The following is a 56,747-nucleotide window of genomic DNA, read 5'->3' as shown; positions in this document are numbered from 1 at the left end:
CGCGCCCTTTGTTTTTCACCAGCATAATAAGGCCGGACACAATATTCATTGCCGCGACCAACACGAGGATCGACAGGATGATGAACATCACATTGTCTTCGATTTCGAGCGCGCGCAGGAATCCACCAGAAGCATCTGTCCACGTCCAAAGCTGCGTGCGATCCCCGCCTGCGCGCAGAATGGCGAGTTGCAGGTCATCAATCGCTTCGGGTTGCTCAACCATAACTTCGATTTCGTCCGCAGCCCCTTCGCGGTTGAAGAAGCTTTGCGCTTGCGCAAGGGGCATGTAGACCCGCGTGCGGTCGATATCCGCGCGGCCCGCTTTGAAGATATACATGACCTCAAATGCTTTGATCCGCGGGCTGGTGCCAAAGGCCGTCTTTACACCGTTGGGAGAGATAAGTTTGATGCGATCCCCACTGGAAACGCCAAGTTCACGTGCCACACCAGAACCGATTGCGATCCCTTCCGCGAAACGATTGATGTCACCAAAGGCTTCTTCAGGATTGGCCACATTCGGGATGGTTTTCAGGTTCGCAGCAGTGATTCCGTAGATCTCAACACCCGCGTTGCGCCCACCTTTGTTGCCCATGACTTGCCCACGCACCAGCGGCGCGGCACGCGTCACCCCGTCCACACCGCGCAGACGTTCAGCCATCGCGTCATAGTCATATATTTTGCGATCAAGGCGGCCAAATTCATCCACCTCAGCGGATTTATAAACCGTCACATGCGCGTTGGTGCCAAGGATGGTTTGCACAAAATCGGTGCGAAACCCAGAGCGCACGGACAGCGTCGCAATCAGAGCAAATACAGCCAAGGTGATGCCGATCAAGCTGATCCAGGTCATCACGCTCACGCCGCCCTCGGCACGTTTCGCGCGCAGGTAGCGCCAGGCGATCATCCACTCGAAACGCGCGAAAGGCATGGGGGTTTTGGTTTTACTTGGTGTACTCACGGCTCGAGCCTCCCTTTGGTGGGATTGTTTATGCGTCAGAGGTGCGCTGGAACAGCACAAAAGGCAAGCGCAGCAGCCAAATCAGCGCAGAAAACAGCGCCAGACCGCTTAGAAATCCGACCAGAGCAAAGATAGCGCCCTCGAAAGTCACCGGCATCGCAGGTTTGTAATTCTCCCAGACGCGTCCAGCCAATTCGCTATCGCTAAAGCGCGTGGCGTAACGCGCGCGGCTAAAGGGGCCAAGTCCTTGCATCTGCTCTAGATCGTTCGTGAAGCGTTCGTGCCGCTCAATCGTGCGCACCATCGTATCGGCGCGCGCGGCCCCCATCTGACCGCCTTGCGCAAGATCCACCAGCGCAGCTTCGCGGCTCAGATCTAGGCTTGCAGCGTCGGCGTCAAACTCATCCATGAAACGGGATAACTCATCCACTGCCCCACCAAGGCGCTGCACATATTGCTGCGAATACTCGGGAAATTGCGACACGCCAGCCGCGCCAGTCAAACCAGCGGTTAAGGCAAGCGCGCGCGTCAGCATCGGTTACAGCCCCTCGTAGATCGCCGCAATCTTGGCGATGGCCTGCTCAGGGCTCATCTCTTCACTCTCGCCTGTGCGGCGCGATGTGACTTCAACAACACCATTCTTGAGCCCACGTGGACCCACAGTAATGCGCCACGGCAAACCGATCAAATCCATCGTCGCGAACTTACCGCCTGCGCGTTCTTTGCGATCATCATAAAGCGGATCAAAGCCCAGCGCAGTGAGACTGTCATAGAGCGCATCACATGCACCGTCCGCTTCTTCGTCACCCTGCTTGAGGTTCACAATTCCGCAATGGAACGGCGTCACACCTTCGGGCCAAATAATGCCATTGTCGTCATGGGACGCTTCGATAATTGCACCCAAAAGGCGTGAAACACCAATGCCGTGGCTGCCCATATGAAGCGGCACTCGCTGGCCTTCCTCATTCTGAACCATAGCGCCCATCTTTTCGGAATACTCAGTGCCAAAGTAGAAAATCTGCCCCACCTCAATCCCTCGCGCCACGCGGCGGCGTTCTTCCGGCACTTCGTTGAACGTGGCTTCATCATGGGTTTCGTCCGTGCGCGCATAGCGGCTGGTGAACTCTTCCATGACCGACTGACACGCAACCTTGTCATCGAAATCAATTGCGCGATCGCCAAAGCTGAGATCGGTAATCTCGCTGTCATAAAATACTTCGCTTTCGCCCGTATCCGCTAACACGAGGAACTCATGTGTGTAATCGCCACCAATCGGGCCACTGTCCGCGCGCATCGGGATGGCCTGCAGACCCATACGCTCATAGGTGCGCAGGTATGTAACCAAGTGACGGTTATACGCATGCAATGCGTCTTCCTTGGTTAAATCAAAGTTATAGCCGTCCTTCATCAGGAATTCGCGGCCCCGCATCACACCGAAGCGCGGACGCACTTCGTCGCGGAACTTCCACTGGATGTGATAAAGCGTCAAAGGCAAGGACTTATAACTGCCCACAAAGTTGGCGACCATATCCGTGATCAGCTCTTCGTTTGTGGGACCATAGAGCATCTCACGATCATGACGGTCCTTAATGCGCAACATCTCAGGGCCATAAGCATCGTAGCGCCCGGACTTGCGCCACAAGTCAGCGGACTGCAAGGTGGGCATCAGCATCGGAATGTGCCCTGCGCGCTGCTGCTCTTCGTGCACAATATTTTCAATCTTGCGCAACACTTTGAACCCCAGAGGCAGCCATGAATATATCCCCGCAGAGGATTGCTTGATCATCCCTGCACGCAGCATCAAACGGTGGCTGACAATCTGCGCATCCGCAGGGTTTTCTTTCAGGATCGGCAAAAAATAACGGCTCAGGCGCATGGGATCTCTCTCGAGGTTAACTCAGATTTCCACCCGTTTAGGCGTTCAAAGCAAAACCAGCAAGCCAAGCCCCTTCATCTTTCCAAATAAACTTCGGGGGAGTCTCAGCTTGCTGAGGCGGGGGCTGGCCCCCATCTGCCCTTGAAACCCATGTCCGCATAGGCGATGTCTAGAAACACCAAATCAACAGAGGCGCGCATGGCACTTCCTGTCAAAGATCAGATGAAATACTGGGGCATTACCACCGCAATCTTTATGATTGTGTTGTGGTATTTAGGCGATGTGATCCTGCCCTTTATCCTTGGTGGCGCCATTGCTTACTTCCTTGATCCTGTTGCGGACAAGTTAGAGCGGCTTGGCTGCAGCCGCGTTGTTGCCACAACAATCATCACCTTGGTAGCGTTGGTCATTTTCGTGTTGATGGTTTTGCTCGTTGTTCCGACTTTGATCAACCAAGCCATTGCTTTGTTTGATATTGCCCCGCAACTTTTCCGAGACCTTCAGGCGTTTTTATCCGAGCGTTTTCCCGATTTGATGGATGAAGGCTCGACGCTGCGCCAATCTCTGACGGGGATCGGCGAGACGATCCAATCAAAGGGAGGCGAATTGCTGAGCACAGTGCTCTCGTCCGCGTCTTCGATCATCAATATCGTTGTGCTTTTCTTGATCGTACCGGTAGTCGCTTTCTATTTGCTGCTTGATTGGGACAATATGACTGCCCGCCTTGATACGTTGCTACCGCGCGATCATGCGCCCACAGTGCGCATTTTGGCAAAGCAAGTCGATCAAACCCTAGCGGCCTTCATCCGCGGCATGGGCACAGTCTGTCTCGTGCTAGGCACCTATTACGCCATCGCGCTGATGCTCGTCGGGCTGCAATTTGGTCTCGTTGTTGGCTTCATTGCAGGGTTGATCACCTTTATCCCATATGTTGGCGCGCTTATCGGTGGGGCCTTGGCGATTGGGTTGGGGCTGTTCCAGTTTTGGGGTGATTGGGTTTCACTTGGCCTCGTCGCGGGTATTTTTGTTGTCGGACAAGTGTTGGAGGGCAATGTGTTGACCCCCAAGCTGGTCGGCAATTCCGTTGGCCTGCATCCTGTTTGGCTGCTTTTGTCGCTCTCTGTGTTTGGATCCGTCTTTGGCTTTGTCGGCTTGCTCGTAGGTGTGCCCGTTGCTGCAGCGCTTGGTGTGATCATTCGTTTCTTGGTCAGCCAATACATGGGCAGTCGCCTCTATGCGGGTTTGGAAACCGATGAGCAGAGCGAGCCATAGGCCATGAGCACGCAGTTGAGCTTTGATCTTCCAGCCCGAGCGGCGCTGGGGCGAGATGACTTTTTCATCTCTCCGTCCAACGCCTTGGCCGTTGCTATGATCGACACACCAGACACCTGGAGCAATGGTAAACTGTTGCTTATCGGGCCGAAGGGTTCCGGCAAAACCCATCTCGCACATGTTTGGGCAGCGCAAAGCGGAGCGCGCATTATTTCAGCGCTTACGCTCCAAGAAGACGATGTTCCAGACTTACTGCGAACCCCATTGGTCATCGAAGACATCGATCAAATCACGAAGGATCACGCTTTAGAAACAGCGCTATTCCATCTCCACAACCTTGCGCAAGCCGAAGGGCGCGCGCTTTTATTCACGGCGAAATCCCAACCCCAGCATTGGGGCCTGACCCTGCCCGACTTGGCAAGCCGCTTGCAGGCCATCCAAACTGCAACGTTGGAAGCCCCTGATGACACGCTGCTGACCGCTGTGCTTATGAAGCTCTTCGCCGATCGCCAACTCAACCCCGCGCCTGACGTCATTCCGTTTCTCGCGCTGCGGATTGATCGCTCGTTCGCAGCCGCGCAGCAGGTTGTTGCAGCACTCGACAAAGCCGCCCTTGATGCGGGGCGCGCGATTACGCGGGCTTTTGCCTCTGCGGCGCTGGACAAGATCCGCGAAGACAGCGCACACTCGGATGCGCAACAGGAGTGATACAAAACGATGCAAGCTGACTTTCTCAAAGCGGACTGCCCTGCCCCGCTCGATCTGCCAGATGTAGATCTGAACGGCCCTGCACGCTTTGTGAATCGCGAACTGAGTTGGCTGAACTTCAATTGGCGCGTGTTGGAAGAAGCCGAAAATCCCCGTGTGCCATTGCTCGAACGCCTGCGGTTTTTGTCAATCTCTGCGACCAACCTTGATGAATTTTACACGGTGCGCGTCGCAGGCCTGCGCGAACTCGCTCAAGCCGGAAATACCACGGCTGCGGCCGATGGTTTAAATCCTGCCGAGCAATTGGTCTTGATCAATGAGGACGCGCGCAACCTGTTGCAAACCCAGCAAAATGTACTGGAAAGCATCCGCACTCAAATGCTTGACGCAGGCATAGCGATTGTTGCCCGTGCAGACCTGAGTGATGCTGACAAAGAAGTCGTTGCAGATATCTTTTTGCACAACGTTTTTCCGGTTCTTTCCCCTCTCGCGATTGATCCTGCACACCCTTTTCCGTTCATCCCTAACACTGGTTACTCGCTTGCGCTGCAGCTTGAGCGGCAATCTGACAAACGCGAGCTCTTCGCGCTTTTGCCGATCCCAGCGCAGATTGATCGCTTTGTCGCGCTGCCGGCACCAGAGGGCCAGTTGCGCTATTTGCCACTTGAAGATGTGCTGCTTGAAAACCTTGGCCGTTTATTTCCGGGCTATAAGCTAAAGGGCCATTTTGAATTTCGCGTGCTACGTGACAGCGACCTTGAGGTCGAAGACGAAGCCGAAGATCTTGTGCGCGAGTTTGAGGTCGCTTTAAAACGTCGCAAACGCGGCGAAGTTGTGCGCATGACCTACACAGGCGATGCACCCAACAAATTGAGAACATTGGTTATGCGCGAGTTGGGTGTGACCGACGCAGAAACCGTTGAACTTCCTGGGATGATTGGCATGTCGGACCTCTCCGAGCTGGTCACAGACGCGCGTCCTGATCTGCTTTGGCCGCCATTCATGCCCCGTATTCCAGAGCGTGTGCAGGATCATGAAGGCGATATGTTCGCAGCCATCCGTCAAAAAGATATGCTTTTGCATCATCCCTACGAGACGTTTGACATGGTCGTGCGCTTTTTGACCCAAGCTGCGCGCGACCCTGATGTGGTCGCCATCAAACAGACGCTTTACCGCACATCCAAACGCTCACCCATTGTGTCAGCTCTGTGCGAAGCAGCGGAGGATGGCAAATCCGTCACCGCTTTGGTCGAGCTCAAAGCGCGCTTTGACGAAGCCGCCAACATCCGCCAATCACGCCGTTTGGAGCGCGCAGGCGCGCATGTGGTGTACGGCTTTCTTGATCTCAAAACCCATGCCAAGATTTCAATCGTGGTGCGACGCGAGGGCGATCAACTGGTCACTTACACGCACTATGGCACTGGCAATTATCACCCGATTACAGCGCGTATTTACACCGATCTGTCGTTCTTTACCTGTGACAAGAAACTGGGACGCGATGCGACCAAAGTGTTCAACTACCTCTCTGGCTATGCGCCCCCTGACGCGCTGGAAAATCTCTCGATTTCGCCCCTGACTCTGAAACCACGTTTGATCGAATTGATCGCGCGCGAAGCGGAACACGCGAAAGCCGGAAAGCCTGCGGTGATCTGGGCCAAGATGAACTCGCTCATTGACCCAGAGGTGATCGACGCGCTTTATCAAGCTTCTCAAGCGGGGGTGAAGATCGACCTGATCATACGCGGCATTTGCGGGCTACGACCGGGAATAAAAGGTCTGAGCGAAACGATCCGAGTAAAGTCTATCGTAGGCCGTTTTCTGGAACATTCGCGTATTGTTTGCTTTGGAAATGGCTATGGTCTGCCCCACAAAAAGGCGCGCGTGTTTATCAGTTCTGCCGATTGGATGGGGCGCAATCTGAACCGACGTGTCGAGACCTTGGTCGAGATCAACAATGGCACGGTCAAAGCGCAAATCGTCAGCCAGATTATGGCGGCAAATCTGGCCGATGTGGCGCAAAGCTGGATCATGCGACCTGATGGGTCTTTCGCGCGAGAGATCGTGCCCGAAGGGCAATTTGCATTTAACTGTCACCGCTTCTTTATGGAAAATCCGTCGCTCTCTGGACGCGGTTCTGCGGGTGCAGCGGATGTGCCACAACTGACCCACACTGACGACGAAAGTGCCTGAAACCATGAGTGCTGACATGACCGCTAACTTCGCGCCCCTCACCACGACGAACCCGTTCGGGCGTCCTTTGTTCAACGATCCATCTGTGCGCAAATTGGCACGTGTGGGCGTCGTCGACATCGGGTCCAACTCTGTACGCATGGTGGTTTTTGACGGTGCCGCGCGCAGCCCTGCTTATTTTTACAACGAGAAAGTCATGTGTGCTTTGGGGGCGGGCATATCAGACACGGGCCGTCTGAATCCTGAAGGACGCGTAAGGGCTTTGGCGGCCGTGGCGAGATTCGAGGCGATTGCGCAAAGCTTGGGTATTTCGCCCCTGACCGCCGTTGCGACCGCTGCGGTACGCGATGCGAGCGATGGACCTGATTTCTGCGCAGATGTTTTGCGCGAAACAGGGTTAACGGTGCATGTGATTGATGGCCCCGAAGAAGCGCGGCTTTCGGCGCAAGGCGTGCTTCTCGGCTGGCCCGGCTCTTACGGCTTGGTGTGCGATATCGGTGGTGCATCGATGGAGCTGGCTGAAATTCGCGATGGTCATGTTGGTAAATGCGTGACCTCTTCGTTAGGTCCATTGAAGCTGCAAAGCATGAAAGGCGGCGCAAAAGCACGCAAGTTATACGCCAAAGAGGTGATCGCCGACCTGCATGAGCAAATGGGCGAACAGAAGGATCGTTTGTTCCTTGTCGGTGGCTCTTGGCGCGCAATTGCGCGGATCGATATGCACCGACGCGGCTACCCTTTGCATGTTTTGCATGAGTACCGCATGACGCCAAAATCTGTGCGCGAAACGGTGAAGTATATCGCTAAATCCGAAATTGAGGAGCTGCGCTCCGCCTGTGGCATTTCCTCGGCGCGTATGGTGCTGGTTCCTATCGCGTCGGAAGTTTTGAAAGCGCTGATCAACCAGTTGAAGCCCAAAGACATCGCGATTTCGAGCTATGGTATTCGCGAAGGTATGCTCTACGAGCAAATGCCGCAAAAATTGCGGGATCGTGACCCTTTGATCGAAAGCGCGCGCGTTTCCGAGAGCAAAGACGCACGTATGCCGGGCTTTGGTAAAACGCTTTATGATTTTATCATGCCGTTGTTCAAATCTGCGCCCTTCGCAACCAAACGTCTGGTGAAAGCCGCAAGCCTTTTGCATGACGTCAGTTGGCGCGCGCACCCTGATTTTCGCGCGGAGGTGTGTTTTGACAACTCCACACGCGCCAACCTTGGCGGGCTAAGCCATCCAGAACGCGTGTTTCTTGGCCTTGCCCTGATGTATCGCTACCGCAACAAACCTGATGGCACGCGCTTTGACGAGCTGCTCGAATTGCTCACACCTGAACAAAGGCACCAAGCGGAAATCTTGGGGAAAGCCATGCGTTTCGGCGCGATGTTGTGGATGGAAAAAGACGCCCAGCTTGGCGAAATTCGTTGGTTTCCGAAGAAAAAAAAGCTCGAATTGCGCATGCACAGCTCTGCTAAGCCGTTGTTTTCAGAGGTTGCGGAATCTCGACTGTCCTCGCTCGCGAGTTCTTTGGGCGCTGAGGTGACTGTGAAATTCACCAAACCTTCGAAAGAGGCGCAGGCGGATTAAAGATCAACTTCGCCTTCTGGTTCCGCCAGTTCCGCTTCACTTTTGCGGCGTAAAATGATGTCCCCGTTGGGTAAGACCTCGGGCGGATGGTATTTTGAGAAATCCTCAACCTGCTCCAAAAGCCCCCCTAAAGCAGGACCCATATTTTCTACGAAGCCACGCAAAGCCGGTTCAAGCTGCTCTGTGAGACCTTCCATATCGCGCAACGCGGGCTGCATTTCTTGCAGCAAGCCTTCGAACAACAGGCGCGCGCCTTTTTCCATGAGGCCAAAACCTTCTTCGGGTTTGGTGTCATCAGCCTGCGCAGGCAAAGCCAGTGCGAAGGCCAATGTCGCGGTCAGTGCAATCTGTTTCATAACAAGAATATAGGGGTCTTTGGCTGCGATTTTTAGTCTAAAGATCAATGTCCAGCGTCACAGGGAAGTGATCAGACGCCGTGAGCAGCGCATTTCGTAACGTTTCATCGCGCCAGCATTCAGGATCGTCGAAAGGATGCCAAATACGCCAAGCCTTTGCTTTATCGCGCAAATTCTCGCTGACCATGATGTAGTCCAGCAGCGCTTGTAAAAAGCGATTATCGTTTTTCAGGAAGAACCGCGCAGTTGTCGGCGCACCCCCTATTTTTCGCGCCAAAGCACGTGCGGCATGGGGGTCATAAAGACAAGGACAGCCTGTTTCTCCCAATATGATCTCGACAGAGGACCGCCCGAACAGGTTTTCATACTCATCTAAACCCGGACCATCATTGAGATCCCCGAGCAACATAAGATGCTCGCCCGCACTCAAATGCGTTTCGACCCGGCCGCGCAGCCAAACCGCTTGCGCCAATTGTTTGCGTCGATTGGCGATGGAAAAGCGCATTACCTCAGCCGCGTTATGGGCACCATGCGGCGCTTTGCTCTTCAAATGCGCACCGATCATACGTAATTTCGTGCCATTCGCCGTTTCAATTGCCAATTCTAAAGGTGGCTTAGAAAACGTCACACTGTCGGCGCGATTGTCGATGTCTAGATCAATTTCATAAGTGCCATCAAAGGGCGGCACCACGTCGCCGATCACTCCAACAGGATCGTGTTGTGCGTTCAGTTTAGAGGGGTCGTAAAGTAGCGCAATTTCTTGCTGTGTGGTATTCGTGAACCCTATCAATGCCTTAGTGGCACGCAAGTTGTACACCTTCGCAAAGTTCTCAAGCGCATTAGTCCCAGATCGACCATTATGATCGTCGGGTGCTTCGATCACCATGATCGCATCAGCATCGATTTTGTTGAACACATAGCCAAGTGCCTTGGCCTGCTCGGATCGTTTTACATCGCGTCGTCCAGACCAACGATTGTCGCGTTGAAGATCGCCCGCCTCATCAAACAAACGGTCGAACCATTCAACATTATAGCACGCAATGCGCATCAAGTGGCCCTGACTTTTGTGATCTCTTCCCAAGCACGGTTGATGTCGACCATGCTCTTTTCCGCCATGCGAATTGCCTCTTCCGGGACGCCGCGCGCGATCATGCGGTCGGGATGCGTTTCGCGCACCATTTTGCGCCAAATTTTACGGATATCTTCAAGAGTTGCATCTGGTGAAACGCCCAGAACCGTATAGGGATCAGGAATCGCGTCAGGCACAAAGCGCGCGCGCAAGGCGCGAAACTCCATCTCGGGGAGGCCGAAAATATGCGCAACTTGCTTTAAAAACTCGTTCTCACTGGGATGATAGAACCCATCCGCCATCGCGATATGAAAAAGCCCCTCCATCAAATCGCACAGAGTGCTTTGCTCATCCTCAAACATATCAGCGATGCGGCGCGCGTATTCTTCAAAACCAGCCACATCAAGACGCGCAAGATTGAAGACTTTTGCGGCATTCTCTTCATCCGACGCAGCTATGTTGAACACTTCACGAAACGCCGTCACCTCATCGCGCGTCACTTGACCATCCGCTTTCGCCATTTTCGCACCCAGCGCAATCACAGCAATCGTAAAGCCCACCGAGCGCTCACGCGGACTGCGCAAACGATCAAATATTTGCGCAAGGCTTTCGCCGATAGAAAGCGCCGCCAGCGCTTCGGATATGCGAGTCCAAAGTGACATGTGATCTTTCTACGCCCCTGCTGCGCTAAAGCCCATGCACGTTTAGGGCATATCGCCCAGAGGTGGGAGTATTTTCTGCATCAAAATCAAATCCATGTAGCGCCCGAACTTGAACCCAACTTCAGGCAAAGTCGCGATATGCTGATACCTAAGCTTTTGATGGAAACTTTGCGCCGATGGATTTTCACCGCTAATCGCGGCAATTAGACTGTGAACGTTTTGTTCGCGGGCATGCGTTTCCAGCCATTTGAGCAATGCACCACCCATCCCTTGGCGGCGCGCATTTGGAGCAAGATTGATAGATATTTCTTTAGAACGCCAATAGCCAGGCCCGCCGCGAAACGCTGAATAGCTGGTGAAGCCGCATATGGCTCCGTCTTTTTCAGCAACAAAGAAAGCACCATCTCTTGTTTTGATAAGGTCGCTGATGCTCTGTACAGTCTTAATTTCGTCCGTGAACGTCACAGCTGTATCTTTGATCAACGGGTTCCAGATATCGCAGATCGCCTGTGCATCATCCGCCTGCGCGGGTCGGATAATCATGTCAGGGTGCGCGGACCATGCGGTGTTACGAACTCCGCAAAGAGCGCAGCATTCTGAGCCGTTTCAAATCGGATAGGTGCACCAGAAATTGTACCTAGAGTTGCTGACAAAGCATCGGCCTGTGGATGGGCAACAGTCAATTGTTTCAAAGATACCCCTGAAGAGCCAAGCATTTGATTAGGATGCAACGCACCATGCCATTGAATAAGCGGAGGGAAAAATCCATCGAAAGGAAGAATACCACTGCGTGGAACAGCCATTTGCCAGCACAATTCGCCGCGCTCAAGCGAGACCGCAGTCCCAACATCCTCCCAACGCTCTAAGGCTGCGGCCATATCCGGCACAGCACAAATCCAGTTGGTCAAACGCGGTGTTCCTGAGAAATTATCAAGATTGAACCAACGTGCGCGATCCGGGTTTGGCACGTTCGGATCAATCGAAATCGCTTCAAGATAAAGCCCGTCTTCCAGCCCCATCAGGTGATTATGAGTGGCGAACTTTTCATGTTCGCCACCCGTTTGCATCGGGAATCCCAAAGCCTCTTCGATATGCGCGCGCGCAGCGTCACGGGTTTCACCGCTGACTGCCAGATGATCAAGAATGAGTGCGCTCATAGCCCAAATTCCTTTGAATTAACGCCGGTTATCGCGAATGATTGCGAGAATATCTTGTGCGGCTTTTGGAATGTTTGTTCCTGGCCCAAAAATGGCTTTCACACCAGATTTATACAAGAAATCATAGTCTTGCTGTGGAATAACGCCACCGCAAATCACTATGATATCCTCAGCACCCGCGTCTTTCAGAGCTTGTACCAGCTTTGGCGCAAGGGTTTTGTGACCGGCAGCTTGGCTCGAAATACCGATGACATGCACATCGTTGTCCACTGCGTCCTGTGCCGCTTCTTCGGGTGTTTGGAAAAGTGGACCGACATCAACGTCAAAGCCGATATCCGCAAAGGCGGTGGCAATGACTTTAGCGCCGCGATCATGGCCATCTTGGCCCATCTTGACGACGAGCATTCGAGGGCGACGCCCTTCTTCTGTCGCAAAATCTTCGACAGATTTTTGGATTGCTGCGAAACCCTCATCGCCCTCATAGGCCGCGCCATAGACACCTGCGAGGGTCTTAACTTCTGCGCGGTGACGCCCGAATACTTTCTCCATAGCCATGCTGATTTCCCCTACGCTGGCGCGTGCGCGCGACGCTTCGATCGCAGCTTCCAATAGGTTGCCGCCCTCTGTTGCGCGGCGGGTAACCTCGTCCAAAGCAGCAGTGCACGCGGCCTCATCTCGGCTGTTGCGAATGCTCTGCAAACGCGCAATTTGCGACGTCCGCACAGCGTCGTTATCAATGTCGAGAATATCGATCGGATCTTCTTCGTCGAGGCGGTATTTATTAACGCCTACAATGACTTCGTCACCACGATCCATCATCGCTTGGCGCTTGGCAGCGGCTTCCTCGATGCGCAGTTTTGGCATCCCCGAAGCAACGGCCTTGGTCATACCGCCCATCTCTTCAACTTCGTCGATGAGTTTCCAGGCTTCTGTCGCCAACTGATCCGTCAAGCTCTCTACGTAGTAAGATCCTGCGAGCGGATCAACGACATTAGTGACACCTGTTTCCTCTTGCAAGATCAATTGCGTGTTGCGCGCGATGCGGGCGCTGAATTCTGTGGGCAGCGCTATCGCTTCGTCGAGCGCATTTGTATGCAACGATTGTGTGCCGCCAAGAGCGGCCGCCATCGCCTCGTAGGCGGTGCGGATCACGTTGTTATAAGGGTCTTGTGCCTGCAAGCTGACACCAGACGTTTGACAATGGGTCCGCAGCATTTTGGATTTATCCGTCTGCGCGCCGAGGTCGGTCATGATCTTGTGCCAGAGTAAGCGGGCGGCGCGCAGTTTTGCCGCTTCCATGAAGAAGTTCATGCCAATCGCAAAGAAAAACGACAGGCGCGGTGCGAATTTATCCACGTCCATGCCACGCGCCATCGCCGCGCGCACGTATTCACGACCATCTGCGAGGGTGTAGGCCAGCTCTTGGACGAGGTTCGCACCCGCCTCTTGCATGTGGTAGCCAGAGATCGAGATAGAGTTGAATTTCGGCATCTCCGCAGAGGTGTATTCGATTATATCTGCAATGATCCGCATGGAGGGTTCTGGCGGATAAACGTAGGTGTTTCGCACCATGAATTCTTTCAGAATGTCATTCTGGATCGTACCGGACAGAACAGAACGATCGTGGCCCTGCTCTTCGCCAGCAACGATGAAATTGGCAAGGATCGGGATTACCGCGCCGTTCATCGTCATGGAGACGGACACTTTATCGAGTGGAATCTGATCAAAAAGGATCTTCATGTCCTCAACGCTGTCAATCGCAACGCCTGCTTTGCCGACGTCGCCTTCTACGCGTTCATGATCGCTGTCGTAGCCACGGTGGGTAGCAAGGTCGAACGCCACGGACACACCCTGCTGACCAGCGGCCAAAGCTTTGCGGTAAAAGGCGTTGCTTTCCTCTGCGGTGGAAAAGCCCGCGTATTGGCGAATGGTCCAAGGGCGGCCCGCATACATCGTCGCTTTGACACCGCGCGTGAAGGGCCCCTGACCCGGAATGCCGCCCATGTGAGGCAGATCAGCCGTATCCGCCTCTGTATAGAGCGGTTTGACGTCGATGCCTTCGAGTGTGTTCCATGTGAGATCGTCGAGCGGGCGTCCGCGCAACTCTTTTTCAGCGAGGGCTCGCCAATCGGTATCTTGCGTCATGTTCGTGTCCTTTGTGAGCGAAACCCAACTTCGCGGGATATCCCGTCTCTTGTGGTTTCGGATCTTCCAGTAAATGTGCCAAGCCGTCCGCACCTGCGCGCAGCCAGAATAGGTCGTCCGCATAGCTTTCTTGAAACGCTGCGCGCTGCGCTGGTGTAAAGGGTTCCCAACGGTTGTCGTGAATATGCGCTTCGAGCTGTGCACGCTCGTTCATGCCGAGCGGCAAGCGTTTCAATTCCGGTAAAGACGGGCGTCGGTTGCGCCAAATCGGTGATTTTGGTCGCGGAGCGGCATGTCCAAGCAGATACGACAGCAGTGTCTGAGGGGCCGAAGCGTGTTGTTCGTAGGTGCTGACGAAAATCGACGTATCGGGCGTAGCTGCGGCGATATCCGTGATGACGTCGCGCCATGTACGCGGCGACTGAGCGAGCGCCGTGATCCGCTTTTCGCGTGGAACACGCACCCCACGAGGGATGCAAAAGCTGAGCGCAGACGTCCAATACGTGCTTGGACAGCGCAGACTGATGTGCAGCGCTTTGACCGACCCATCGAAAGCCCCCACAAACCGCGCGAGCCGTTCGCCCGCTGCGGGATAGAGCGCCTGTTCGAAAAAGTTGTGCCGCATTTTGCCGAGCATGTTTTCTTCGGACACCAAAAGATGCTTCAGCCCCTTTTGCGCAGAGCGGTCCAAGTGCATCGCGATCTTGCCCTTGGCGCGGGCGAGATGTTCGGGGCCGATCCCAAGCGCAGGATTTGGCACGATCCCGTGAAACAACCCTTTGCGCAGCCGGTAAGGTCCCCAAGACCCGATATCCATCTGCGCCAAAGCCGTCCCGTTTTGGCGCAAATAGGTCTGAAAACTCGTGCTCGCAGTGCGATGCGCGCCAATTTGAAGAATTACGTCCAAGCCTCTGACCTTTTGCTGCTTCATTGCGCATTGGCCCGAAGGTTTGCGCGTTTAAGCGATAGCAATGGCCCAGAGTGATGATTTTTTCCTTAAATTGCCCGAATTGACGCGAAGCAGACAGATCAACCATCGCAATCGTCTGAGCGGCCCCTATATTGGGCTTAGAAGGAGATCCAATGAAACCGCTCTTATCATTTGTTATTGCAACATTTTTCTTAGCTGGTCCTGCTCTTTCACAAGAGAGTGAAACAGCGGATGAACCTACGGCTTGGGAGGTCATCTCGACGCCAGATAGTAACAATTTGAGCGATTTTCTTTGGCAATCTCGTCCGATTGTTGTTTTTGCGGATAGCGAAAACGATCCTCGGTTTGAACAGCAGCTTGCCTTGCTAGAGGACCAAGCAGCAGCCTTGGCCGAGCGAGACGTCGTAGTCCTCACTGACACGGACCCGTCAGCCAAGTCGGAATTGCGTAAAGAGTTGCGCCCGCGTGGCTTTATGATGGTGTTGATTGGCAAAGATGGCGGCATCAAACTGCGCAAAGCTTCGCCGTGGGACGTGCGCGAACTAACGCGAGTCATCGATAAAATGCCGATGCGGCAGCGCGAAATACGCGAGCGCAGGGAGCCGTAGCCCCCCGCGTCTGATATGTGCGCCGCATTCGCCATACGGCTTATTCGAACTCCATGATCACATCATCAACGGCAAGGCTATCGCCCGCAGCCGCATTGATTTTGCTGACCACACCTTTGCGTTCTGCGCGCAGGATGTTCTCCATCTTCATCGCCTCAACAGTGCACAGCGCTTGGCCTTCTTGCACTTCTTGTCCCTCTTCCACATCGACCTTAACGATTAGACCCGGCATTGGGCAAAGGAGCAGTTTTGACGTATCCGGCGCGACTTTGATTGGCATTTTGCGGGCGAGTTCAGCTTGGCGCGGGGTGCGCACATGGACCGTCAGATCAGCTCCACGAGAGCGAATGCGGAAACCACCAGACACCTTGCCGACCTTCATCACCAGCGGTGCATCATCGACACTCATGTTCGCAAGCTGATCGCCCGGCGTCCAATTCCCACTGACGCGCATGGCAGTGCCATCCTCAAACGTCACGGTAGAACCGACTTTATCAGCAGCAATCGTCATGTCGAAACTGGTGTCTTGCAGCGTGACATTCCACGTATCGCCCACTTTGCGCTCATGGTTATCAAGACGCCCAGACACACGTGCGCGACGGATTTCGGCGACGCGGTTCATCGCAGCACTGGCCGCTGCAATGCGACGCAAATCAGCTTCGGGAAGGTCAACACCTGCAAAACCGTCAGGATACTGCTCTTCAATAAAGGCTGTTGTCATCTCGCCTTTGATAAAAATGGGATGATCCATCACAGCACTGAGGAAGGGCAGATTGTGACCGATGCCCTCAACCTCAAAGCTATCAAGTGCCACACGCATCGCTTCAATCGCCTTTTCACGCGTTGGTGCCCATGTGCACAACTTGGCGATCATCGGGTCGTAATACATGGAGATTTCGCCACCCTCAAAGACGCCCGTGTCATTTCGCACGACCACGTCGCCTGCATCGCCAGCGGCGACACCCGGTGTGTAGGCCGCCGTTTCCGCAGGCGGACGGTAGCGCGTAAGACGACCGATAGAGGGCAGGAAGCCACGATAGGGGTCTTCCGCATAAAGACGGTTTTCAATCGCCCAGCCTGTGAGGGTGACATCGTCTTGCGTGATGCTCAGCTTCTCGCCATTGGCGACGCGGATCATCTGCTCCACAAGGTCAACGCCTGTGATCAACTCGGTCACTGGGTGTTCCACTTGAAGGCGTGTGTTCATCTCAAGGAAGTAAAAGTTCTTCGCGCCGTCAACGATGAATTCAACCGTACCCGCAGAGGCATAGCCAACCGCTTGCGCCAAGGCGACGGCCTGCTCGCCCATGGCCTTGCGTGTGGCTTCATCAAGGAAAGGGCTTGGTGCCTCTTCGACAACCTTTTGCTGACGACGCTGGATAGAGCATTCACGCTCGCCCAGATAGATGCCGTTGCCGTGGCTGTCGCAAAGCACCTGAATTTCGATGTGGCGCGGTTGGGTGATGAACTTTTCGATAAAGATACGATCATCACCAAAGCTATTCGCGGCTTCGTTCTTGGACGACTGAAAACCTTCGCGCGCCTCTTCGTCATTCCACGCAATGCGCATGCCTTTACCGCCACCGCCAGCGGAAGCTTTGATCATCACTGGATAACCGACTTGATTGGAAATCTTGACCGCATCGTCCGCGTCTTCAATCAAGCCCATATAACCAGGAACGGTGGACACATTCGCATCTTGGGCAATCTTTTTGGAGGTGATCTTGTCCCCCATCTTTTCAATCGCACCGACAGGTGGTCCGACAAAGGCAACGCCTTCAGCGGCAAGCGCTTCTGCAAATTTTGAGTTCTCGGACAAGAAACCATAACCCGGATGCACGGCCTGCGCGCCGCTTTCCTTGATCGCTGCCATGACTTTCTCGATTACAATGTAGGACTGGTTCGCAGGCGGGGGGCCAATGTGAATCGCCTCATCTGCCATTTCCACATGCAGCGCGTTCTTGTCAGCTTCTGAATAAATGGCAACGGTGGTAATGCCCATCTTCTTAGCTGTCTTGATGACGCGGCAGGCAATTTCACCTCGGTTGGCAATCAGGATCTTATTGAACATGTGGCAGTCCTTTTTGTGCTATTTGAAACGCGAAAACGCCGCCCTGCCCTATCCGGGCAAAGCGACGTTCGCATGTGGTTTGAAGCCTAACCGCACGTGTGCGGAAAAAGCGAAATGTCTGGTTAGTTCGGGATAAGTGCGCCAGCGGTGGCACCAACAATGCTGCCTGCAATGATCTGGCCTTGGTTGCCGCCAGCGATCGCGCTTGCTGCTGCACCAAGTGCTGCGCCGCCTGCGACGTTCTGAACTTGCGGGTCAGGAGACACACAACCAGCGAGAGAACCGGACAGGACCAGCGCCGCGAGGATCTTTGTTGATTTTGACATAATAAATCTCTTTCGAAGTTAGGTTTCTCAACCGCGCTCAAGAAAAAAGGCGGCAGTGGGTGCAGGTTAGCACCGGACCGCCGCCAAGGTGAAGGGTTACGGAGAATTGCGCCGTCAATTCGAACGAGGATCTGACGCAACTTCGTGAGATCATTGATGATTGCATCGCGCCCACGTGCAAAGCGGATTGCGTTTGCAGGGTTCAAACAGGCTTGAATTTGCCTATCGGATACAATCTTCGGCTGAAACATGCCTATTGTCTCCAGTCCGCAGCGTCTGGAAATGCCATTGCGGCTGCACGCGGGTCAAGGATCAGCATCGCCTCATAATTGGCAGGATCGAATGGATCATCATAGGGCAGAACTTCACGACCAAAGAGCCAGCTCAGACGGCCCGCATCAAGGTTGCCACGTTCAAAAGGTTGATCGCCAAACTGCTCCCAAAGAGCTGCGACAAACCCAGCATCCGCACGACGGTCCGCAGGCTTGCGGTCCGAGTGACGCTCACGGCGTTCAATCGGCGTGGCCCCTTTGGGGTTCGCGCGTCGCAATGTGAATTGGAAATCAGTACCGGGAAGACGGCCAGGAAAGCCGCGATGTTTGAGCATATACGCTAGTGCCATGTCGCACCCCCGATCTGGTGCGTGACTTTGGTAAGCGAGTGGCTCGGAGCAGGCGCTAACGCCTGCTCCAAAGACAAGTTACTTGTACTTGCCTGTGTATGTTGGCTCATTGGAGATCTGCGCGGGATCAACCACAACGAACTCTTCAACCGGTGCTTTGCGTGCGCAAGCGGATGCTGCGAATGCAACACCGAGTACGGCCAGCAGTTTGATGCTCTTGGACATCTTAGTCTCCTGTCAATATTACGAACCAGATCAACGAGAGAATCTCGCCGCCCTGTCCCTTTCGAGGTATGGGTCACTTGGGTGTACCTGTTGCGTAAACTACGCGAGCCCGTTGTAAAAAGATATCCACAAGGCTCCTTCGCGAGACGTTGTGACTCAGAAGCCTCAAACAGCCTGTTGGATGAGCTTTGGTGCGCAACATATTGTGGTTCCATCAAAACATCTCCAACATGCAGGTCTCATTTTCGACCGAGAAAGCCTCGAAAACCTGCACAACATCAGGATTTGCAATGCCAAACTCTATGGGCTGCGCCGAAAGTGACACAATAATCTGAACGGGTTGCCTCACATTCGGAGGCAGTTTCTGCAATCCGAATTCCAGACACAACGCTTCTAGATCAAGCGTAAGGTCTTCAAAGCTTGGCCGCTTTAAAGGGCTCGCAAGATCCGGCGCTATGAAGCGCAATCGAGTAATCCCGCTCTCGGGTTCATCACGTTGCTCGAAAAAACGAACGCTTTGCCCCGAGGGAACAGTGATAAGCGGCTCAGCCAAAAGCGGAGCCGTCGCAAGCCCAGCGAGAGCAACGGTTTTGATCAGTGTGTTTCTCATCCTGTCATCCGAACCTGTGCACATTTGATCCAGCGCGCACGCAAGACTTCATCGTTGAGCAAAACCTCGATCCGCTCTGCGATGTGCTTGCTAATCGGCTTTGGCACGCGCCCACCCGCGGTCACGCGCAATCCAGCATCCGAGCGTTCGACGCGCACGACAGGCGAAAACCCGCGAATATTTTGCAAAGCGCGCCACATGTCCTGACGGATTTGATGCGCCAAACGTGTGCGCGCCAACATCGGAAACGACGCGCTTGCGCTGACATCGAAACGCGCAGGAAGCGCCCGCGCCAATGTTACCGTGTCGCCGTCCGTTTGCGTATGCCACATGCGTTGCGTCATATTCGTGTGCTGTCCTTGCAAAATACGCTCAGATCAAAGCGGGATATTGTTATGCTTTTTCCACGGCATCGTCTGCTTTTTGCTGCGCAAAGCAGCAAAGGCACGGCTGATGCGTTTACGCGTGCTACGCGGCTGGATCACCTCATCCACAAAGCCACGCTCGGCGGCGACGAAAGGATTGGCGAAACGCTCGTTATAATCTGCTTCGTGTTGCGCAATTTTATCAGCGTCGGCCATATCGGCGCGGTGGATAATTTCAGTCGCGCCTTTCGCGCCCATCACTGCGATTTCAGCAGTAGGCCACGCGTAATTCACATCCGCTTGCAAATGCTTGGAGGCCATAACCACATACGCTCCACCATAAGCTTTACGCGTGATCAGTGTCACCTTTGGCACGGTTGCTTCGCCGTAAGCAAAGAGCAGTTTTGCGCCATGTTTGATCACGCCGCGATACTCTTGCGTTGTGCCGGGCAAGAAGCCGGGAACGTCCACCAGAGACAAAATCGGGATCTCAAACGCATCACAAAACCGCACGAACCGCGCCGCTTTGCGCGAGCTGTCAATATCAAGGACGCCCGCAAGCACCAATGGCTGGTTCGCCACAACGCCAACGGTCTGCCCTTCGAGACGGATAAAACCAGTCAGAATGTTGCCTGCAAAATCAGCCTGAATTTCGTAAAAATCACCCTCATCGGCAATCTTTGTGATCAGCTCTTTCATATCATAAGGCTGGTTGGGGTTGTCCGGCACCAAAGTGTCGAGCGATGTCTCAACGCGCGCAACATCATCAAAGAAAGGACGCACAGGCGGCTTTTGACGGTTACTCAGCGGCAAGAAATCAATCAATCGGCGCACTTCTGCAATCGCCTCGACATCGTTTTCAAACGCAGCATCCGCGACAGACGACTTTTTGGTATGCGTGCTTGCGCCACCAAGTTCTTCGGCTGTGACTTGCTCGTTTGTCACAGTTTTCACCACATCAGGGCCGGTGACGAACATGTAGGACGTGTCCTTCACCATAAAGATAAAGTCGGTCATCGCAGGCGAGTAGACCGCGCCGCCCGCGCAAGGCCCCATGATCATCGAGATTTGCGGCACGACGCCTGAGGCCATGATATTGCGCTGAAAAATCTCGCCATATCCACCAAGACTGTCGACACCCTCTTGGATACGCGCACCGCCTGAATCATTCATGCCAATAACAGGCGCGCCATTTTGCATCGCCATGTCCATGATCTTGCAGATCTTTTTCGCATGCGTTGCGGACACGGAACCGCCAAGAACCGTGAAATCCTGCGAATACACATAGACCATGCGCCCGTTGATCGTGCCCCAACCCGTTACAACACCGTCACCGGCTGGCTTTTGGTTTTCCATGCCAAAATCAGTGCAACGGTGCGTGACGAACATGTCATATTCTTCAAAACTCTCCTCATCGAGCAACAGCTCGATCCGCTCACGCGCGCTCAGTTTGCCTTTTGCAAGCTGGCTATCGAGGCGCTTTTGACCGCCGCCAAGTCGTGCAGCACCGCGGCGCTCGGAGAGTTCTTGCAGAATATCTTTCATTGCATGTCCCTTCTGTGCGCCGCTGTGGCGCGTATCCTGAGCCAATTCGTGTCGGCTCCTGTGCAACAGGTGGTTAGCGCTGGTGAGTACCCTGTGCAGGTGCAGAAAAAAAGCGAATTGTCGCAAATTTGCAAACAGCTGCTAATCTTTGAGTTGCAAATAGCAAAATTGCTAACCAAGTGCGTCGCGACGTCTTTTAGATTTGCTGGATTTGTCGCTGTTGCAAATCTGAGCTTCGCGCTACAACAAAGACATGAACGACTCTTACTCCGCGCGTCTTCTCGATAGAGCAACACCGCCCCATATCATTACACTCATATTGCTCGCAGGCGTTTCTGCACTCGCGATGAATGTGTTTTTACCATCCTTGCCGAATATGGCACTGCATTTCGAAACCGAATACTGGGTCTTGCAAATGTCAGTCGCCGCGTATTTCGCGATGAATGCAGTGCTCCAGATTATCATCGGTCCCATCTCGGACAATTTAGGGCGCAGACCTGTAATTCTGTGGGGCTTGGCGCTGTTCACCATCGCCTCTGTGGGTTGCGTTTATGCGCCAAACGCGACGGTATTTTTACTGTTTCGCATGGCCCAAGCGATCATCGTCACCGCGATGGTTCTCAGCCGCGCCATCATCCGTGATGTCGTGACGGCGGACAAAGCTGCGTCCCTGATTGGCTATGTCACAATGGGCATGGCCGTGGTGCCAATGCTTGGCCCGATGTTGGGCGGTGTGCTTGACGAAACTTTCGGCTGGCAAGCAAGCTTTTGGCTGATGGCGGGCTCTGGCTTTGGCATGTTCGCTCTGTGCTACTTCGATCAGGGCGAAACAAAACGCGCAACAGGCGAAACGCTGCGCCAACAATTCGGCCACTACCCCGAACTCTTCGCATCCCCGCGTTTTTGGGGATACTCAATTGCGTCCGGCCTGACCTCTGGCGCATTTTTCGCCTATTTAGGCGGCGCACCCTACGTTGGAACAAAGATTTTCATGCTCTCGCCCGCTGTGCTTGGATTTTATTTTGGCTCGCCAGCTTTTGGGTATTTCTTGGGGAATTTTGTCTCCGGTCGCTATTCAACGCGCATCGGCATTGACAACATGGTGTTCTTTGGCGCGCTGGTCGCAACCCTCGCGACCGCCGCTTCATTGCTTGTATTCGGGGTCGGATTGGGCACACCTGCCAGCTTTTTCGGCTTTATGACGATTGTAGGCATCGGCAATGGTATGACAATTCCAAATGCGACATCAGGTATGCTCTCGGTTCGACCGCATCTGGCGGGAACCGCTTCCGGGCTTGGCGGCGCAATAATGATCGGCTTTGGCGCAATTCTATCTGCGCTCGCAGGCATTATTTTGACGGGCAAAGACTCTGCCATGCCTGTCCTTTGGCTGATGGTCGCAAGCACTGCGGGCGGGCTGCTTGCAGCAGCCTTTGTGATACGGCGCGCAAAAGCCATAGGTGCTTGATCCCTTGCAGTGAGCGCTTTGCAAAGCTTAGTGTAGCGTAATGCAAATCTGCTAAGAGGCATGATATGGCCCTTCAAAAAATCTATGCTGGATCGAAGCTGCGTGAATTGCGCGGACAAGTCGCACTAACGCAAAAGGACTTTGCTGCGAAACTGGGCGTGTCATTGCCCTATTTGAACCAGATGGAAAACAACAAGCGCCCGCTTTCGACCACTGTTGTGCTCGCGCTTGCGCAAGAATTCGGTTTCGATGTTACCGAATTAAGTTCTGGCGATGCGGAGCGTCTCGTGACCGACATGCGTGAAGCTCTTGCTGATCCTGTGCTCGACTCCGTCGAACCGCCGCTCGCTGATTTGCGCCTGACAGCGTCAAACGCCCCTGCTCTCGCGCGTGCTTTCTTGGAACTTCACCGTGCGTATCGCCAAACCCACGAACGTCTTGCGTCACTAGATGAAGCACTAGGGCGGGACGACGGGCAATTGCAGCCCAGTCCTTGGGAAGATGTGCGTGATTTTTTCCACTATTGCGATAACTACATCGATGCGATGGACCGTGCCGCAGAGCATTTTAGTTCGACTGGTCCTAAAGAGGCAACGATCCGAGAACGCGCTATCGCCACCTTCAGGCAACATAATATTTCACTGAAGTTCGCGCCTGTGGATGCGGTGCGCCATTTCGATCCAGAGACGCGTGTCTTAACAATCTCCCAGCACACTGCGCCAGCTACACAAAGCTTCCAAATTCTCGTTCAACTTGCTCTAATTGCTCAAGAAAAACTACTCGAAGCGACACTTGATCTTGCCCGCTTTCAAACGGTAGAAGCGCGCGCGATCGCAAAGATCGGACTTGCAAACTACTATGCTGGTGCTGCCCTGATGCCCTACGGCCCATTTTTGGATGCAGCTCGCGAAACACGACACGACCTAGAACGGCTCGCGATGCTTTTCGGCGCATCCATTGAACAGGTCGCACACCGTCTTTCGACGCTTCAAAGACCCGGTGCCAAAGGTGTTCCATTCTTCTTTGTTCGTGTCGATCAAGCTGGCTCCATCACCAAACGCCACAGCGCAACACGCTTGCAGTTTGCGCGTTTTGGCGGGGCTTGCCCTTTGTGGAACGTGCATCGCGCTTTCGAAACACCAGGTCGGTTCATAAGGCAGCTTGCAGAAACGCCGGATGGTGTGCGCTACATCTCTCTCGCGCACGACGTTCTAAAGCCCGGCGGCTCTTTTGGCGCACCATCACGTCGCTTTGCCATCGCACTTGGATGCGAAGTGACCCACGCGGGACAATTGGTGTATGCTGATAGCCTCGATATTTCGAATGCTAGTGCTTATGAACCCATAGGTATCTCCTGCCGGATATGTGAGCGCGTGAACTGCCATCAACGTTCTGTGCCACCTCTTGAACGCCGATTGCGCGTTGACAGTAATCGCCGCGATGTTCTTCCTTATGAGGTCGGTTAATGAAAATTTTGCTAACGCTTTTGTTTTTCTTGCCAATCACAGCGCATGCTGGATTGCTCGATCTGCTTCCGCTCAAGGCGATAGAGCGCAAAATGATCTATCCACTCTCACCAGAACATGTGGATCCAGCGCGACTTGGTTTGCCGAATACGACAGAGCACCGCATCGATCATCCGAGCGCTTCAATCGTCGTTTGGAGCGTGCCCGCGACAGGTAAATCTCGCGCAACAGTCCTGTATTTCCATGGAAATGCTGGCAATTTGGCCCTGCGCGCAGAACGGTTCAAACAGATGCAAGCCCAAGGGTTCGACGTGCTTGCCATGTCATATCGTGGCTCCTCTGGGAGCACTGGTGTGCCGTCTGAAACCGCAATCACAAACGACGCACTTCACCTTTATCTAAACGCGGGCAAGTACGTGCCTCTGCGCGCGCCGCGAAACTTGATCTTATACGGAGAGAGCCTTGGCAGCGCAGTCGCAATTGCGCTTTTGGCAAAGTTAAGCGAAGCTCAACGCCCCTCAGGCGTGATCCTAGAAGCCCCCTTCTCGTCGATCCCGGATATGGCGCGCGCAGTCACTGATGTTCCTGACACCCTAATTTCGCGCATCTCTGACCGTTGGGAAAGCCTGTCACGTGGTCACGCTTTGACAATGCCGACCCTCGTCCTTCACGGAACCGCTGACGAAGTAACACCGATGCGCATGGGGCAAGCCATCTTCAAAGCCGCGCCTCATAAGGACAAAAACTTCGTGGCCGTCAAAGGCGGTTCGCATAGCGGCACATGGCGCAGCGACACAATGCCAAAACTATGGCGTTTCATTAACACTTACGGCGCGTATTAGGTCAGCGCCGTGCTTTTCGCCAACCCGCCACGCGCGCTTGAAGCTGTGAGCAAAACCAACGTTCCCCTTTCGCCTCATTGATACCCGTACGCTCATAATCACGCTGACCGGGCATATGATAAATGTATCCACTCTTTGTAATATTGCCTTTTATCACGCAGTTCCGGTTTGGCGGAATCCGGCCCTTTGCTTGCGTTGCTCGGTATTGCGCAGGCCTTTGAACACGCGAACCATGCAAGCCAAGATCGTTCACCGCGGCGCCTTTTTCATCCAAATCATACCGCATCGAATACTTGCGATAGGCAAACGCTAAACCGCTGGAAACCAGCTGTTGTCCGACATCACGTCCCGCAATCTCACACCGCGCGACGATGCGGTCATAGCGATCACGATCTTCTTCGCGACAAATAGCGCGTTTGCCATCATACAACGCCGCCACTTGCGCGCTCACCCAAGCACCACACGCCCAAGTCGTTCCCTGTTCTGTTTCGCAGGTTTGTTTGCTCTCAGGGGCATCAATTCCAAAGATGCGCACGCGTTGAGCAGCCACATCAAACGTGTCGCCATCAATCACACGAACCTTCCCTGTCACGTCCGCCGCGACCGATGTTGCACCTAAGAGAACACAAATGAATAAACAAATTCTGAACATCCAACAGATATGCCCTCGGGATACCCGATACATCAATTCAATTCGTTAACTTGCGTTAACAAAGCGTAAACGCTTCGCATCCTCTCTTTACAAATATCCCGGGGATCACGAGGGGCTGGCCCCTCGTTCCCGAACTCTCAAACAATTTAACGCTGCTGATGTTCCCAGTCAGGATGCAACCATGGGCGCTCATTGCTTTTTGGCAACATATCCACACCCAATATGTGATCCGCGGCCTTCTCTCCCACCATGATTGACGGGCCATTAAGGTTTCCGTTGGTAATGCGCGGAAAAATAGAGCTATCAGCAACGCGTAAACCCTCGACGCCGATGACCCGACACTCCGGATCGACAACGGCCATCGGATCATCCACGCGCCCCATCTTGCAAGTGCCGCACGGGTGATAAGCACTCTCTGCATGCTCTGCAATGAACGCATCAAGTTCAGCGTCGCTTTGCACATCGGCACCCGGCTGAATTTCATGTTTCACGAAAGGCGCAAACGCTTTTTGCGCAAACACTTCACGTGTGAGGCGAATACAGGTGCGGAAATCCTCCCAATCCTGCGGGGTGCTCATATAGTTAAACGCAATCTTCGGCGCGTCATTTGGGTCATTGCTACGCAATGTGACAGCCCCGCGCGAAGGGCTGCGCATGGGACCCACATGAGCTTGGAAACCATGACCTTCCGCCGATGCTTGTCCATCATAGCGCACCGCAATGGGAAGAAAGTGATACTGGATATCAGGATACTCGACACCTGCTTTTGAGCGTACAAACGCTGCACTTTCAAACTGGTTGGACGCCCCAAGGCCAGTCTTTGTGAAAAGCCACTGCGCGCCGATCAATGCTTTGGAAAAAAGGTTCCAATGCTTATAGAGCGTGATCGGCTGAGAGGCTGCCATTTGGATATATAACTCCAGATGATCCTGAAGGTTCTGTCCGACGCCCGCGCGATCCGCGATCACTTCGATACTGTGCGCCGCGAGATGTTTTGCAGGGCCAATCCCCGAGAGCATCAAAAGTTTGGGTGAATTGATCGAACTTGCAGCAAGGATCACTTCGCGCGTGGCCTCAATAACATCGCCACCGCTCACTTGCACACCTGTGGCGCGACCGTCTTTGATCACTACTTTTTCTGCCAAAGCACTTACCACAGTGCATTTTCCGTTTTTCAAAGCAGGGCGAAGATACGCGTTCGCTGCAGACCATCGCCGCCCTTTATGCACGGTTTGTTCCATCGGGCCAAAGCCCTCTTGTTGCGCGCCATTGTAATCACCCGTCGTGTGATATCCTGCTTGTTTACCCGCCTCGACAAACGCTTTGAACAATGGGTTGTCACGCGGACCGCGGGTCACGTGCAAAGGTCCATCCTTGCCACGCCAGTCAGGATCGCCGCCATGACCGCCGCTATCCCAGCTTTCCATACGTTTATAATAAGGAAGCACATCTGAATAAGACCATCCGTCTGCGCCGCTTTCAGCCCAATGATCAAAGTCTTTCGCGTGACCGCGCACGTAGACCATACCGTTGATAGAGGACGACCCACCGATCACTTTGCCACGCGGACACGCCAAACGACGGTTATTGAGATGCGGCTCCGGCTCGGAACTGTACCCCCAATCGTATCGCTTCATGTTCATTGGATAGCTAAGCGCGGCTGGCATTTGAATGAACGGTCCAGCGTCAGTACCGCCAAACTCGATTACGATAACGGAATGGCCTGCTTGCGACAGGCGATAAGCCATCGCACATCCAGCAGACCCCGCACCGACAATAACATACTCCGCTTGCATCACGCGCCCCAAATCTCTTTGCAAAGAGATTTCCCCAAGTCTTTTACAAAAGACTTGCTGCAGCTCTTAAAACGGAGCATCGACGGCCCCCATACGAACGTAGACTGATTTCATCTGGCTATAATGTTCGATCGCCGCCTTGGAGTTTTCCCGGCCCACGCCCGAGTTTTTCGAACCGCCAAAAGGGGCCTCAACAGGTGCATCATTATAAGAGTTTATAAAGCAGGACCCCGCTTCCATCTGCGCAATAACGCGATGGCCACGCGTGAGATCTGAAGTAAACACCCCAGCAGACAGGCCGAACTCAGTTTCATTCGCCCGCGTGATTGCTTCTTCTTCAGTGTCAAAATCCAGAACCGCCATAACTGGTCCGAAAATTTCTTCGCGCGCGATGGTCATATCATCCGTCACGTCTGCAAAAACGGTTGGCTCAAGGAAATACCCGTCACGCTCGATCCGCTTCCCGCCACAGACCAGCCGCGCGCCTTCAGCTTCGCCTCTGACGATATAACTTTGAACGATGCTCAATTGACGCTCTGACACCATAGGTCCGAAATTCGTCGCTTCATCCATCGGATTGCCAATTTTTGCTTCGTTCAAGCGATCTTGCAGGCGCTTCAAAAACGCATCTTTGATACCCTTTTGAACAAACACGCGCGTTCCATTGGAGCAGACTTGGCCGGAGCTGTAAAAATTCGCGAGGATCGCACCGCCGACAGCGTCCTCAAGGTTCGCATCATCAAAGATGATCAGCGGAGACTTACCGCCAAGTTCCATTGTGACGTGTTTTATCCCTTCCGCAGCCGCTGCATAAACTTTGCGACCTGTAGGAACGGAGCCGGTAAGCGACACCTTGTCCACGCGCGGGTCTGTGACAAGTGGCGCACCGACTGCACCTGTCCCTTGGATCACATTATATAACCCTGCGGGCAAACCAGCTTCATGCAGGATCTCCGCGACTTTGAGCGCACAAAGCGGCGTTGTCTCGGACGGCTTAAAGATCATCGCATTGCCACACGCCAGCGCAGGCGCGCCTTTCCAGCATGCAATTTGAGTAGGGTAGTTCCAAGCGCCGATGCCGACGCACAGGCCCAGTGCTTCGCGACGGGTGTAGACCCAATCCTCGCCCAACTGGATATGCTCGCCCGTAAGGCTACCCGCTAAACCACCGAAATACTCAAGCGCATCCGCGCCAGATGTTGCATCCACATAAAGCGTTTCGGACATGGGTTTGCCTGTATCGTAAGTCTCTAAAACCGACAGATCATAGTTGCGCTCTCGAATCATATCAGCGGCGCGGCGCAAAATGCGGCCCCGCTCGGTTCCTGATATCGCAGCCCAAGCTTTTTGCGCAGCTTTGGCCGATGTGATCGCGTGCTCGATAATCGCAGGTGTTGCTTCATGCACAACTGCGATTTGCGCGCCAGTTGCGGGGTAAATCACGGGGATTTCAACGCCTGCGGTGTCTTCGACATAAGCCCCATTGATAAAATGGCTGGCGGTGGGTTGTGTGGGATAGGGCATGTTTGCCTCCGGCAGAAGTTTATTTAGAAAGATGACGACGCTATTCGCCTCTCGGGAAGCGCTGGCTTTCCTCAAGAACGTTTAGATCCATGTGGTTTCGCATGTAGCGCTCGGACGCTTTTTGCAGCGGTTGATAGTCCCATGGGAAATAATCTCCGTTGCGCAAAGCTTCGTATACAACCCAGCGACGCGCTTGCGATTGACGGACGTCCGCATCAAAGCGCTCTAAATCCCAGCGCTTTTCAGACTTGGCCTTGAGGGTTTGCAGCGTGCCTTGATGTTCGGCCACTTGCGCAAGATTTCTGCACTCATGCGGGTCTGCCTCTAGATCAAAGAGTTGATCAGGATCCAGCACGCAGCGGGTATATTTCCACTTGCCATAGCGCAAACAGACAAGCGGCGCGTAGCTCGCCTCTGCGGCATATTCCATCGCGACAGGTTCTGTGCGCTCGACGCCCTGACCCATCGGTTTCAAACTCATGCCCGTCGTCCACGGCATAATTTCTTCCATATCCACACCTGCGAGATCGCAAAGCGTCGGACAAACATCAATATTGCTGACGGGCGTTTCGATCAGCCCCGGTTCCATATCCGGCGCGCAGATCATAAACGGCACACGCGCAGACCCTTCATAGAAGGACATTTTGAACCATAGGCCCCGCTCACCGAGCATGTCGCCATGATCTGCCACGAACATGATGATCGCCTCTTGGCGCGTCGTTTCCAGTGCCTCCATGACCTCACCAACCTTATCGTCCAAATAGGAGATATTGGCGAAATAGGCACGACGAGAACGGCGAATATCCTCATCGGAGATGTTGTAGTTGTCGCGATCATTTGCATCGAGAATACGCTGGGAATGGGCATCGTGCTCGGCGTAAGGGATCGGGCCGACCTCTGGCATGAGATGCTCGCAATCCTCGTAAAGATCCCAATATTTGCGGCGCGCCACATAAGGGTCATGGGGATGCGTGAAGCTCACGGTCATGCACCAGGGCCGATCATCCTTGCCGCGCGCATAGTCGTAAATCTTACGCGTCGCATGATAGGCAACCTCGTCGTCGTATTCCATCTGGTTGGTGATTTCGGCCACGCCAGAGCCTGTGACCGACCCCATGTTGTGATACCACCACTCGATCCGCTCGCCCGGTTTGCGATAATCAGGGGTCCAGCCGAAATCCGGTGGGTAAATATCCGTTGTCATGCGTTCTTCAAACCCATGCAACTGATCCGGCCCGACAAAATGCATCTTGCCGCTCAGGCAGGTTTGATAGCCCGCACGTCTTAGGTGATGCGCATATGTGGGGATCGAGGACGGAAACTCTGCGGCATTGTCATAAACGCCGGTGGCGCTTGGCAATTGGCCGGACATGTAGCTTGCACGCCCCGGCGCGCAAAGCGGGCTTGCGGTGTAGGCGTTTTTGAACCTTGTGGAGCGCGCTGCGAGCTTCTTGATGTTGGGTGCATGAAGCCAATCCGCAGGACCATCAGGAAAGAAAGTGCCATTGAGTTGATCGACCATGAAAATCAATATGTTCGGCTTGGTCATCACATCGTCTCCTTTAGTTCAAAGTCGAGATATGCGAGCACGTCTTCCGCGGCTTGCGAGTGCTGCGCCTTCGACTTCACAAGGCTTTGGTGCAAATAAACGCCGTCGATCAATGCAGCAGTGCGCGAAGCCACTTCGTCTGCGCGTGCTCGTAACAGCGGACGCAACGCGTGCACGAGGTTCGAGCGCAACCGCGCTTGATAGATTGTCAGTAAACGCTTTGCATCAGGCACAGTCTGCGCAAGCACGTAGAAATTGAGCCAAGCCGCGATCACCTCAGGGCGAAAATTCGAATTCGCGAAAGACGCCTTCACAATTGCCTCTGCGCGCTGTGCAGGGGTATTGGCCGCCCTCAAAGCTGTGTTCACTTCGGTGCCATACAAACGTAGAGTATGTCGCATCGCCGCTAGAAAAATCTGCTCCTTGCCGCCGAAATAGTGGTGCGCCAAAGCGCTCGACATTCCTGCCCGCTTGGCGATTGCACCGACAGTCACATCCAGCGTGCCTTGCGCGCCAATCTCGTGAATCGTAGCTTCCACAAGCGCTGCCCGGCGAATAGGTTCCATACCAACTTTTGGCATTGGGGCCTCCAAAACAAATCTCGCATACAGCTAAGTTCTTTTTTATTGACTGGTCAATCAATAAAAACAAATCGACCTACACCTTAGGAACGTTGGTGCCAGGTGTAATCTCGCCCCGTTTCAACACCGCCTCGCGCCACGTGATGAAAGTAATAGAGCTCAAAATCACGAAACCACCAAAGATCACCCAAAGATCTATCCCCTCACCAAAGGCGAAATACCCAAGCGAAACGGCCCAGATCAGCTGAATGAAGGTCACAGGTTGCGTCACCGTCAGCGGCGCATTGGCGAAAGCTAGGGTCATTGCGTAATGCCCCGCGGTGGCGAAACACGCCACAAGAAACAACAGACCGACCTCGCCCGCCGTTGGCGGTATCCACACTGCATATGCAAGCGGAGCGAGCCCGACAGTGACCGCAATGGAGAGCATTGAAACAACCACAGATGCAGGCAACGCATCAGCGAGCATTTTGGCGGTGAGATAGGAAACACAGAACATGCAAGCAACCGCAAGCATTGCGAGATGACCGATACTGACCTCTCGAAAGCCGGGACGCAGGATAATCATCGCACCCAAAAGCGCGAAACAAACCGCAAGGATGCGGCGAAATGCCAAGCGTTCCTTCAAGAAGATTGCTGCCGCGATAGTTACAAAAACCGGTGTGAGATAATTCATCGCGGTGACTTCCGCGATGGAGATTTGGGTCATTGCAAAGAACCAAAGCGTCACGCCAAATGTGTGAAAAAATCCACGCACTGCGATCAAACGCCATAGACGCGGTGTGAATGTCGTCGCTCTGAGGATCTTGAACAAAGGCAGCAAAAACAACAGCCCCAATCCATACCGCAAAAACGCAGCTTCACCCGCGGGAATGCGTGGACCGTTCAGCTTGACCAATGCAGTGACAGCAACGAAGCAAAGCCCAGCGACGACCATCCATATGACGCCGAGCAATGGGCGTTGCTTATGTTCTTCCATGGTTCGACATGATCAAAACAGCCCGCTTTTCGCAAGCGATATCGTATTTGCGTCTCAAAATGAGAAGGTAGCGAAGGTTGCTCAGCTTATAGGTAAGGAATAGGTTATAAGAGTCTGAAATATATTATCTATTTTGAATAAAAAATGGCCCGCACGGGAAGCGCAGGCCATTCGTTAATTCTCAAGCAAAACTTTAAAGTTGTTCCATAACCTCATCAGAAGCTTCGAAATTTGCTGTGACGCGTTGAATATCATCATCGTCTTCAAGCGCATCAATGAGCTTCATCAGCTTGGTCATTCCTTCCAGATCCAACTCTGTGGAAATGTTGGGCTGCCAGATGAGTTTCGCACTGTCGCTTTCGCCCAGCGCCGCTTCCAGAGCGGTAGAGACTTCATTCAAATCTGTGTCTTCGCAGATGATGACGTGCCCTTCTTCAGAGCTTTCACAATCCTCGGCGCCCGCCTCAATCGCAGCTTCCATGACCGTATCCGCATCGCCCGCTTCAACGCTATACATTATCTGACCTTTGCGATCGAACATAAAGCCAACAGAGCCGGTTTCACCCAAGTTGCCGCCATTCTTGGTAAACGTAGACCGCACCGTAGAGGCTGTGCGATTGCGGTTGTCTGTCATCGTCTCAACGATCACCGCGACGCCATTCGGGCCATAGCCCTCATAGCGGATTTCCTCATAGTCGTCGCCTTCGCCACCAATCGCCTTTTTGATCGCGCGATCAATGTTGTCTTTCGGCATGGACTGCGATTTCGCTTCCTTTACCGCAAGGCGCAAACGCGGGTTCTTTTCTGGATCGGGGTCGCCCATCTTTGCGGCAACGGTGATCTCTTTGGAAAACTTGGAAAACAGTTTCGAGCGCAGCTTGTCCTGACGCCCTTTACGGTGCTGAATATTTGCCCATTTTGAGTGGCCGGCCATGTCTCTCTCCAGATGAGAATTCTTAAATCTCGAGTGGTATAAGTCAGGGCGGGGCTTGGCCGCAAGTCGGTTGCATGTCGCGCGCTTTTCAGGTGAAGCTAAACGCAACTCGAAAGGCCCAACATGACCCAAGATCAGATCATCATATTCGCCCTCTTTGGTGCCGTATTCGCGCTCTTGCTTTGGGGGCGGTTTCGTTACGATTTGGTGGCCTTTTCCGCACTCATGGTCGGCGTGTTGCTTGGTGTTGTCGAGGGTAAAGACGCCTTTGCAGGCTTTGGTCACCCTGCCACTTTGGTTGTTGCTTTGGTGCTTGTTGTCTCTGCGGGTCTAGTGCGGTCTGGCGCGGTCTTTTTGATCACGCGCACACTTGTGGACAGCTCTCGCAACCTTGGCGGGCACATCGCGCTGATGGGGGGCATCGGCGGTGTCTTGTCCGCGTTTATGAACAATGTAGCGGCCCTAGCGCTCTTGATGCCTGTGGACATTCAGACCGCGCGAAAAGCGGGTCGCGCGCCGGGGCTGTCATTGATGCCGCTGAGTTTTGCGACGATCCTTGGTGGCATGGTCACGCTGATTGGCACTCCGCCAAACATCATCATTGCGGCCATCCGCGAAGAGCAACTTGGCGAGCCCTTCAAGATGTTCGACTTCGCCCCCGTGGGAGGCATCGCCGCGATTGCGGGTCTTGCTTTCGTCGCTTTGATTGGCTGGCGATTGATCCCCACGCGGGGCGATGACGGTGCCGCAGGCAATGACATGTCTGATTATATCGCCGAGTTGACCGTGCCCGCAGACAGCAAAATCATCGGCAAGCGTTTGTCTGAGATCGAAGAAGACGCCGAAAAGGCGGATGTCGCTCTGATCGGTCTTATCCGCGATGGCAAACGCCGCTATGGCCGTGCGCGCAGTTCTGAGCTGAAAGCGGGTGATACTCTTGTGCTCGAAGCCTCCCCCGATGCCTTGGATGAATTTCGCGCAGCTCTTTCGCTCGCATTTGCAGATGAAAAGCGCGAAGAGCAACTGAACGCAGCAGGTGACGGTGTTGATGTGATCGAAGTCGTGGTGACGGAAACCTCACGCCTTGCGGGCAAGACCGCTCAGGCGATTGGTCTCGCGTGGCGTCAACGCACCGTGCTCATGGGCATTTCACGCCAAGGTAAAGCGATCCGCGATCATGTGCGCAAAACTGAAGTGCGCACGGGCGATATTCTCTTGCTTTTGGTGCCCAAAGACCGTGGTCCTGATGTGACCGAATGGCTTGGCTGCTTGCCTCTGGCAGAACGCGGTCTTGCGGTAACACAAGATAGCAAAGTCTGGCTGGCGATTGGCATGTTCGCCGCCGCTGTGGCGGTGGCAAGTTTCGGTCTGGTGTACTTGCCCATCGCCCTTGGATGTGTGGTGGTTGCCTATGTTCTGGCCAAGATCGTTCCACTGTCCGAACTCTACACCCATATCGAATGGCCTGTTGTGGTCTTGCTTGGCTCGATGATCCCGCTGGGGGCGGCTTTGCAAAACGCAGGTGGAACCGAATTGATTGCGGGGGCTTTGGTTGGCCTGACCGAAGGGATGCCAGCTTGGGCGATCCTGACGGTCTTGATGGTTGTGACGATGACGCTATCGGACGTTTTAAACAACACCGCGACAACCATCGTGGCCGCGCCTGTGGGCATTCAAATGGCGCAATCTTTGGGCGTGTCACCTGATCCGTTCCTGATGGCGGTTGCGATCGCGGCGTCTGCGGCGTTCCTGACCCCGATCGGACACAAGAACAACACACTCATTCTTGGGCCTGGCGGCTATCAGTTTGGCGACTATTGGCGCATTGGCCTGCCATTAGAAATAATCATCGTTGCCGTCTCGATCCCCGCAATTCTGGTTTTCTGGCCGCTTTAAGACAACAACGCCTCAATAATCTTGGACATGCGGGTCTCTGCGTTTGGCCATGCGAGCGTTTGCAAGATAAGCGATTTTCCCGTGTGTGCGGTGACGTCAAACGGCGCGACAAGCGCACCGCTTGCCAAATCCCGCTCCACAAGGCTCGCATGACCGATCATCACGCCTGCCCCATTGCGCGCCTCTTGTAGCGCGAGGCTGTAAAGCGAAAAGCGCGCTTCGCTTTGCACGGCACTCTCTTGCGCCCCTGCTGCCTTTAGCCAGAGCCGCCAATCATCAACCCATGTTGCATCGTAGATACGCGGCAGGCTTTGCAAATCATCAATATTTGCAATCTGTGCTGCCAACGCTGGTGCGCAGACCGGGAAAATCACGTCTGCGCCAAGCACTTGCTCTGTCTTTGCACCTGTTGGCTGACCAAAAAACAGGCTGATGTCACAGATTTCACGCTTTAAATTCGGGGCTTGCTCCAGCGCGTTAATTGAAATGGATTGATTGGGGAATTGCTGCCGTACGCGTTGCAAACGCGGTGACAGCCAAAGCTGTGCAATCGCCGGTAAAGCTGCAATGTTGACCGTTGCTTCGGGCGCATTGATGCGCAGCGTATGAAGCGCCGTGCCAAGCGCATCGAAGGCTTGGGAAAACTGCTCACGCGCGGAGTCGCCAAGCGGGGTGAGCACAACGCCTTGGCTACGCCGCTCGAAAAGCGGAGCACCGATCCAGTCCTCTAGTGATTTAATCTGCTGCGAAACAGCGCCAGCCGTCACCGACAATTCCTCCGCCGCGGCGGCAAAACCGCCGACGCGTGCCGCAGTCTCGAAGCAGCGCATTGCATTCAAGTGAGGCCCGCGCGGGCGTGGTGGATTAACGGACATGACTAGCCTTAGTTTTTCTACGCCTAATTTTAGAAAATCTCATTTGCGCAGAGAGAGCAAGTCAGATCAACTCACCCACAGATTTATGGAGAATGAATATGCTAGTGAACCGCCCTTGGGTCCCGTCCCTCTGCGAAGACCGCGTGACGCAAATTTCAAAAGCAACAATCGCGCGCAGCACTGTTGAAAACGCCGCACGGCTCGGTGCGTTGATTGATGAAAACCGCGACATTCACGAGCGCGAATGCTTTAACTTGAACCCTGCGACCAATGTGATGAACCCGCGTGCAGAAGCGATGCTGGCCTCCGGTCTTGGCGCGCGTCCTTCGCTTGGCTATCCGGGTGACAAATACGAGATGGGCCTAGAGGCGATTGAAGAAATCGAGGTCATCGCAGCAGAGCTTTGCGCGCAGGTTTTCGACGCTAAATACGCGGAAATACGCGTTCCCTCTGGCGCGATAGCCAATCTCTACGGTTTTATGGCGACCTGCAAAGCGGGTGACACGATCATCGCGCCGCCTGCGTCGATTGGTGGTCATGTGACCCATCACCTAGATGGCTGCGCGGGGCTGTTCGGTTTGAATACTGTCCCTGCCCCTGTAAACGCAGACGGCTACACCCTTGATATTGATGGGCTGCGCAAGCTCGCACACGAGGTGAAGCCAAAGTTGATCACAGTTGGCAGTTCGCTCAACTTGCAAGAACACCCAGTCGCAGACGTTCGCATGATTGCGGACGACGTCGGTGCAAAGGTGCTCTTTGACGCGGCGCATCAATGTGGGATCATCGCGGGAAAATCGTGGAAGAACCCGCTGGCCGAAGGCGCGCATCTAATGACAATGAGCACCTACAAAAGCCTTGGCGGCCCGGCATCCGGTTTGATCGTGAGCAACGACGCAGAACTCATGCAGCGCATTGATGCGATTGCATTTCCGGGCATGACCGCGAATTTTGATGCCGCAAAGTCTGCCGCCCTTGCAATGACGATGCTCGATTGGATTGATCATGGGGCCGCTTACAGCACGCAAATGATAGCGACAGCGCAAGCACTCGCAAGCGCGCTGGCCGATCAAGGCTTGCCTGTGTTCAGCACGACACAAGGCCACACGCAATCGCATCAATTCGCGATTGAAGCCGCTGGGTTTGGCGGCGGTCAGGCTGCGTCAAAAGCGCTGCGCAAGGCGGGGTTTCTTGCCTGTGGCATTGGCCTCCCCATTGCAGAGGTCGCGGGCGACATGAACGGATTGCGCATTGGAACGCCTGAGTTGGTGCGTTGGGGGGTTACGCCCGAACATACCGATGAGCTTGCCGCGTTAGTCGCCAAGGCGTTGCGCTCTAACGCCCCCGACACGATGGCAACAGAGGTGCGCAGCTTGCGCGAAAGCTTTGATACGTTGCACTACATGACACTTTAAAATAGCCCTGAAAACACCTGCGCTTCATGCATTTTCAGGCTGGTGCGTGCGCTGTTAAATATCGACGTGCTCGCTAATTCTGGGAACATTTCCAGCAACTCCAGACGTGCGGAAAGATCAAGAGCATCCACGTTTTCTTTACTTGGGCAGTAACTTTCAGACCAGCAGCCTTCGGCCAAAACGATCTCATGGTCATCAAAGAGCATGTGAACATATGTGATTTCGTTGCACGTGATTTGACGTATGGTTTGATCGTTCACCAACATCTTTGCCGCAGCGAGCACTTCGTTTTCACCGTAAAGCAACTCTGCCTGCCACCCCCGCAGCAACATTCTATGTTGCGGAGACACCAACAAGTCACGTGCATTCCCAAGCGTTCCCTTTCGAATATAAATAGGTGCAAGATGTCCTTTGCCCGCAACGGTTTTCGAGCCAATCCAACGGATTTTTTGAATGCCATTGTCGCGCGTGACGACGTCATCTCCCACACTAAGGTCACCAATCATCTGTTGCCCTTGCGGGGTTGAAATCAAAGTGGTGCGTTCAAAACAAACGACGTTGGTGTTGTCGAAAGTGAGGTCACTTGCAACAACGCCGCTCAATTCCAGACTACCACCCATCGCGGTGTTATCGCCAAAACTTCCAACCGATTGGTTGAGCACCCCATCATCAAGAACGTCGTTACGCAGTTCGGTCAGGTTTGTATAAAAATCGCTTAGATCAACGAAATCATTGTTGGCCTGATCGCCATCGGTGATGCTGCCGCTGTTGCCTGCGTTGAAATCCGTGATCGTGTCAACGCCGTCACCGGAATTGAAAACATAAGTGTCATCGCCATCACCACCCGTGAGGCTATCCGAGCCAGTGCCGCCGATAAGCGTGTCGTTGCCGCCATTGCCTTCAATCGTGTCCGCACCTGCGCCACCATCAATGCTGTCATCACCTTCAATACCAAAGGGAACACCCGTGACCGAGTACCCTGGCTCTGGCGGAAGGCCTGGCATTGGCGAAGTCAAAAGGTTTTATGTTACGCCCCCAGTATCAGGTCCGCTTACTGTCGCAGACAGGGTGTCACCACCGCGGTTTTCCCAATAGCGGATTTGGATCGTGTAGGTCTCGGCTGGGTCCAACGTCACATCACCAAAGCGCGTCGTCGTGCCTTGGTGGAAGCCGTTGTTCATATAATCAAGCGTACCGCCTGTCTGGTTGGCAAAGTTCAAAGCCGTACCAGAGCTATCAAAAATCTGGATCGTCGAGCCATCATCAGAGCTGGTCGCAAAGCGGTCTGTGCCACCCGCACTGGTATTTATCGTGCTCGTGTAGATCACCGCAAAATATTCGGGGTTACCACCAGTTCCGCGAATTGTGTTGGTTAACCCGCCTTCATTGAAGTCCGTAACATAGCCAGCAGCAGTCCGTGTGCTGCCCGCCGTTTCTATGTCAAAGGCTTGCCCAGCCGCGCTGGTAAAATCACGATCATACGTTTAAAAGTGCCACGCGCCTGCGACAGGGCCATCACCTGCAAGAACATCGTTGCTCGCGCCACCTGTCAGGGTGTCGTGCCCGAGCCCACCAGACAGCGTATCTATGCCCGCGGTGCCAGTAATCGTTTGATTATCTCGTGTTGCAGGGGTCGTGTTTGTATTCGTAGCCATAACAAAGCCTAACTCTCTAACAAAAGCTTCTGATACCTACGAAATGTGTACTGAATGAGACGATTCACAGTTGCGCAAAGATCTTAAGAAACTAATAATGCAGGGAAAATACGCGAAACGTAGCAGAAACGGCTCCGTTTGCGATGGCGTCCAAGTCCTCATTTGCATCCTAGCTTTAGGCGTTTCAGTGCAAGCAGTGCTTGCGCGTTCAGCATGTCATGGTAGGGACAAACCTATGAGAACACTTTTCCTAGGCGATGTGATGGGCCGCGCGGGGCGCCGTGCTATCACGGAACACTTGCCCAAATTGCGCGATGATTTGCGGGCTGATTTTGTTGTTGTGAATGGCGAAAACGCTTCCAATGGCATGGGCCTCAATGGCGAGCACGCGAATGACATTTTCAAAGCGGGTGCGGATTGCATCACGTTGGGCGATCATGCCTTTGATCAGCGCGATATGATGCAACACATCGAAAAAGATCAGCGCATTCTGCGGCCTTTGAACTTTGCCAAAACGGCTCCTGGCCGCGGCCATAAGTTGTTCAAAGCGCGCGGTGGTCAAAAAGTACTTGTCCTGCAAGTGCTCGGACAAGTCTTTATGAAGCGCGCCTTTGATGATCCGTTTTCCGCAGTTGACGCTGTGCTGCGCGCGCATCCTTTGGGTGGTCTGGCGCAAATGATCCTTGTGGATGTACATTGCGAAGCGACGTCTGAGAAAATGGGCATGGGTCACTATTGCGATGGCCGCGCGACGATTGTTGTTGGCACACACACCCATGTTCCTACCGCCGATGCGCAGATCTTGCCGGGCGGGACGGCTTTTCAAAGCGATGCGGGGATGTGCGGTGATTATAATTCGGTGATCGGCATGGAAAAAGAAGAACCCATGCGCCGTTTTGTGACCGGGATGAGCAAATCTCGTTTCACTCCGGCCAATGGCGAAGCGACTTTGTCCGGCCTGTTCGTGGTCAGCGATGATCGCACCGGCAAAGCCACATCAGTGCAAATGATCCGCCACGGCGGACGCCTTGAACAGAGCGGCCAATAAAGCGGACGTGAAACACAACGCGTCCCTCTTTGGCATCTTGATCTTGCTCGGTGCAGGTTGGGGCGTGACCATGCCGTTGACCAAAATCACCGTCGGCGCGGGCTATCAGTATTTAGGTCTGATTTTCTGGCAATTTGCAGTTGCTGTGATCCTCATGGGATCAGTGTTGCTCTTGCGCGGTCGGCTTCGCTGGCCGAGCAAAGCACAAGCTTACTTTGCGTGCATGATCGCCTTGATCGGCACCCTTTTACCGAACTCTGCGAGCTACCAAGCGGCTGTTTATCTTCCAAGTGGCGTCATCTCCATCTTGCTTTCTCTCATCCCGATGATCGCTTTTCCGATTGCTTTGGCGCTCGGCAATGATGGTTTCTCACTACGCAAACTTATCGGCCTGTCCATCGGGTTCAGCGCGGTAGCACTTATCGCGGTTACAGGATCAAGCTTTGTCGGTGAGGTATCACTCTGGTGGATCGCCGTTGCGTTGATCGCGCCAAGTTTTTATGCACTTGAGGGCAATGTCGTCGCAAAATGGGGCACCTATGGCTTTGATCCCATTGAGACTTTATTCTGGTCTTCAGTTTTCGGCGTCTTTCCCGCTTTGATGTTGGCGGTGGCCTCGGGCCAGTTCATTCCCGTGCCTAAGGTTTGGGGCACCGCGGAATATGCCTTCCTGATAATCGCGATTGCGCATGCAATTGTCTATGCAGGCTACGTCTGGCTTGTCGGCCGTGCGGGCCCCGTATTTGCGGCGCAGGTGAGTTATTTGGTAACTATATTCGGCGTAGGCTGGGCCATGATCCTTTTGCGCGAAAGCTATGCAGCCGGATTTTGGGTTGCACTGGTCTTAATGCTTTGTGGATTGTTCTTGGTTCAGCCACGAAAGCGCGATGAAGAGGCGATTGAAACATGACGTTCTTTGAACTGAGCGAAACTCAAAGCGCAATTGCCGCGCTTTTGACAGTACTTGGCATGTTCGTTTTGTTCGTGCGCGAAAGTTACCCGACCGAAGTGGTCGCTATCACGGGTGTAGCATTTTTGCTGATCCTTGGTGTTTTACCCTACGAAAACGCGCTGACCGTTCTATCCAACCCTGCCCCCTGGACGATTGCTGCGATGTTCATCGTCATGGGCGCTTTGGTGCGCACTGGCGCTTTGGAGGCGTTTACCAAGCTCGCAGACAAACAAGCCAAGACACGCCCAAAGGTAGCGATTGCCATGCTCTTGGCGTTTGTGATCATCGCCTCTGCGTTTGTGTCCAATACCCCCGTCGTCGTCGTCATGATCCCTGTTTTTGTGCAGCTCTCTCGCACGCTTGGCACAAAAGCGTCTAAGCTATTGATCCCATTAAGCTATGCCGCGATCCTTGGTGGCACTTTGACCTTGATCGGCACCTCGACCAACCTGTTGGTCGACGGTGTGGCGCGGGCCAACGGAATGGCGGCGTTTTCCATTTTCGAGGTCACGCCTTTGGGCATCGTGCTCGTCGCTTGGGGGATGCTCTATCTGCGCTACATTGGCCCCTACCTGCTGCCCGAGCGCGACAGTATGGCGAGCCTTTTGAGCGATAAGAGCCAGATGAAGTTTTTCACAGAGGCTGTCATCCCGCCGGAGAGCAATCTGATCGGGCGCGAGGTCATGGGGGTGCAACTGTTCAAACGCGAAGGCGTGCGTTTGATCGATGTTGTGCGCGGAGATCTGTCTTTGCGACGCAATTTGAAAGAGGTCACGCTGCAAGTTGGTGACCGCGTTGTTCTGCGCAGCCGCATTTCTGAATTGCTAAGTCTACAAGCCACCAAAGAACTGAAGCGCATTGATCAAGTTTCTGCCGTGGAGACGCATACGGTTGAGGTTCTGATCACACCGGGTTGCAAGATGGTTGGACGCACGCTCGGCGCTTTGCGACTGCGTCGCCGCTTTGGTGTGTATCCGCTCGCGGTGCACCGTCGCAACCAGAATATCAGTGGTCAGTTGGATGCTGTGCAGGTGCGCGTTGGGGATACTTTGCTGCTTGAAGGGTCGCCTGCGGATATCCAAAGGCTCGCCACTGAAATGGACTTGGTTGATGTATCCACGCCATCCGAGCGCGCCTATCGCCGCTCGCACGCGCCGATCGCCTTGCTTGCCATAGTGGGCCTAGTTGCGCTTGCAGGCTTTGGCATTGCACCAATTTTCTATCTTGCGATCATTGCTGTCGCGCTGGTCCTGATTGCCCGCTGCATTGATGCGGACGAAGCGTTTTCATTTGTGGATGGGCGTTTGCTCACACTGATCTTCGCGATGCTCGCGATTGGTGCAGCACTTGAAAGCTCGGGTGCTGTGAAGCTCATCGTGCAAGGCGTAGCGCCTTACCTCGGCACATTGCCGCCTTTCTTGCTGGTTTGGGCGATCTATTTGCTTACGTCGGTCCTAACAGAATTGGTGTCCAACAACGCAGTCGCAGTTGTGGTAACGCCCATAGCTATCGGATTAGCAGATGCACTTGGCATTGACGCGCGGCCTTTGGTGGTTGCGGTGATGGTCGCAGCTTCTGCGAGCTTTGCGACCCCTATTGGCTATCAAACCAACATGCTCGTCTATGGTCCTGGCGGATACAAATTCACCGATTTTATGAAAGTCGGCATACCGCTGAACCTGAGTATCGGGCTTTTGGCATCCGCTTTGATCCCCTTTATCTGGCCTTTGTAATAGACTGAAAGCGGCCCTCCGGGGGAAGTTTATCTGGAAAGATGAAGCGCTAGCTTGGCGTGATGATGCCAGCTTCGGTCACGATAAGATCAAGAGGCTGGTCAGTGAGTTCCAGCGGCAGGTTGTCTTGTTCTTGAGCACTAAAGGCAAAACCGATGGCCATGGTGGCGCGGCGCGCGCGTAGGCGTTCTAGCGTGCGATCATAAAAACCACCGCCATACCCCAAACGACCGCCTTTGCGATCAAACGCCACCAGTGGCACGATCAGAATTTCAGGCTCGATCCACACGCCGGTTTCGGGGATTTGTGCGCCAAAAGCACCTGCGATCATCGAACAATCCGGCGTCCATTCGCGAAAATCGAGCGGGGTTTCTGCCGCTTTGATCACCGGCATTCCAACTGGGCCATATGCGGCGGCTTCGGCCATAGCTGGCAATGGATTGATCTCTGTGCGCATAGGCGCGTAGCCTGCAATCGGCACGCCGCGATACCCTGCAAGCACTTCGCTCAGGTAGCTTGATTGTGCACCGCGCGAGGCATCAAATGCAGATTTACGCGCCGCAAAAGCTGCTTTGCGGGCGGCAGTTTTAATAGTCGCGAGGTCCGTCATAAAAGCACCAATGCCGCGAGGCCGAGGAAAGCGAAAAAGCCAACCACATCGGTCACCGTCGTCACGAACGCACCAGATGCCAGCGCAGGATCGATGCCGAACTTCTCCAAAATCACAGGGATGGCCGTCCCTGCAAGCCCTGCAACGACCATGTTGATCACCATCGCAGCCGCAATCACGTAGCCCAACGCAGGTGAGCCAAACCAGACCAAGCCGACGATCCCCATGATTACCGCAAAGACCACGCCATTGATCAAGCCCACAAGGACTTCGCGACGAATGACGCGCCACATATTCGAGCCTGTAAGGTCTTTTGTGGCAATCGCGCGGACCGCAACTGTGAGCGATTGAGTGCCCGCGTTACCGCCCATGGAAGCAACGATAGGCATCAAGACAGCCAGCGCAACGATCTGGGTAATCGCCGCTTCGAACTGGGCAATCACAAGGCTGGCAGCGATAGCCGTCACGAGGTTCACCGCAAGCCAAGGAAGGCGCTGTTTGGTGGTGTTGATGACACGGTCAGAGAGCGATCCCTCACCCACACCTGCGAGACGCAGAATGTCTTCTTCGTGCTCTTCATCCAGAACGATCATCGCGTCATCGATCGTTATGACACCCACGAGCCGTTCGTCCTCATCCACGACGGGCGCGGAAATCAGGTGATATTGGTTGAACGCATAGGCGACATCGCCTTCATTCTGCATCGCGGGAATGACCTGAAAAACCGCTTCCGTGATTTCCCACAAAAGCACGTCGCGCTTGGAGCCCATAAGTTTGCCAAGGGTGACATTGCCAACAGGCTTAAGGCGCGGATCAACGAGGGTGACATGGTAAAATTGTTCAGGCAGCGTGTCTTGTTCGCGCAGGTAATCAATGGCTTGGCCCACAGTCCAGTGCTCTGGCGCCATGACGACTTCGCGTTGCATCAAGCGGCCCGCTGAGTTCTCGGGATAGGCCAGAGATTGCTCTACGGCGACTCGATCGCTGTCCTCAAGTGCGTCCAGAATGACGTCCTGTTGGGTGACGTTCATGTCTTCGATCAGATCGACAACATCATCGCTTTCCAACTCGCGCACAGCATCGGCAAGTACTTCGGGGCGTAGAATAGCGATGACTTCGTCGCGAATACTCTCATCGAGTTCTGACAGGATTTCTCCGTCGAATTCGCGATCGTATAGATGGATCAGCTTGCGCCGTTCCACCGTGCTGATTTGCTCAAGAAGGTCCGCGATATCAGCGGGGTGCATCGGATCCATGAGCATGCTGAGCAGGCCCTGATCACCCCGTTCGACCGCATTTACAACAGCCGTCACATCAGAGCGCTCAAGCTTATAGCTGCCCTCTTCCGCCTCATTACGAGTTTCATTTATCAGATCGGTATCGTTCATAGGAGGACCTTTCTGACCAAAGCAGCGGGTTCGTGTACAAGTTTACGCATATGCAGCAAGAAGCAACAGTGCGTCGCGTAAAAATCCTGTAAAGAGCTGGCAGGTTTCTGCTATTGAGGCACCATGAGCGAACAGCAAATAATTTCCGGTGAACTTTTGATCTTTGAGGGTGATCCATTCACGGATGCACCTGAACAGGCAGTGCAAATCAAGAGCGACAGCGCCCTTTTGATTGAGGGCGGTTTGATCACACAGATTGGGTCGCGCGACGAAATGGTCGCAGCTCATCCGCAAGCAATACATCACGCACACAAAAACAAGCTGATTTGCCCCGGTTTCGTTGATGCACATGTGCATTATCCACAAACCGCAATGATCGCATCTTGGGGCAAGCGGCTGATTGATTGGCTCAACACCTACACATTTCCCGAGGAAATGCGCTTTGCAGATCCAGACTACGCGCGCGAGATTTCAGTGCGCTATCTGGATTTGACAGCGGCGCATGGCACTACCTCTATGGCGAGCTTTTGTACGATCCATACCGCATCAGTTGAGGCGCTGTTTTCGGAAGCGCAAAACCGTGGGCAAAGGGTTGTTGCTGGTAAAACTTGCATGGATCGCAATGCGCCAGACGGGCTGCGTGACACTGCCCAAAGCGCCCATGATGACAGCAAAGCTTTGTTGGAAAGGTGGCATGGTGTCGGGCGATTGTCTTATGCGATAACACCGCGCTTTTCCCCGACCTCGACCCCCGAGCAGTTGGAAGCGATGGGCACATTATGGGCAGAGCATCCGACATGTTTGATGCAAACGCATTTGAGCGAACAGGTAGATGAAATCGCGTGGGTGCATGAATTGTACCCCAAGGCGCAGGATTATTTGGACACCTATGAGAGCTTTGGCCTATTGGGCGAACGCGGCGTTTACGGGCACGCGATACACCTAGAACCGCGCGAGATTGATCAGCTAAACGAACACGGCGCAGCGCTGGTGCATTGCCCGACCTCGAACGCGTTTATCGGGTCTGGCCTGTTTCAAATGGCCGCGTTGAAAGCACGCGGTTTGAGCATTGGCTTGGCGACAGACACGGGCGGCGGATCAAGCTTTTCAATGTTGCGCACCATGGCCGCAGCCTATGAAATTGCGCAGCTTGCGGGGTCTGTCTTACACGCTGGTCAGCTCTTGTGGCTGGCGACGCAAGGATCTGCCAAAGCACTACATCTCAGCGACAAGATCGGTGCATTAGAGGGCGGGATGGAGGCGGATATTACAGTGCTCGATCTTGCCTCAACCCCTGCGATTGCGCAACGCTATGATAATGCGGCGCACGCTTGGGATCGAGTATTTCCGACCATTATGATGGGCGATGACCGTGCGATTGCAGATGTTTGGATTGGTGGCGCGCGCGTAACGCCCACCGCCTGATTGAAATCAACAGCCGGGCTTGCCCAGAACCATCACCCAATAGTCACCCGATTGGGCCATCGCCAATTGGGTCGCATTCTTGCTGAGCAAATTTTTGCGGTGACCTTCGGACTTTTGCCAGCCCTCTAAGGCCTCCAAAGCACCCTTTTGGCCTTGTGCGATGTTCTGTGCAACAAAGCAGAATCCATAGCCCTCTCGTTTCACGCGATCCCCGACACTGGAACCGTCTTGCCCTGTGTGGCTGAAGAAACCATTGGCATTCATACTGTCTGCATGGGCTTGCGCCGCACGAGCAAGGCGCGCATCGGCTGCCAAGGCAGGCTGCCCATTGGCAAGGCGAAAGGCGTTGACTTCAGGCGCAATATTCGCGCTCAAACCAACCGTCGGCTGTGCAACAGCGGCCTTGCCACGAGGCGTGACATTCGCGCCAGAGCGCACGCAAGCGGCACTCACCGCAAGGACACAAAGCCCAAGTAAAATAACACGCATCTGCAATACTCCTAAAGAAAATTATCCATCCGATAATGCCAAAGCCATAGCGTTTTGTCGCGCGATTGTCTTGGACAGGTCAATAGATGTGATCTGGCCAGACGCAACAACGCGCCGTCCTTCGATAAACAGGTCGCGCACCTGTGTCGGACCTGCAAGCAAAAGCGCTGCGGTATCCCAATTTCCGGCAGCCTCGATCCCGTTCATATCCCAGATCGCTAAATCAGCACGTTTCCCAATCGCGATTTGCCCGCAATCATCACGGCCCAAAACCTCTGCGCCGCCGCGTGTCGCGATGCGCAAAGCTTCGCGTGCGCTCATCGCGTCTGCACCCAATGAGACACGTTGCAACAACATCGATTGGCGCGCTTCCAGTACCAAGTTACCCGCATCATTCGAAGCAGACCCGTCCACGCCAAGCCCGACTTTAACGCCAGCGTCGCGCATTTGACGCACAGGGGCGATGCCGGATCCAAGACGACAATTCGAGCAAGGACAATGCGCAACGCCTGTACCAGAGCGTGCAAAGAGATCAATTTCCTGATCATCAAGCTTTACACAATGCGCATGCCACACATCATCGCCTGTCCACCCCAGATCCTGCGCATATTGGCCCGGACGGCAGCCGAATTTCTCAAGCGAATAAGCAATATCCTCATCATTTTCAGCCAAATGCGTATGTAACATCACACGTTTGTCGCGTGCCAGAACAGCTGCGTCCCGCATCAAATCACGGCTTACCGAAAACGGCGAACACGGCGCTACACCAACACGACACATCGACCCATCCGAGGCATCATGATGCGCATCAATCACGCGAATACAGTCTTCGAAGATAGCGCGTTCGTTTTCCACCAGCGAATCTGGTGGCAGCCCGCCATCGCTTTCGCCAATCGACATGGAGCCACGTGTGGGATGAAACCGCATCCCGATATCCGCCGCCGCTGCGATGGTGTCATCAAGCCGCGAACCGTTGGGATAAAGATACAGATGATCAGAAGTGAGTGTGCAGCCAGAGAGCATCAGCTCCGCCAGCCCGACTTGCGCAGAGACATACATCTCTTCAGGGCCAAAGCGCGACCAAATTGGATAGAGCGTTTGCAACCAGCCAAACAAGAGTGCGTCCTGCCCACCCGGCACCGCACGCGTCAGGGATTGATAGAGGTGGTGGTGCGTATTCACGAGACCCGGCGTCACAAGGCATCCAGCTGCATCAAGTACCTGCCCTGCACTACTAAGCCCCTGGCCCACTTCAACAATCACACCGTCACGCATCAAAATATCGCAATTGGGTATCTCGGAGCCAGCGTCATCCATCGTCAGAACGAGGCGCGCGTTGCGGATAAGGGTTTCATTTGGCTTGGTCATACTGTGCAGTCCTTCACGTGTTTCCACGCTTTTTTCGGGATTAGGCCAAGATCACGGGACCTTGGTGCTGCGACAGAAAAAAGCGAAGGACTCGCAGCAAATTTCGTTCAGTAAAGCGAAGTGTCGTGTTCAACTCAAGGTTTGCTGTAAAATTTTAAGCGCTTTCGCATGCAACTCTGGCGTTGCAGTAGCCAATGCGCGCCCGCCGTTATGGGCTTTGCCACCTTTCCAATCCGTCACAATGCCGCCAGCGGCTTCGATCACAGCAATCGGCGCGGCAATATCATAGGCGTTCAAGCTCGCTTCAATCACCAAATCAATATGCCCCGCCGCGAGCAGACCATAGGCGTAGCAATCGCATCCAAACCGTGTGAGTTTGACCTCTCGCATCACAGCCTCGAACGCGGCGCGCTCTTCTGGCGTGCCCACTTCAGGGAAGGTGCTGAACAAAATTGCATCGCTCAAATCACTGGTATCCCGCACCTGCAAAGCGGCGGTACCGTGCGGGCCAATCACCTCTGCGCGAGCGAAACCACCACAGAAACGCTCACCAACGTAGGGTTGGTCAATTATGCCAAGCCGCGGGCCGCTGGTGTCATTGAGCGAGATCAGGACACCCCAAGTCGGCGTGCCGCTGATAAATCCACGGGTGCCATCAATAGGATCGAGCACCCAAGTCAGACCGCTGGTGCCTGCGCTGTTGCCGAACTCTTCGCCCAAAATAGCGTCTTGCGGGCGGCGTTTGTTCAAGATGTCGCGCATCACCTGCTCAGCCGCTTTGTCCGCGATTGTCACAGGATCGAAACCATCGCGATCCTTGTTGTCCGCGCTCAGGCCGATCTGGCGAAAATAGGGAAGTATGCAAGCGCGCGCGGCATCGGCTAATTCCTCTGCCACAGACCAAAGTTCAGCCTGTAACGCAACGCTTTCAATGTCTTGCATAGTACCCTGCTTTGTTTAGCAGCGCGTCATATCGCGCGCTGCCTTTACTTAGAGCAGGTGGTCCGACCCTTCAAGCAACGTCGCTCAAAACGCGCGCTAGGTCGAACAAACGTCTGCGCTGCTCTTCCGGGATCGAATAATAAGAGCGCACCAAATCAAGCGCCTCTTTGTCATTCAATAGATCAGTGGGCACGGCGCTTTGCTCGGCACCCTGAGGTGCAGCATCTGCGTCAGTACTTTCCATGCCAGCAAAGAAAAAGCTGACATCCACCTCGAGTGATTCTGCGATATCCCACAAACGAGATGCGCTGACGCGGTTTGCGCCTGTTTCATACTTCTGAATTTGCTGGAATTTGATCCCAACCTTTTCAGCCAACTGCTGCTGAGTGACCCCTACAAGCCATCGACGGTGTCGAATGCGCTTGCCGACGTGCACGTCCACTGGATGTGGCATGGTGCTTCCTTTCATATTCGCAGCACGACATGTTCCGAGTGGCAGAACAATTGAACCGTGCAAGATTACTCAACGTTTACGTTACTAAATTCAACGTGGAGTAGCGCGATCTTACGATTATACCTCTAATAGGCAAGTCTGGAATCACTAACCTTGAGGGGGAACTTTCAAGATTTCAACTCAATCCCTACCTAAATATCGATATTTTCAGGCGTATTTTCGTGTTGGACTTTCGCCCGAAAGCGCTATCGTTTAACTTGTTAAATACTTGCATTCTTTGAACAAAAAAGAGGTTGTCATGCGCGCATATCAGGTCCCAGAAATTGATATTCCCCCTGCGTTTGTAGAGTGTGAAAAACCCGAGCCGAACGTCGGGGAAACGCGGGTGAAAATTGCCTGTTGTGGGCTGAACTTCGCCGATCTGTTGATGCAAAAGGGTCAATATCAAGATACCCCGCCTGCACCGTTCACGCTTGGTATGGAAATTGCGGGGACAATCGACACGCATGGCGCGGGTGTTTCAGGTCCAAAAGCTGGCACGCGAGTCGCTGTTTTTGGCGGCCAAGGCGGGCTAGCCGAATATGGGTGTTATGACGCGCGCATCGTTTTACCGATCCCCGACGCAATGAGCATGGCGGAGGCGGCAGCGTTTCAAATCGCTTATGGAACCAGTCATCTCGCGCTCGGATATCGCGCCAAACTGAAACCCGGCGAGACGCTTTTGGTCCTTGGTGCCGCAGGTGGCGTGGGTCTAACGGCTGTCGAGATCGGCAAACTGATGGGCGCGACTGTTATTGCCGTCGCGCGAGGTGCGGATAAGTTAGAAGTCGCACGCAAAGCAGGTGCCGATCATCTTATCGAGGCGGACGTCGACGACTTACGCGGCGAGTTAAAGGCTCTTGGTGGCGTGGATGTGGTTTATGACCCCGTGGGCGGTGATCTGTTCAAAGCCGCCTTTCGCGCGTGCAAGCCCGAGGCGCGCATTTTGACCATTGGTTTTGCAAGTGGTGACGTTCCAAAAGTGCCTGCAAATCATCTGCTCGTGAAAAATATCGATGTTTTGGGGTTTTATTGGGGCGGCTATCTGAAGTTCAAACCCGAAATTGTAACCGACAGCCTACGCGAACTCTTTGATTGGTATGAACAAGGCAAGTTGAAGCCGCATGTGAGTCATTTGCTTCCATTTGAACAAGCAGCAGATGGAATGGAGCTTTTGCGTGCGCGCAAGTCTACAGGTAAAGTGGTGATAGAAGTTACGCCGCAAGAAGCGTAACGCACAATATTTCAGCGGCCTTTCACCCCTTTTTCTTTGAGTTTAGGGTCATGCAATCATTGCCATATGGCCTGCCCACTCAGGATCCGGGGTCAAAATGCAATAGCGCGGTGCGATTTTCTGCACTTCGCCCACACGTACAAAGGAGCGTGCAGGACTGACTGGTTGATCGCGCATCAGTTCTGGGAAAATAACGATCAAATCCAACTGTTCACGCCGCTTAAAGCGCGAAGTTACATAGGTGCCGGGGTAAAAACTCTCGCTCCAACAGCCATGGGCCTTGATGATCTCATGACGCGCAAAAACAAGGTGGACATAGCTGACCTTGCGACAGCCTTTCATCACACGAATTCCTTCGCGTTCAGTCAACGCTTTTGCGGGGACCAGAACCTGATCGCCTTCAGGGTTTTGCACAAGCATCCGGTGTTGCGGCGACACAACCAGACGTTTGCTTGGCACGCCAAAGCCAAGGGCGTCGGGCTTAAATTCAATCGGTTTGTGGCAAGGATCATCGCCTTTTAAAAAATTCAGATGCCTGCGCAGGCTTTTCTGCAAACGCTGGACCCCATGGTCCAAAGTCACTACCAAGTCGCCTTTTTCCAGTTCCTCGACCCTCCTTTCGCCCTCTGGCACCACAATCATCGTGCCTGTAGCGAAGCAAACGACTGAAACTGTTGAGTATTCGTAACTGTCGGTTGCCGAATTATACCGATAGGAAGACCCCGCATTCTGATCTTCCTGCCCGCTTTCCACCGCCGCATTCGTTGCTTCAATCAAAGTGGTCCCGGGAAAGCCTGACATCCCGGGGAAATTGCTGGCGGCGTTTTCAGACAAATTGATGACAATATATTCACCAGTCGCAGGATTGACCAAAGCCACACCTTCTGAATCGTTCTCGTCAGAGCCTTCCGTCAAGAAATTTGTGTTCTGGCCGCCTGAACCGGATTCCACCCCGCCCTCGCTGGCTTCTTGCATGTTAGAGGGAGGGGTGCCGCTAATCTCGTTCACGATATAGAGATTCTTGCCCGGCTGAATAATCGTTCCGGACGGAAACGTATGATACAATCCATCCTGCACCCCGTCTGGCGCACCAGCCCCCGTCATATCCGACCAAATTTGCCAGCCCGACAAGTCTATGGCGCTACCAGTTGTATTTTGGAGCGAGACAAATTCATCCTCTTGCGTGGCGGTGCCATCACCATCTGTATCAAATTCTGCGCCACCAGAATTGTCACCGTAAATTTGACTGAAAATAACACCGTTTAGATCTGCAACCATTGCATAGCCCCTAAGTCAGAGCAGCTAGGTCTAGTCCAATAAAATTACCGTCCGGTTAAATTATCTATGAAACACGATCCAAGTAAAAATCAGCCTCCAAAGCCTTAAAAACCTCGCCTTCGCAGAACCTTAACCAACCTCACGCAGCACGTTGGCCCCGACACGACCACCGGATTTCAGATCTGCATACCCCTGACGCAGCAACTCAGCCAAAGCGCTCACCACCTGTGATTGCGCTTGCTCAGCGCCATACATATTAATCAGCGACACAGGCATTTCAGGCAACGTCCCTCCATGCTGGATCGGCACCATATGCGGCGGCTCAGTTCCCTCGATCACAACACAAATCGCCAGATCAGCACCAATCGTCGCTTCAATCGTGCGATCACTGTCTGTTTCGGTCGCCATCTCCCAAGCGATGCCTTCGTGATCTAACACCTTTTGCACCAATGGGCGGAACATGCAGTGACGGCTAAACCCGAGCTTCAATGGCCGTTGGCGCCAAATATTTCCGTTTTCCGCCCCGGTCCAACTTAGCCGCGCTTGGCTTAAAGTCTCGCCGCGAGGCATAACACCCTCTTCCGTCGTCAGAATGATATCATATTCGCCGCGCGTTAGCCCTTCTTGCAGTTGTCGCGTGAAAGAAGCGTTCAGGTTCACATGAACACGTGGGAACTGCGCGCGAAATTGTTGAAGCACTTTAGAAACAACAGGATACACGATATCGTGGGGCACCCCGAGAGAGACCTCGCCCTCAAATCCTTTATCCGTCAGCTTGGTCATAATCTCATCATTCAGCTCAATCATCTTGCGCGCATAAGTCAGCAATTGCTCTCCTGCGGGGCTCAGCACAACTTGACGACCTGCGCGCTCCAACAGCTTGAGATCAAGGCTTTCCTCCAAGCGTTTGATCTGCATCGAAACCGCTGATTGCGTCAGATTCAACAAGCCCGCCGCGCGCGTCACGCCGCCGGTTTCCGCGATCGCCACGAACGAGCGCAGCGCGGTAATGTCGAGATTTCTCATATATCACCTTTTGTGATGTGTGACCTCAAAACTATTCGTTTTTCAAATCAACCACGAAATGAGACATACATCAACATAAAGAATTAATCACCGCCGACACATCACAAACGAAAGGGGTTTCCCAATGTCACAGTTTCACGCTCTCCCGCACACAGCCACCTTCCTTGAGGCCCGCGAACCGCGCAAAGCTTTGCTGTCTCGTTTGACCACAGCGCTGACTGTCGCGCGCACCCGTCGCGCTTTGGCACAGATGGATGCGGCGTCTCTGGCAGATATCGGCCTCTCTTCAGCGCAAGTTCGCACAGAAATGCGCCGTCCCTTCTGGGACATCGCGCCACAATGTGTGCGATAAAATTCAGTCAAAATAGGCAATTAGCGTTCTCTTCCTGGCACTAATTTGCTTTTCTGAGTGAAAGCGTCCGAAAATCGGACGCTTTTGCTGTTTAGGGACTTGAAATAGCCTCTCACCCCTCCGATATTTAGCCCAAGTCCGACACAACGGCGGACACATCTTATTATGGAGAATATTCATGGCTGAATATGGCACAATTCGCAGCGGCGTTGGAACGGCAGCCGCGAATATCGACGCGGGATTGCGCGCGCACATGAACAAAGTCTACGGCACAATGTCCGTCGGCATGTTCATCACATTCCTTGCAGCTTGGGCAATCGCGGGCCTTGCGGTTACAACTGACCCCTCGCAGGCTGTCGCGCAGATTGGCGCTGACAAGTACCTGACATCGCTTGGATCCGCGCTTTATCTTTCCCCGCTCAAGTGGGTTGTGATGTTTGCACCCCTCGCTTTCGTCTTTGGCTTTAGCGCGATGATCAACAAAATGTCCGCCGCGACTGCTCAGACAATGTTCTACGTTTTTGCAGCCGTCATGGGCATCTCGATCAGCTCGATCTTCTTGGTCTTCACAGGCTACTCGATCATGCAGATTTTCTTGATCACATCCATCGCATTCGCGGGTCTGTCCATGTACGGCTACACAACAAAGAAAGACATCTCCGGTTGGGGTAGCTTCTTGATCATGGGCGTCATTGGCCTGATCGTCGCAAGCATTGTCAACATCTGGCTGGCGTCACCTGCGATTATGTTCGCGATCTCTGCGATTGGTGTTCTGATCTTTGCGGGCCTCACAGCTTACGACACACAGCGCATTAAGACAGAGTATGTCGCGCACGCACACCACGGTGACACCGAATGGCTTGGTAAGTCCGCAATCATGGGCGCGCTGAGCCTGTATCTGAACTTCATCAACATGTTCATGATGCTGCTTCAGCTGTTCGGCAACCGCGAGTAATATTCGCGCAAATCCTAGTCTAAAACGGCCCGCTGGACATATCGTTCAGCGGGCTTTTTGCTGCCTAGCGCTTGGATCAACAACTGGGCCACCCTGCCGACAAAGCGCCGTATGATGCGAATTTCGCGCAATAACTGCTTTTTTCGTAAGGTATTCCCTACTTGCCTGAACGCATTTGCAACAACATGCTCTCCCTATCAGCGCTTAATATTTTCAAGCGCATGTTTGGAGGGAAATAGAATGAAGTTGATTTTAGCAGGTACGTTGGCGTTTGGCATGTTGGCGGTTTCAACCGTTGCAGCTGTTGCAGGCACCGCATGGACATCACAGAAAACAGCATTGAACGCGCGCTCCGGCCCTGGAACGGACTACCACGTGCAACGCAGCTTCAAACGCTGCACCAAAGTCCATGTGGTTAAATATTCACATGGCTGGGCGAAAGTGTCCTACGCAGGCAAGCACTACTGGGTCTCCAGCAAGTTCCTACGCGGCAAACCTTGCGCGACCAAGCACCACAACAGCCACGCGACGACACATCACAAGTACCACACGCATAAACACAAACATGGTCACAAGCATCGCCATACGCATAAACACAGAGTGAACGTAGGACATCATTAAACAGCAAAAGCTGGTCAAGCCTGTTGAACGAAAGAGTTAACAGGCTTGGGTGATGTTAAAACGTCAAATACATCAAAACTGAGGGGAACTTAATTCCAGCAGGGCCGATTGGAACACTAACGTCTTGTGTCGTGATAAAACCGAGAGCGGCATAAAATGGCACCGCTGTTAGCGTGGAAAAACACTCCATCCGCTGCATTCCAGCGTCTTGCGCATCTTTTAGAACGTGCGTCATTAGCCTTTTAGCGATGCCCTGGCGCACAAACCTGTAGTCTGTGACCACATGTCGGATATGACCCAAGCCTGGTTCAACACCGCCCGTAGGTCTGTTGCGTGTCCATCCACCTGCACCAACGATTTCTCCAGCGCGCTCAGCTACGAAATAGGTGCCGCAGGTCAATAATTCTGGGCGCGCTTTGGAAATCAATGGCAGGGCGGCCACCAAAACCGAAGGCGCGTAATCCGGCTCGAGTAGAACAGGATAGCTAAGTGACAAAAGCGCATCCACGCCAGAGATGTCATTTGCAGAACTTACTCTTATCCGCATCGTTTCATCCTCAGAACGCAAAAAAGCCACGCAAAACAGCGTGGCCTTTCTACGTCGAACAAAAGGGCTAGCTTACTTGATCTTGCCTTCTTTATACTCAACGTGCTTGCGCACAACTGGGTCGTACTTACGAATGACCATTTTCTCGGTCATTGTACGCGCGTTTTTCTTTGTGACATAGAAGTGGCCTGTACCCGCGGTCGAGTTCAGGCGGATCTTGATCGTGGTTGGCTTCGCCATGGGTCATCTCCTGCTTCGAGCATGCTTGTGCAGCTCGGGAATTCTTTATCTAGGCCTTCTACCGCGCCGCGCGCCCGAGTCAACAGGCATTTCAGAACGATATCACCGTTTATCCTCCATTCCTCAAATATTCGCTCTTATATGCATCGCTGCACCCATGGCACGCTTGGCCGATTGTATCGGGAAAAAGAAAAACGACTAATTCGCGACACTTACCACGACATTTACAATGACGGCGGTGAGCCCAGTCTGACCGAAGCTGCGCGACGCATGAACGACCGCTTTGCGATGTGCGTGGCACCTTCCGCAAGTTAATTGGCGCGTCCCGCAGTTGGCGAACATTAAGTGTTGGCTTAGACTGGTGATGACACGTCTATACCGGGAAGCCAACGTTGCAAAATTTGGAAAACCCACATGTGCATGTCGGCAAGGCTGCACGCATATTGATATCGGAACTCGGCCTTGACGTTGAGACGGTGATGAGGCGTGCGCTCCTTCCGTCAGGGTTGCTTGACGGTGACGGCAGTCATATTTCGCTTGATGAATACCATCGCCTTTGGGCGTCTGTGACAACGGAAGCAAACGACCCGCTGCTAGCGCTGAAACTGGGTGATGCGGCGGGAATTGACTACTTTGATCCGGCATTCTTCGCGGCGATGTGTTCGCAAGATATGAACATGGCGGTCACCCGACTGGCCGATTACAAACGCCGGGTTAGCCCGTTCTCGTTTGATGTGCAGATCGACAAACATGCGACCAAAGTTGCGTTTTGCGGCCTCGCTAACACAACCGTTCATCCCACACTGGCCTTAACAGAAATTGTCTTTCTCGTGAATTTTGCACGCCGCGCGACACGCCACCCTGTCACGCCAATGTCTGTTTCGATGTCATTCGATATGCCTGATTGCGCAGCTTATGAGGCACACTTGGGGTGTCCGATCAGTCAAGCTGACGTTCGGTCTGTGACCTTCAGCGTCGCAGATGCTGGTCGGCCGTTTGTCACGCATAATGATGAAATTTGGACCCTTTTTGAACCGCGGCTACAACGGCAAATCGAAGTTAGCGATCCTCATCCTACGGTGCGGATGGGGTGGATGGCTCCTGCATCAATCGGCGTCGCAATGCGCCATAGTGCA

At 53.8% G+C, this 56,747-nt stretch carries 57 protein-coding genes (1 of these 57 running past the window's edge); 19 read left to right on the top strand and 38 right to left on the bottom strand.

Translation table 11 applies throughout. The features are described 5' to 3' along the window. The 3 genes in view from PFRI_RS18570 to proS are tightly spaced (at most 58 nt apart) and all read right to left on the bottom strand, a layout consistent with a single transcriptional unit that may run on beyond the window. Positions 1-928, bottom strand: the 5' portion of a protein-coding gene (locus tag PFRI_RS18570) for a lipoprotein-releasing ABC transporter permease subunit (RefSeq protein ID WP_072632189.1). Its footprint begins 344 nt before the window's first position; 928 of the gene's 1,272 nt are visible here — the first part of the coding sequence; the start codon lies at positions 926-928; the stop codon falls past the left edge of the window. A 58-nt stretch (positions 929-986) separates the two neighbouring features. Next, complete coding sequence (locus PFRI_RS18565) at positions 987-1,493, bottom strand: DUF2937 family protein (RefSeq protein WP_072632188.1); 507 nt, start codon at positions 1,491-1,493, stop codon at positions 987-989. A 3-nt stretch (positions 1,494-1,496) separates the two neighbouring features. Beyond that, the gene (gene proS, locus PFRI_RS18560) at positions 1,497-2,834 is read right to left on the bottom strand and encodes a proline--tRNA ligase (protein WP_072632187.1); all 1,338 of its coding nucleotides are present in this window, start codon (positions 2,832-2,834) and stop codon (positions 1,497-1,499) included. A 198-nt stretch (positions 2,835-3,032) separates the two neighbouring features. On the opposite strand from proS, the gene PFRI_RS18555 reads away from it, so the two are divergent. From PFRI_RS18555 to PFRI_RS18540, 4 genes are read left to right on the top strand one after another with little or no spacing between them, the layout of a single operon-like run. Further along, positions 3,033-4,106 (top strand): AI-2E family transporter, encoded by a 1,074-nt coding sequence (locus PFRI_RS18555; protein ID WP_072632186.1) that lies wholly within the window; start codon positions 3,033-3,035, stop codon positions 4,104-4,106. Between the two features lie 3 nt (positions 4,107-4,109). Further along, positions 4,110-4,814 carry a P-loop NTPase family protein gene (locus PFRI_RS18550; RefSeq protein WP_072632185.1) on the top strand — a complete coding sequence of 235 codons (705 nt, stop codon included), beginning with the start codon at positions 4,110-4,112 and terminating at the stop codon, positions 4,812-4,814. 9 nt (positions 4,815-4,823) lie between these two features. Further along, on the top strand, positions 4,824-7,004 hold the full coding sequence (locus tag PFRI_RS18545) for an RNA degradosome polyphosphate kinase (protein WP_072632184.1): 2,181 nt from the start codon (positions 4,824-4,826) through the stop codon (positions 7,002-7,004). A gap of 16 nt (positions 7,005-7,020) precedes the next feature. Continuing rightward, positions 7,021-8,586, top strand: coding sequence for a Ppx/GppA family phosphatase (locus PFRI_RS18540; protein ID WP_072632209.1), 1,566 nt, complete (start codon positions 7,021-7,023; stop codon positions 8,584-8,586). On the opposite strand, the gene PFRI_RS18535 is transcribed toward PFRI_RS18540, so the two are convergent. The 7 genes from PFRI_RS18535 to PFRI_RS18505 are packed head-to-tail and all read right to left on the bottom strand — an operon-like array spanning position 8,583 to position 14,882. Further along, complete coding sequence (locus tag PFRI_RS18535; protein ID WP_337956492.1) at positions 8,583-8,990, bottom strand: hypothetical protein; 408 nt, start codon at positions 8,988-8,990, stop codon at positions 8,583-8,585. The two genes, PFRI_RS18540 and PFRI_RS18535, sit on opposite strands and share 4 nt — an antisense overlap. After that, entirely contained in the window at positions 8,980-9,990 is a 1,011-nt protein-coding gene (locus tag PFRI_RS18530; RefSeq protein ID WP_072632182.1) for an endonuclease/exonuclease/phosphatase family protein, read from the bottom strand. The genes PFRI_RS18535 and PFRI_RS18530 overlap by 11 nt, the downstream gene beginning before the upstream one ends. Beyond that, positions 9,990-10,673, bottom strand: coding sequence for a molecular chaperone DjiA (locus tag PFRI_RS18525; RefSeq protein ID WP_072632181.1), 684 nt, complete (start codon positions 10,671-10,673; stop codon positions 9,990-9,992). Before PFRI_RS18525 ends, PFRI_RS18530 begins: the two co-directional genes overlap by 1 nt. A gap of 42 nt (positions 10,674-10,715) precedes the next feature. Beyond that, positions 10,716-11,216, bottom strand: a complete 501-nt coding sequence (locus tag PFRI_RS18520) for a GNAT family N-acetyltransferase (protein ID WP_072632180.1) — start codon at positions 11,214-11,216, stop codon at positions 10,716-10,718. Continuing rightward, on the bottom strand, positions 11,213-11,830 hold the full coding sequence (locus PFRI_RS18515; RefSeq protein ID WP_072632179.1) for a VOC family protein: 618 nt from the start codon (positions 11,828-11,830) through the stop codon (positions 11,213-11,215). Before PFRI_RS18515 ends, PFRI_RS18520 begins: the two co-directional genes overlap by 4 nt. 18 nt (positions 11,831-11,848) lie before the next feature. Further along, positions 11,849-13,975 carry a methylmalonyl-CoA mutase gene (scpA, locus tag PFRI_RS18510; RefSeq protein ID WP_072632178.1) on the bottom strand — a complete coding sequence of 709 codons (2,127 nt, stop codon included), beginning with the start codon at positions 13,973-13,975 and terminating at the stop codon, positions 11,849-11,851. Next, positions 13,941-14,882: a hypothetical protein gene (locus PFRI_RS18505; RefSeq protein ID WP_072632208.1), complete on the bottom strand. Its 942-nt coding sequence runs from the start codon at positions 14,880-14,882 to the stop codon at positions 13,941-13,943. The genes scpA and PFRI_RS18505 overlap by 35 nt, the downstream gene beginning before the upstream one ends. Before the next feature lie 176 nt (positions 14,883-15,058). On the opposite strand from PFRI_RS18505, the gene PFRI_RS18500 reads away from it, so the two are divergent. After that, positions 15,059-15,514 carry a DUF4174 domain-containing protein gene (locus tag PFRI_RS18500; protein ID WP_072632177.1) on the top strand — a complete coding sequence of 152 codons (456 nt, stop codon included), beginning with the start codon at positions 15,059-15,061 and terminating at the stop codon, positions 15,512-15,514. Between the two features lie 40 nt (positions 15,515-15,554). Here the strand turns inward: PFRI_RS18500 and PFRI_RS18495 are convergent, their stop codons facing one another. The 7 genes from PFRI_RS18495 to PFRI_RS18470 all read right to left on the bottom strand — a co-directional run bounded on the left by PFRI_RS18495 (position 15,555) and on the right by PFRI_RS18470 (position 21,278). Next, on the bottom strand, positions 15,555-17,585 hold the full coding sequence (locus PFRI_RS18495) for an acetyl-CoA carboxylase biotin carboxylase subunit (protein ID WP_072632176.1): 2,031 nt from the start codon (positions 17,583-17,585) through the stop codon (positions 15,555-15,557). A 122-nt stretch (positions 17,586-17,707) separates the two neighbouring features. Further along, a complete protein-coding gene (locus PFRI_RS18490) occupies positions 17,708-17,911 on the bottom strand; it encodes a YMGG-like glycine zipper-containing protein (protein ID WP_072632175.1) in 204 nt (67 codons plus the stop codon). Between the two features lie 253 nt (positions 17,912-18,164). Then, complete coding sequence (locus tag PFRI_RS18485) at positions 18,165-18,518, bottom strand: hypothetical protein (protein WP_072632207.1); 354 nt, start codon at positions 18,516-18,518, stop codon at positions 18,165-18,167. A 93-nt stretch (positions 18,519-18,611) separates the two neighbouring features. Beyond that, on the bottom strand, positions 18,612-18,758 hold the full coding sequence (locus PFRI_RS21430) for a hypothetical protein (RefSeq protein ID WP_170124835.1): 147 nt from the start codon (positions 18,756-18,758) through the stop codon (positions 18,612-18,614). A gap of 214 nt (positions 18,759-18,972) precedes the next feature. Next, a complete protein-coding gene (locus PFRI_RS18480) occupies positions 18,973-19,368 on the bottom strand; it encodes a DUF6497 family protein (protein WP_084649760.1) in 396 nt (131 codons plus the stop codon). Beyond that, complete coding sequence (locus PFRI_RS18475) at positions 19,365-19,712, bottom strand: hypothetical protein (RefSeq protein WP_072632174.1); 348 nt, start codon at positions 19,710-19,712, stop codon at positions 19,365-19,367. Before PFRI_RS18475 ends, PFRI_RS18480 begins: the two co-directional genes overlap by 4 nt. A 33-nt stretch (positions 19,713-19,745) precedes the next feature. Further along, positions 19,746-21,278 carry an acyl-CoA carboxylase subunit beta gene (locus tag PFRI_RS18470; RefSeq protein WP_072632173.1) on the bottom strand — a complete coding sequence of 511 codons (1,533 nt, stop codon included), beginning with the start codon at positions 21,276-21,278 and terminating at the stop codon, positions 19,746-19,748. Positions 21,279-21,531: 253 nt separating this feature from the next. Here PFRI_RS18470 and PFRI_RS18465 point away from each other — a divergent pair, with 253 nt between their 5' ends. The 3 genes from PFRI_RS18465 to PFRI_RS18455 all read left to right on the top strand — a co-directional run bounded on the left by PFRI_RS18465 (position 21,532) and on the right by PFRI_RS18455 (position 25,054). After that, complete coding sequence (locus PFRI_RS18465; RefSeq protein ID WP_072632172.1) at positions 21,532-22,746, top strand: multidrug effflux MFS transporter; 1,215 nt, start codon at positions 21,532-21,534, stop codon at positions 22,744-22,746. A 65-nt stretch (positions 22,747-22,811) separates the two neighbouring features. Beyond that, positions 22,812-24,212, top strand: coding sequence for a helix-turn-helix domain-containing protein (locus PFRI_RS18460; RefSeq protein ID WP_072632171.1), 1,401 nt, complete (start codon positions 22,812-22,814; stop codon positions 24,210-24,212). Beyond that, positions 24,212-25,054: an alpha/beta hydrolase gene (locus PFRI_RS18455; protein ID WP_072632170.1), complete on the top strand. Its 843-nt coding sequence runs from the start codon at positions 24,212-24,214 to the stop codon at positions 25,052-25,054. Before PFRI_RS18460 ends, PFRI_RS18455 begins: the two co-directional genes overlap by 1 nt. A 1-nt stretch (position 25,055) precedes the next feature. Here PFRI_RS18455 and PFRI_RS18450 read toward each other — a convergent pair whose 3' ends face one another. From PFRI_RS18450 to PFRI_RS18420, 7 genes are all read right to left on the bottom strand, one after another. Continuing rightward, entirely contained in the window at positions 25,056-25,628 is a 573-nt protein-coding gene (locus tag PFRI_RS18450) for a thermonuclease family protein (RefSeq protein ID WP_342742269.1), read from the bottom strand. A gap of 224 nt (positions 25,629-25,852) precedes the next feature. Further along, the gene (betA, locus tag PFRI_RS18445) at positions 25,853-27,502 is read right to left on the bottom strand and encodes a choline dehydrogenase (RefSeq protein WP_072632205.1); all 1,650 of its coding nucleotides are present in this window, start codon (positions 27,500-27,502) and stop codon (positions 25,853-25,855) included. A gap of 66 nt (positions 27,503-27,568) precedes the next feature. After that, a complete protein-coding gene (gene betB, locus PFRI_RS18440) occupies positions 27,569-29,026 on the bottom strand; it encodes a betaine-aldehyde dehydrogenase (protein ID WP_072632168.1) in 1,458 nt (485 codons plus the stop codon). 40 nt (positions 29,027-29,066) lie between these two features. Next, positions 29,067-30,575, bottom strand: a complete 1,509-nt coding sequence (gene betC / locus PFRI_RS18435) for a choline-sulfatase (RefSeq protein WP_072632167.1) — start codon at positions 30,573-30,575, stop codon at positions 29,067-29,069. Beyond that, positions 30,575-31,156, bottom strand: a complete 582-nt coding sequence (betI, locus tag PFRI_RS18430; protein ID WP_111445421.1) for a choline-binding transcriptional repressor BetI — start codon at positions 31,154-31,156, stop codon at positions 30,575-30,577. Before betI ends, betC begins: the two co-directional genes overlap by 1 nt. Before the next feature lie 76 nt (positions 31,157-31,232). Beyond that, positions 31,233-32,135 carry a DMT family transporter gene (locus tag PFRI_RS18425; RefSeq protein ID WP_072632166.1) on the bottom strand — a complete coding sequence of 301 codons (903 nt, stop codon included), beginning with the start codon at positions 32,133-32,135 and terminating at the stop codon, positions 31,233-31,235. Positions 32,136-32,328: 193 nt separating this feature from the next. After that, a complete protein-coding gene (locus PFRI_RS18420) occupies positions 32,329-33,069 on the bottom strand; it encodes a YebC/PmpR family DNA-binding transcriptional regulator (protein ID WP_072632165.1) in 741 nt (246 codons plus the stop codon). Positions 33,070-33,192: 123 nt separating this feature from the next. On the opposite strand from PFRI_RS18420, the gene PFRI_RS18415 reads away from it, so the two are divergent. Then, positions 33,193-34,965: an SLC13 family permease gene (locus PFRI_RS18415; RefSeq protein ID WP_072632164.1), complete on the top strand. Its 1,773-nt coding sequence runs from the start codon at positions 33,193-33,195 to the stop codon at positions 34,963-34,965. Here the strand turns inward: PFRI_RS18415 and PFRI_RS18410 are convergent. Next, positions 34,962-35,840 (bottom strand): LysR family transcriptional regulator, encoded by an 879-nt coding sequence (locus tag PFRI_RS18410; protein ID WP_072632163.1) that lies wholly within the window; start codon positions 35,838-35,840, stop codon positions 34,962-34,964. The genes PFRI_RS18415 and PFRI_RS18410 overlap by 4 nt on opposite strands. A gap of 92 nt (positions 35,841-35,932) precedes the next feature. Here PFRI_RS18410 and PFRI_RS18405 point away from each other — a divergent pair, with 92 nt between their 5' ends. Beyond that, positions 35,933-37,255: a serine hydroxymethyltransferase gene (locus PFRI_RS18405; RefSeq protein ID WP_072632162.1), complete on the top strand. Its 1,323-nt coding sequence runs from the start codon at positions 35,933-35,935 to the stop codon at positions 37,253-37,255. On the opposite strand, the gene PFRI_RS21895 is transcribed toward PFRI_RS18405, so the two are convergent. The 3 genes from PFRI_RS21895 to PFRI_RS21425 all read right to left on the bottom strand — a co-directional run bounded on the left by PFRI_RS21895 (position 37,252) and on the right by PFRI_RS21425 (position 38,910). Further along, on the bottom strand, positions 37,252-38,259 hold the full coding sequence (locus PFRI_RS21895) for a Hint domain-containing protein (protein WP_072632161.1): 1,008 nt from the start codon (positions 38,257-38,259) through the stop codon (positions 37,252-37,254). The two genes, PFRI_RS18405 and PFRI_RS21895, sit on opposite strands and share 4 nt — an antisense overlap. 18 nt (positions 38,260-38,277) lie before the next feature. Then, on the bottom strand, positions 38,278-38,583 hold the full coding sequence (locus PFRI_RS18395; protein ID WP_072632160.1) for a hypothetical protein: 306 nt from the start codon (positions 38,581-38,583) through the stop codon (positions 38,278-38,280). A 156-nt stretch (positions 38,584-38,739) separates the two neighbouring features. Next, positions 38,740-38,910: a hypothetical protein gene (locus tag PFRI_RS21425; RefSeq protein WP_170124836.1), complete on the bottom strand. Its 171-nt coding sequence runs from the start codon at positions 38,908-38,910 to the stop codon at positions 38,740-38,742. A 235-nt stretch (positions 38,911-39,145) separates the two neighbouring features. Here PFRI_RS21425 and PFRI_RS18390 point away from each other — a divergent pair, with 235 nt between their 5' ends. The 3 genes from PFRI_RS18390 to PFRI_RS18380 are packed head-to-tail and all read left to right on the top strand — an operon-like array spanning position 39,146 to position 42,643. Beyond that, positions 39,146-39,958 carry a TIGR00282 family metallophosphoesterase gene (locus PFRI_RS18390; RefSeq protein WP_072632159.1) on the top strand — a complete coding sequence of 271 codons (813 nt, stop codon included), beginning with the start codon at positions 39,146-39,148 and terminating at the stop codon, positions 39,956-39,958. Then, the gene (locus tag PFRI_RS18385) at positions 39,939-40,868 is read left to right on the top strand and encodes a DMT family transporter (RefSeq protein WP_273529319.1); all 930 of its coding nucleotides are present in this window, start codon (positions 39,939-39,941) and stop codon (positions 40,866-40,868) included. Before PFRI_RS18390 ends, PFRI_RS18385 begins: the two co-directional genes overlap by 20 nt. Next, positions 40,865-42,643, top strand: coding sequence for an SLC13 family permease (locus tag PFRI_RS18380; RefSeq protein ID WP_072632157.1), 1,779 nt, complete (start codon positions 40,865-40,867; stop codon positions 42,641-42,643). The genes PFRI_RS18385 and PFRI_RS18380 overlap by 4 nt, the downstream gene beginning before the upstream one ends. Positions 42,644-42,692: 49 nt before the next feature. Here PFRI_RS18380 and PFRI_RS18375 read toward each other — a convergent pair whose 3' ends face one another. Together PFRI_RS18375 and mgtE are read right to left on the bottom strand one after the other, a co-directional pair. Then, the gene (locus PFRI_RS18375; protein ID WP_072632156.1) at positions 42,693-43,253 is read right to left on the bottom strand and encodes a 5-formyltetrahydrofolate cyclo-ligase; all 561 of its coding nucleotides are present in this window, start codon (positions 43,251-43,253) and stop codon (positions 42,693-42,695) included. After that, positions 43,250-44,641, bottom strand: a complete 1,392-nt coding sequence (gene mgtE / locus PFRI_RS18370) for a magnesium transporter (protein ID WP_072632155.1) — start codon at positions 44,639-44,641, stop codon at positions 43,250-43,252. Before mgtE ends, PFRI_RS18375 begins: the two co-directional genes overlap by 4 nt. Positions 44,642-44,764: 123 nt before the next feature. On the opposite strand from mgtE, the gene guaD reads away from it, so the two are divergent. Continuing rightward, entirely contained in the window at positions 44,765-46,066 is a 1,302-nt protein-coding gene (gene guaD / locus PFRI_RS18365; protein ID WP_072632154.1) for a guanine deaminase, read from the top strand. Between the two features lie 6 nt (positions 46,067-46,072). On the opposite strand, the gene PFRI_RS18360 is transcribed toward guaD, so the two are convergent. The 4 genes from PFRI_RS18360 to PFRI_RS18345 form a co-directional block, all read right to left on the bottom strand. Then, positions 46,073-46,555 carry a CAP domain-containing protein gene (locus PFRI_RS18360; RefSeq protein ID WP_084649759.1) on the bottom strand — a complete coding sequence of 161 codons (483 nt, stop codon included), beginning with the start codon at positions 46,553-46,555 and terminating at the stop codon, positions 46,073-46,075. A 21-nt stretch (positions 46,556-46,576) separates the two neighbouring features. Further along, the gene (locus PFRI_RS18355) at positions 46,577-47,923 is read right to left on the bottom strand and encodes an 8-oxoguanine deaminase (RefSeq protein WP_072632153.1); all 1,347 of its coding nucleotides are present in this window, start codon (positions 47,921-47,923) and stop codon (positions 46,577-46,579) included. A gap of 129 nt (positions 47,924-48,052) precedes the next feature. Further along, the gene (hisN, locus tag PFRI_RS18350) at positions 48,053-48,865 is read right to left on the bottom strand and encodes a histidinol-phosphatase (RefSeq protein ID WP_072632152.1); all 813 of its coding nucleotides are present in this window, start codon (positions 48,863-48,865) and stop codon (positions 48,053-48,055) included. A 70-nt stretch (positions 48,866-48,935) separates the two neighbouring features. Continuing rightward, positions 48,936-49,319, bottom strand: a complete 384-nt coding sequence (locus tag PFRI_RS18345; RefSeq protein ID WP_072632151.1) for a helix-turn-helix domain-containing protein — start codon at positions 49,317-49,319, stop codon at positions 48,936-48,938. Positions 49,320-49,617: 298 nt separating this feature from the next. Here PFRI_RS18345 and PFRI_RS18340 point away from each other — a divergent pair, with 298 nt between their 5' ends. Next, a complete protein-coding gene (locus PFRI_RS18340) occupies positions 49,618-50,592 on the top strand; it encodes an NADPH:quinone oxidoreductase family protein (RefSeq protein WP_072632150.1) in 975 nt (324 codons plus the stop codon). Positions 50,593-50,640: 48 nt separating this feature from the next. Here PFRI_RS18340 and PFRI_RS18335 read toward each other — a convergent pair whose 3' ends face one another. Beyond that, positions 50,641-51,870 (bottom strand): Hint domain-containing protein, encoded by a 1,230-nt coding sequence (locus PFRI_RS18335; protein WP_072632149.1) that lies wholly within the window; start codon positions 51,868-51,870, stop codon positions 50,641-50,643. Positions 51,871-51,999: 129 nt separating this feature from the next. After that, positions 52,000-52,896 (bottom strand): LysR family transcriptional regulator, encoded by an 897-nt coding sequence (locus PFRI_RS18330; protein WP_072632148.1) that lies wholly within the window; start codon positions 52,894-52,896, stop codon positions 52,000-52,002. A 124-nt stretch (positions 52,897-53,020) separates the two neighbouring features. Between PFRI_RS18330 and PFRI_RS18325 the strand changes: the two genes are divergently transcribed. From PFRI_RS18325 to PFRI_RS18315, 3 genes are all read left to right on the top strand, one after another. Continuing rightward, the gene (locus PFRI_RS18325; protein WP_072632147.1) at positions 53,021-53,248 is read left to right on the top strand and encodes a DUF1127 domain-containing protein; all 228 of its coding nucleotides are present in this window, start codon (positions 53,021-53,023) and stop codon (positions 53,246-53,248) included. A gap of 178 nt (positions 53,249-53,426) precedes the next feature. Beyond that, complete coding sequence (locus PFRI_RS18320) at positions 53,427-54,203, top strand: Bax inhibitor-1/YccA family protein (RefSeq protein ID WP_072632146.1); 777 nt, start codon at positions 53,427-53,429, stop codon at positions 54,201-54,203. A gap of 240 nt (positions 54,204-54,443) precedes the next feature. Next, entirely contained in the window at positions 54,444-54,824 is a 381-nt protein-coding gene (locus tag PFRI_RS18315) for an SH3 domain-containing protein (RefSeq protein WP_072632145.1), read from the top strand. A gap of 55 nt (positions 54,825-54,879) precedes the next feature. Here PFRI_RS18315 and PFRI_RS18310 read toward each other — a convergent pair whose 3' ends face one another. Both PFRI_RS18310 and rpmG read right to left on the bottom strand, forming a co-directional pair. After that, entirely contained in the window at positions 54,880-55,371 is a 492-nt protein-coding gene (locus PFRI_RS18310; protein WP_072632202.1) for a GNAT family N-acetyltransferase, read from the bottom strand. 72 nt (positions 55,372-55,443) lie between these two features. Then, entirely contained in the window at positions 55,444-55,611 is a 168-nt protein-coding gene (gene rpmG / locus PFRI_RS18305; RefSeq protein ID WP_008206879.1) for a 50S ribosomal protein L33, read from the bottom strand. 392 nt (positions 55,612-56,003) lie between these two features. On the opposite strand from rpmG, the gene PFRI_RS18300 reads away from it, so the two are divergent. Further along, a partial coding sequence (locus PFRI_RS18300) for an AraC family transcriptional regulator ligand-binding domain-containing protein (protein WP_072632144.1) occupies positions 56,004-56,747 on the top strand: 744 nt, incomplete at its 3' end.

It is taken from the genome of Planktotalea frisia, from assembly GCF_001890925.1.
Classification (GTDB): Bacteria; Pseudomonadota; Alphaproteobacteria; order Rhodobacterales; family Rhodobacteraceae; genus Planktotalea; species Planktotalea frisia.
This window is presented reverse-complemented; position numbering and strand designations above follow the sequence as displayed.

Bases quoted from the DNA above. Each gene is read 5' to 3' on its own strand.
- PFRI_RS18565 (WP_072632188.1), bottom strand. From the start codon at position 1,493: ATGCTGACGCGCGCGCTTGCCTTAACCGCTGGTTTGACTGGCGCGGCT.
- proS (WP_072632187.1), bottom strand. From the start codon at position 2,834: ATGCGCCTGAGCCGTTATTTTTTGCCGATCCTGAAAGAAAACCCTGCG.
- PFRI_RS18555 (WP_072632186.1), top strand. From the start codon at position 3,033: ATGGCACTTCCTGTCAAAGATCAGATGAAATACTGGGGCATTACCACC.
- PFRI_RS18550 (WP_072632185.1), top strand. From the start codon at position 4,110: ATGAGCACGCAGTTGAGCTTTGATCTTCCAGCCCGAGCGGCGCTGGGG.
- PFRI_RS18545 (WP_072632184.1), top strand. From the start codon at position 4,824: ATGCAAGCTGACTTTCTCAAAGCGGACTGCCCTGCCCCGCTCGATCTG.
- PFRI_RS18540 (WP_072632209.1), top strand. From the start codon at position 7,021: ATGACCGCTAACTTCGCGCCCCTCACCACGACGAACCCGTTCGGGCGT.
- PFRI_RS18530 (WP_072632182.1), bottom strand. From the start codon at position 9,990: ATGCGCATTGCGTGCTATAATGTTGAATGGTTCGACCGTTTGTTTGAT.
- PFRI_RS18525 (WP_072632181.1), bottom strand. From the start codon at position 10,673: ATGTCACTTTGGACTCGCATATCCGAAGCGCTGGCGGCGCTTTCTATC.
- PFRI_RS18520 (WP_072632180.1), bottom strand. From the start codon at position 11,216: ATGATTATCCGACCCGCGCAGGCGGATGATGCACAGGCGATCTGCGAT.
- PFRI_RS18515 (WP_072632179.1), bottom strand. From the start codon at position 11,830: ATGAGCGCACTCATTCTTGATCATCTGGCAGTCAGCGGTGAAACCCGT.
- scpA (WP_072632178.1), bottom strand. From the start codon at position 13,975: ATGACGCAAGATACCGATTGGCGAGCCCTCGCTGAAAAAGAGTTGCGC.
- PFRI_RS18500 (WP_072632177.1), top strand. From the start codon at position 15,059: ATGAAACCGCTCTTATCATTTGTTATTGCAACATTTTTCTTAGCTGGT.
- PFRI_RS18495 (WP_072632176.1), bottom strand. From the start codon at position 17,585: ATGTTCAATAAGATCCTGATTGCCAACCGAGGTGAAATTGCCTGCCGC.
- PFRI_RS18490 (WP_072632175.1), bottom strand. From the start codon at position 17,911: ATGTCAAAATCAACAAAGATCCTCGCGGCGCTGGTCCTGTCCGGTTCT.
- PFRI_RS18485 (WP_072632207.1), bottom strand. From the start codon at position 18,518: ATGCTCAAACATCGCGGCTTTCCTGGCCGTCTTCCCGGTACTGATTTC.
- PFRI_RS21430 (WP_170124835.1), bottom strand. From the start codon at position 18,758: ATGTCCAAGAGCATCAAACTGCTGGCCGTACTCGGTGTTGCATTCGCA.
- PFRI_RS18480 (WP_084649760.1), bottom strand. From the start codon at position 19,368: ATGAGAAACACACTGATCAAAACCGTTGCTCTCGCTGGGCTTGCGACG.
- PFRI_RS18475 (WP_072632174.1), bottom strand. From the start codon at position 19,712: ATGACGCAACGCATGTGGCATACGCAAACGGACGGCGACACGGTAACA.
- PFRI_RS18470 (WP_072632173.1), bottom strand. From the start codon at position 21,278: ATGAAAGATATTCTGCAAGAACTCTCCGAGCGCCGCGGTGCTGCACGA.
- PFRI_RS18465 (WP_072632172.1), top strand. From the start codon at position 21,532: ATGAACGACTCTTACTCCGCGCGTCTTCTCGATAGAGCAACACCGCCC.
- PFRI_RS18460 (WP_072632171.1), top strand. From the start codon at position 22,812: ATGGCCCTTCAAAAAATCTATGCTGGATCGAAGCTGCGTGAATTGCGC.
- PFRI_RS18455 (WP_072632170.1), top strand. From the start codon at position 24,212: ATGAAAATTTTGCTAACGCTTTTGTTTTTCTTGCCAATCACAGCGCAT.
- betA (WP_072632205.1), bottom strand. From the start codon at position 27,502: ATGCAAGCGGAGTATGTTATTGTCGGTGCGGGGTCTGCTGGATGTGCG.
- betB (WP_072632168.1), bottom strand. From the start codon at position 29,026: ATGCCCTATCCCACACAACCCACCGCCAGCCATTTTATCAATGGGGCT.
- betC (WP_072632167.1), bottom strand. From the start codon at position 30,575: ATGACCAAGCCGAACATATTGATTTTCATGGTCGATCAACTCAATGGC.
- betI (WP_111445421.1), bottom strand. From the start codon at position 31,156: ATGCCAAAAGTTGGTATGGAACCTATTCGCCGGGCAGCGCTTGTGGAA.
- PFRI_RS18425 (WP_072632166.1), bottom strand. From the start codon at position 32,135: ATGGAAGAACATAAGCAACGCCCATTGCTCGGCGTCATATGGATGGTC.
- PFRI_RS18420 (WP_072632165.1), bottom strand. From the start codon at position 33,069: ATGGCCGGCCACTCAAAATGGGCAAATATTCAGCACCGTAAAGGGCGT.
- PFRI_RS18415 (WP_072632164.1), top strand. From the start codon at position 33,193: ATGACCCAAGATCAGATCATCATATTCGCCCTCTTTGGTGCCGTATTC.
- PFRI_RS18410 (WP_072632163.1), bottom strand. From the start codon at position 35,840: ATGTCCGTTAATCCACCACGCCCGCGCGGGCCTCACTTGAATGCAATG.
- PFRI_RS18405 (WP_072632162.1), top strand. From the start codon at position 35,933: ATGAATATGCTAGTGAACCGCCCTTGGGTCCCGTCCCTCTGCGAAGAC.
- PFRI_RS21895 (WP_072632161.1), bottom strand. From the start codon at position 38,259: ATGCCAGGCCTTCCGCCAGAGCCAGGGTACTCGGTCACGGGTGTTCCC.
- PFRI_RS21425 (WP_170124836.1), bottom strand. From the start codon at position 38,910: ATGGCTACGAATACAAACACGACCCCTGCAACACGAGATAATCAAACG.
- PFRI_RS18390 (WP_072632159.1), top strand. From the start codon at position 39,146: ATGAGAACACTTTTCCTAGGCGATGTGATGGGCCGCGCGGGGCGCCGT.
- PFRI_RS18380 (WP_072632157.1), top strand. From the start codon at position 40,865: ATGACGTTCTTTGAACTGAGCGAAACTCAAAGCGCAATTGCCGCGCTT.
- PFRI_RS18375 (WP_072632156.1), bottom strand. From the start codon at position 43,253: ATGACGGACCTCGCGACTATTAAAACTGCCGCCCGCAAAGCAGCTTTT.
- mgtE (WP_072632155.1), bottom strand. From the start codon at position 44,641: ATGAACGATACCGATCTGATAAATGAAACTCGTAATGAGGCGGAAGAG.
- guaD (WP_072632154.1), top strand. From the start codon at position 44,765: ATGAGCGAACAGCAAATAATTTCCGGTGAACTTTTGATCTTTGAGGGT.
- PFRI_RS18360 (WP_084649759.1), bottom strand. From the start codon at position 46,555: ATGCGTGTTATTTTACTTGGGCTTTGTGTCCTTGCGGTGAGTGCCGCT.
- PFRI_RS18355 (WP_072632153.1), bottom strand. From the start codon at position 47,923: ATGACCAAGCCAAATGAAACCCTTATCCGCAACGCGCGCCTCGTTCTG.
- hisN (WP_072632152.1), bottom strand. From the start codon at position 48,865: ATGCAAGACATTGAAAGCGTTGCGTTACAGGCTGAACTTTGGTCTGTG.
- PFRI_RS18345 (WP_072632151.1), bottom strand. From the start codon at position 49,319: ATGCCACATCCAGTGGACGTGCACGTCGGCAAGCGCATTCGACACCGT.
- PFRI_RS18340 (WP_072632150.1), top strand. From the start codon at position 49,618: ATGCGCGCATATCAGGTCCCAGAAATTGATATTCCCCCTGCGTTTGTA.
- PFRI_RS18335 (WP_072632149.1), bottom strand. From the start codon at position 51,870: ATGGTTGCAGATCTAAACGGTGTTATTTTCAGTCAAATTTACGGTGAC.
- PFRI_RS18330 (WP_072632148.1), bottom strand. From the start codon at position 52,896: ATGAGAAATCTCGACATTACCGCGCTGCGCTCGTTCGTGGCGATCGCG.
- PFRI_RS18325 (WP_072632147.1), top strand. From the start codon at position 53,021: ATGTCACAGTTTCACGCTCTCCCGCACACAGCCACCTTCCTTGAGGCC.
- PFRI_RS18320 (WP_072632146.1), top strand. From the start codon at position 53,427: ATGGCTGAATATGGCACAATTCGCAGCGGCGTTGGAACGGCAGCCGCG.
- PFRI_RS18315 (WP_072632145.1), top strand. From the start codon at position 54,444: ATGAAGTTGATTTTAGCAGGTACGTTGGCGTTTGGCATGTTGGCGGTT.
- PFRI_RS18310 (WP_072632202.1), bottom strand. From the start codon at position 55,371: ATGCGGATAAGAGTAAGTTCTGCAAATGACATCTCTGGCGTGGATGCG.
- rpmG (WP_008206879.1), bottom strand. From the start codon at position 55,611: ATGGCGAAGCCAACCACGATCAAGATCCGCCTGAACTCGACCGCGGGT.